The 56,885-nt window shown below is 40.3% G+C and carries 59 protein-coding genes and 1 tRNA gene (1 of these 60 running past the window's edge); 31 read left to right on the top strand and 29 right to left on the bottom strand.

Translation table 11 applies throughout. The features are described from left to right. Nucleotides 1–318, bottom strand: the 5' portion of a protein-coding gene (locus tag N2257_00825; protein MCX7792940.1) for a lipocalin family protein. 219 nt of this gene lie to the left of the window's left edge; only the first 318 of its 537 coding nucleotides appear in the window; the start codon lies at nt 316–318; the stop codon falls past the left edge of the window. Between the two features lie 74 nt (nt 319–392). Between N2257_00825 and N2257_00820 the strand changes: the two genes are divergently transcribed. From N2257_00820 to N2257_00800, 5 genes are read left to right on the top strand one after another with little or no spacing between them, the layout of a single operon-like run. Further along, nucleotides 393–1,748, top strand: coding sequence for a deoxyribodipyrimidine photo-lyase (locus N2257_00820; GenBank protein ID MCX7792939.1), 1,356 nt, complete (start codon nt 393–395; stop codon nt 1,746–1,748). After that, complete coding sequence (locus N2257_00815; protein ID MCX7792938.1) at nt 1,748–2,716, top strand: NAD(P)H-binding protein; 969 nt, start codon at nt 1,748–1,750, stop codon at nt 2,714–2,716. The genes N2257_00820 and N2257_00815 overlap by 1 nt, the downstream gene beginning before the upstream one ends. Beyond that, nucleotides 2,716–3,150 (top strand): SRPBCC domain-containing protein, encoded by a 435-nt coding sequence (locus N2257_00810; GenBank protein ID MCX7792937.1) that lies wholly within the window; start codon nt 2,716–2,718, stop codon nt 3,148–3,150. Before N2257_00815 ends, N2257_00810 begins: the two co-directional genes overlap by 1 nt. Further along, nucleotides 3,147–4,094: a DUF523 and DUF1722 domain-containing protein gene (locus tag N2257_00805; protein MCX7792936.1), complete on the top strand. Its 948-nt coding sequence runs from the start codon at nt 3,147–3,149 to the stop codon at nt 4,092–4,094. The genes N2257_00810 and N2257_00805 overlap by 4 nt, the downstream gene beginning before the upstream one ends. Nucleotides 4,095–4,128: 34 nt before the next feature. Further along, a complete protein-coding gene (locus tag N2257_00800; protein MCX7792935.1) occupies nt 4,129–5,037 on the top strand; it encodes a hypothetical protein in 909 nt (302 codons plus the stop codon). Here N2257_00800 and panC read toward each other — a convergent pair. The 5 genes from panC to N2257_00775 form a co-directional block, all read right to left on the bottom strand. Then, nucleotides 5,023–5,889: a pantoate--beta-alanine ligase gene (gene panC, locus N2257_00795; GenBank protein ID MCX7792934.1), complete on the bottom strand. Its 867-nt coding sequence runs from the start codon at nt 5,887–5,889 to the stop codon at nt 5,023–5,025. The genes N2257_00800 and panC overlap by 15 nt on opposite strands. A gap of 4 nt (nt 5,890–5,893) precedes the next feature. After that, a complete protein-coding gene (gene ispG, locus N2257_00790) occupies nt 5,894–6,958 on the bottom strand; it encodes a flavodoxin-dependent (E)-4-hydroxy-3-methylbut-2-enyl-diphosphate synthase (GenBank protein ID MCX7792933.1) in 1,065 nt (354 codons plus the stop codon). Then, the gene (mltG, locus tag N2257_00785) at nt 6,958–8,037 is read right to left on the bottom strand and encodes an endolytic transglycosylase MltG (GenBank protein MCX7792932.1); all 1,080 of its coding nucleotides are present in this window, start codon (nt 8,035–8,037) and stop codon (nt 6,958–6,960) included. Before mltG ends, ispG begins: the two co-directional genes overlap by 1 nt. Before the next feature lie 662 nt (nt 8,038–8,699). Continuing rightward, nucleotides 8,700–9,572, bottom strand: a complete 873-nt coding sequence (locus tag N2257_00780; protein ID MCX7792931.1) for a lysophospholipid acyltransferase family protein — start codon at nt 9,570–9,572, stop codon at nt 8,700–8,702. 68 nt (nt 9,573–9,640) lie between these two features. Beyond that, the gene (locus N2257_00775) at nt 9,641–12,055 is read right to left on the bottom strand and encodes an AAA family ATPase (GenBank protein MCX7792930.1); all 2,415 of its coding nucleotides are present in this window, start codon (nt 12,053–12,055) and stop codon (nt 9,641–9,643) included. Nucleotides 12,056–12,142: 87 nt separating this feature from the next. Here N2257_00775 and bioA point away from each other — a divergent pair, with 87 nt between their 5' ends. The 5 genes from bioA to N2257_00750 are packed head-to-tail and all read left to right on the top strand — an operon-like array spanning nt 12,143 to nt 16,701. Beyond that, entirely contained in the window at nt 12,143–13,510 is a 1,368-nt protein-coding gene (gene bioA / locus N2257_00770; protein ID MCX7792929.1) for an adenosylmethionine--8-amino-7-oxononanoate transaminase, read from the top strand. 36 nt (nt 13,511–13,546) lie between these two features. Then, nucleotides 13,547–14,515 carry a KpsF/GutQ family sugar-phosphate isomerase gene (locus N2257_00765; protein ID MCX7792928.1) on the top strand — a complete coding sequence of 323 codons (969 nt, stop codon included), beginning with the start codon at nt 13,547–13,549 and terminating at the stop codon, nt 14,513–14,515. An 11-nt stretch (nt 14,516–14,526) separates the two neighbouring features. Next, nucleotides 14,527–15,099: a flavin reductase family protein gene (locus N2257_00760; protein ID MCX7792927.1), complete on the top strand. Its 573-nt coding sequence runs from the start codon at nt 14,527–14,529 to the stop codon at nt 15,097–15,099. Continuing rightward, the gene (locus N2257_00755; GenBank protein ID MCX7792926.1) at nt 15,100–15,978 is read left to right on the top strand and encodes a DMT family transporter; all 879 of its coding nucleotides are present in this window, start codon (nt 15,100–15,102) and stop codon (nt 15,976–15,978) included. Nucleotides 15,979–16,017: 39 nt separating this feature from the next. Continuing rightward, entirely contained in the window at nt 16,018–16,701 is a 684-nt protein-coding gene (locus tag N2257_00750) for an HAD hydrolase-like protein (protein ID MCX7792925.1), read from the top strand. A gap of 134 nt (nt 16,702–16,835) precedes the next feature. Here N2257_00750 and N2257_00745 read toward each other — a convergent pair whose 3' ends face one another. Both N2257_00745 and tgt read right to left on the bottom strand, forming a co-directional pair. Then, nucleotides 16,836–17,702, bottom strand: a complete 867-nt coding sequence (locus tag N2257_00745) for a cation diffusion facilitator family transporter (protein MCX7792924.1) — start codon at nt 17,700–17,702, stop codon at nt 16,836–16,838. Continuing rightward, nucleotides 17,680–18,834, bottom strand: a complete 1,155-nt coding sequence (gene tgt / locus N2257_00740) for a tRNA guanosine(34) transglycosylase Tgt (protein ID MCX7792923.1) — start codon at nt 18,832–18,834, stop codon at nt 17,680–17,682. The genes N2257_00745 and tgt overlap by 23 nt, the downstream gene beginning before the upstream one ends. Before the next feature lie 60 nt (nt 18,835–18,894). On the opposite strand from tgt, the gene N2257_00735 reads away from it, so the two are divergent. From N2257_00735 to N2257_00725, 3 genes are all read left to right on the top strand, one after another. Beyond that, nucleotides 18,895–19,182 (top strand): PilZ domain-containing protein, encoded by a 288-nt coding sequence (locus N2257_00735; GenBank protein MCX7792922.1) that lies wholly within the window; start codon nt 18,895–18,897, stop codon nt 19,180–19,182. After that, nucleotides 19,163–19,357 carry a DUF6485 family protein gene (locus N2257_00730; protein MCX7792921.1) on the top strand — a complete coding sequence of 65 codons (195 nt, stop codon included), beginning with the start codon at nt 19,163–19,165 and terminating at the stop codon, nt 19,355–19,357. Before N2257_00735 ends, N2257_00730 begins: the two co-directional genes overlap by 20 nt. A gap of 27 nt (nt 19,358–19,384) precedes the next feature. Next, nucleotides 19,385–19,470: transfer RNA gene (locus N2257_00725), tRNA-Leu, on the top strand. A gap of 148 nt (nt 19,471–19,618) precedes the next feature. Here N2257_00725 and N2257_00720 read toward each other — a convergent pair. The 3 genes from N2257_00720 to N2257_00710 are packed head-to-tail and all read right to left on the bottom strand — an operon-like array spanning nt 19,619 to nt 22,244. Beyond that, on the bottom strand, nt 19,619–20,566 hold the full coding sequence (locus tag N2257_00720) for an ATP-binding cassette domain-containing protein (GenBank protein MCX7792920.1): 948 nt from the start codon (nt 20,564–20,566) through the stop codon (nt 19,619–19,621). Further along, on the bottom strand, nt 20,551–21,537 hold the full coding sequence (locus tag N2257_00715) for an ABC transporter ATP-binding protein (protein ID MCX7792919.1): 987 nt from the start codon (nt 21,535–21,537) through the stop codon (nt 20,551–20,553). The genes N2257_00720 and N2257_00715 overlap by 16 nt, the downstream gene beginning before the upstream one ends. Continuing rightward, entirely contained in the window at nt 21,534–22,244 is a 711-nt protein-coding gene (locus N2257_00710) for a tetratricopeptide repeat protein (protein MCX7792918.1), read from the bottom strand. Before N2257_00710 ends, N2257_00715 begins: the two co-directional genes overlap by 4 nt. A 187-nt stretch (nt 22,245–22,431) precedes the next feature. Between N2257_00710 and N2257_00705 the strand changes: the two genes are divergently transcribed. Genes N2257_00705 through N2257_00695 form a run of 3 tightly spaced genes read left to right on the top strand, consistent with a single transcriptional unit; the run spans nt 22,432 to nt 27,032 of the window. Next, the gene (locus N2257_00705) at nt 22,432–25,050 is read left to right on the top strand and encodes a PAS domain S-box protein (GenBank protein ID MCX7792917.1); all 2,619 of its coding nucleotides are present in this window, start codon (nt 22,432–22,434) and stop codon (nt 25,048–25,050) included. Beyond that, nucleotides 25,040–25,666: a thermonuclease family protein gene (locus tag N2257_00700; GenBank protein MCX7792916.1), complete on the top strand. Its 627-nt coding sequence runs from the start codon at nt 25,040–25,042 to the stop codon at nt 25,664–25,666. The genes N2257_00705 and N2257_00700 overlap by 11 nt, the downstream gene beginning before the upstream one ends. Before the next feature lie 43 nt (nt 25,667–25,709). Then, complete coding sequence (locus tag N2257_00695; protein ID MCX7792915.1) at nt 25,710–27,032, top strand: glucose-6-phosphate isomerase; 1,323 nt, start codon at nt 25,710–25,712, stop codon at nt 27,030–27,032. A 24-nt stretch (nt 27,033–27,056) separates the two neighbouring features. Here N2257_00695 and N2257_00690 read toward each other — a convergent pair whose 3' ends face one another. Next, complete coding sequence (locus tag N2257_00690; protein ID MCX7792914.1) at nt 27,057–27,218, bottom strand: hypothetical protein; 162 nt, start codon at nt 27,216–27,218, stop codon at nt 27,057–27,059. A 998-nt stretch (nt 27,219–28,216) separates the two neighbouring features. On the opposite strand from N2257_00690, the gene N2257_00685 reads away from it, so the two are divergent. From N2257_00685 to N2257_00675, 3 genes are read left to right on the top strand one after another with little or no spacing between them, the layout of a single operon-like run. Beyond that, a complete protein-coding gene (locus N2257_00685) occupies nt 28,217–29,485 on the top strand; it encodes a DUF1015 domain-containing protein (GenBank protein ID MCX7792913.1) in 1,269 nt (422 codons plus the stop codon). A gap of 29 nt (nt 29,486–29,514) precedes the next feature. Further along, nucleotides 29,515–30,513, top strand: coding sequence for a type I glyceraldehyde-3-phosphate dehydrogenase (gene gap / locus N2257_00680; protein ID MCX7792912.1), 999 nt, complete (start codon nt 29,515–29,517; stop codon nt 30,511–30,513). Between the two features lie 9 nt (nt 30,514–30,522). After that, nucleotides 30,523–31,743, top strand: a complete 1,221-nt coding sequence (locus tag N2257_00675; GenBank protein MCX7792911.1) for a phosphoglycerate kinase — start codon at nt 30,523–30,525, stop codon at nt 31,741–31,743. A 148-nt stretch (nt 31,744–31,891) separates the two neighbouring features. Here N2257_00675 and speD read toward each other — a convergent pair whose 3' ends face one another. After that, nucleotides 31,892–32,299 (bottom strand): adenosylmethionine decarboxylase, encoded by a 408-nt coding sequence (gene speD / locus N2257_00670; protein MCX7792910.1) that lies wholly within the window; start codon nt 32,297–32,299, stop codon nt 31,892–31,894. 221 nt (nt 32,300–32,520) lie between these two features. On the opposite strand from speD, the gene N2257_00665 reads away from it, so the two are divergent. From N2257_00665 to N2257_00650, 4 genes are all read left to right on the top strand, one after another. Continuing rightward, nucleotides 32,521–34,902, top strand: a complete 2,382-nt coding sequence (locus tag N2257_00665; GenBank protein MCX7792909.1) for a transporter substrate-binding domain-containing protein — start codon at nt 32,521–32,523, stop codon at nt 34,900–34,902. A gap of 153 nt (nt 34,903–35,055) precedes the next feature. Beyond that, nucleotides 35,056–35,844 carry a formyltransferase family protein gene (locus N2257_00660; GenBank protein MCX7792908.1) on the top strand — a complete coding sequence of 263 codons (789 nt, stop codon included), beginning with the start codon at nt 35,056–35,058 and terminating at the stop codon, nt 35,842–35,844. Next, entirely contained in the window at nt 35,804–36,781 is a 978-nt protein-coding gene (locus N2257_00655) for an HAD hydrolase family protein (protein ID MCX7792907.1), read from the top strand. Before N2257_00660 ends, N2257_00655 begins: the two co-directional genes overlap by 41 nt. Nucleotides 36,782–36,826: 45 nt before the next feature. Beyond that, nucleotides 36,827–37,744 (top strand): PfkB family carbohydrate kinase, encoded by a 918-nt coding sequence (locus N2257_00650; protein ID MCX7792906.1) that lies wholly within the window; start codon nt 36,827–36,829, stop codon nt 37,742–37,744. A gap of 299 nt (nt 37,745–38,043) precedes the next feature. Here N2257_00650 and N2257_00645 read toward each other — a convergent pair whose 3' ends face one another. The 5 genes from N2257_00645 to N2257_00625 are packed head-to-tail and all read right to left on the bottom strand — an operon-like array spanning nt 38,044 to nt 41,747. Beyond that, nucleotides 38,044–39,486, bottom strand: coding sequence for a menaquinone biosynthesis decarboxylase (locus tag N2257_00645; GenBank protein ID MCX7792905.1), 1,443 nt, complete (start codon nt 39,484–39,486; stop codon nt 38,044–38,046). 3 nt (nt 39,487–39,489) lie between these two features. Continuing rightward, nucleotides 39,490–39,861 carry a Fe-S cluster assembly scaffold protein NifU gene (gene nifU, locus N2257_00640; GenBank protein ID MCX7792904.1) on the bottom strand — a complete coding sequence of 124 codons (372 nt, stop codon included), beginning with the start codon at nt 39,859–39,861 and terminating at the stop codon, nt 39,490–39,492. 14 nt (nt 39,862–39,875) lie between these two features. Then, nucleotides 39,876–41,069: a cysteine desulfurase gene (locus tag N2257_00635; GenBank protein MCX7792903.1), complete on the bottom strand. Its 1,194-nt coding sequence runs from the start codon at nt 41,067–41,069 to the stop codon at nt 39,876–39,878. Next, nucleotides 41,066–41,323, bottom strand: a complete 258-nt coding sequence (locus N2257_00630; GenBank protein ID MCX7792902.1) for a sulfurtransferase TusA family protein — start codon at nt 41,321–41,323, stop codon at nt 41,066–41,068. The genes N2257_00635 and N2257_00630 overlap by 4 nt, the downstream gene beginning before the upstream one ends. Next, on the bottom strand, nt 41,292–41,747 hold the full coding sequence (locus N2257_00625) for an Rrf2 family transcriptional regulator (GenBank protein MCX7792901.1): 456 nt from the start codon (nt 41,745–41,747) through the stop codon (nt 41,292–41,294). Before N2257_00625 ends, N2257_00630 begins: the two co-directional genes overlap by 32 nt. Nucleotides 41,748–41,845: 98 nt before the next feature. Here N2257_00625 and N2257_00620 point away from each other — a divergent pair, with 98 nt between their 5' ends. Further along, nucleotides 41,846–43,258, top strand: a complete 1,413-nt coding sequence (locus N2257_00620; GenBank protein ID MCX7792900.1) for a sensor domain-containing diguanylate cyclase — start codon at nt 41,846–41,848, stop codon at nt 43,256–43,258. A 69-nt stretch (nt 43,259–43,327) separates the two neighbouring features. Then, nucleotides 43,328–46,102: a CBS domain-containing protein gene (locus tag N2257_00615; GenBank protein ID MCX7792899.1), complete on the top strand. Its 2,775-nt coding sequence runs from the start codon at nt 43,328–43,330 to the stop codon at nt 46,100–46,102. A 34-nt stretch (nt 46,103–46,136) separates the two neighbouring features. Here the strand turns inward: N2257_00615 and N2257_00610 are convergent, their stop codons facing one another. The 4 genes from N2257_00610 to rpmH all read right to left on the bottom strand — a co-directional run bounded on the left by N2257_00610 (nt 46,137) and on the right by rpmH (nt 48,683). Next, the gene (locus N2257_00610) at nt 46,137–46,631 is read right to left on the bottom strand and encodes a DUF2892 domain-containing protein (GenBank protein ID MCX7792898.1); all 495 of its coding nucleotides are present in this window, start codon (nt 46,629–46,631) and stop codon (nt 46,137–46,139) included. A gap of 151 nt (nt 46,632–46,782) precedes the next feature. Further along, complete coding sequence (gene yidC, locus N2257_00605) at nt 46,783–48,300, bottom strand: membrane protein insertase YidC (GenBank protein MCX7792897.1); 1,518 nt, start codon at nt 48,298–48,300, stop codon at nt 46,783–46,785. A gap of 9 nt (nt 48,301–48,309) precedes the next feature. After that, complete coding sequence (gene yidD, locus N2257_00600; protein MCX7792896.1) at nt 48,310–48,522, bottom strand: membrane protein insertion efficiency factor YidD; 213 nt, start codon at nt 48,520–48,522, stop codon at nt 48,310–48,312. Between the two features lie 17 nt (nt 48,523–48,539). After that, nucleotides 48,540–48,683: a 50S ribosomal protein L34 gene (rpmH, locus tag N2257_00595; GenBank protein MCX7792895.1), complete on the bottom strand. Its 144-nt coding sequence runs from the start codon at nt 48,681–48,683 to the stop codon at nt 48,540–48,542. A gap of 216 nt (nt 48,684–48,899) precedes the next feature. Between rpmH and rpsB the strand changes: the two genes are divergently transcribed. From rpsB to N2257_00565, 6 genes are read left to right on the top strand one after another with little or no spacing between them, the layout of a single operon-like run. Next, nucleotides 48,900–49,658, top strand: coding sequence for a 30S ribosomal protein S2 (rpsB, locus tag N2257_00590; protein ID MCX7792894.1), 759 nt, complete (start codon nt 48,900–48,902; stop codon nt 49,656–49,658). Beyond that, a complete protein-coding gene (gene tsf / locus N2257_00585; protein ID MCX7792893.1) occupies nt 49,651–50,268 on the top strand; it encodes a translation elongation factor Ts in 618 nt (205 codons plus the stop codon). Before rpsB ends, tsf begins: the two co-directional genes overlap by 8 nt. Further along, nucleotides 50,237–50,962 carry a UMP kinase gene (pyrH, locus tag N2257_00580; GenBank protein MCX7792892.1) on the top strand — a complete coding sequence of 242 codons (726 nt, stop codon included), beginning with the start codon at nt 50,237–50,239 and terminating at the stop codon, nt 50,960–50,962. The genes tsf and pyrH overlap by 32 nt, the downstream gene beginning before the upstream one ends. Nucleotides 50,963–50,971: 9 nt before the next feature. After that, nucleotides 50,972–51,529, top strand: a complete 558-nt coding sequence (frr, locus tag N2257_00575) for a ribosome recycling factor (protein MCX7792891.1) — start codon at nt 50,972–50,974, stop codon at nt 51,527–51,529. 29 nt (nt 51,530–51,558) lie between these two features. After that, complete coding sequence (locus N2257_00570; GenBank protein ID MCX7792890.1) at nt 51,559–51,708, top strand: hypothetical protein; 150 nt, start codon at nt 51,559–51,561, stop codon at nt 51,706–51,708. Beyond that, nucleotides 51,708–52,286, top strand: coding sequence for a TraR/DksA C4-type zinc finger protein (locus tag N2257_00565; GenBank protein MCX7792889.1), 579 nt, complete (start codon nt 51,708–51,710; stop codon nt 52,284–52,286). Before N2257_00570 ends, N2257_00565 begins: the two co-directional genes overlap by 1 nt. On the opposite strand, the gene truA is transcribed toward N2257_00565, so the two are convergent. The 7 genes from truA to N2257_00530 form a co-directional block, all read right to left on the bottom strand. Then, entirely contained in the window at nt 52,287–53,054 is a 768-nt protein-coding gene (gene truA, locus N2257_00560) for a tRNA pseudouridine(38-40) synthase TruA (GenBank protein ID MCX7792888.1), read from the bottom strand. It abuts the gene before it with no gap. Nucleotides 53,055–53,057: 3 nt separating this feature from the next. Beyond that, on the bottom strand, nt 53,058–53,423 hold the full coding sequence (locus N2257_00555; protein MCX7792887.1) for a response regulator: 366 nt from the start codon (nt 53,421–53,423) through the stop codon (nt 53,058–53,060). Beyond that, nucleotides 53,424–53,981, bottom strand: a complete 558-nt coding sequence (locus N2257_00550; GenBank protein ID MCX7792886.1) for an ATP-binding protein — start codon at nt 53,979–53,981, stop codon at nt 53,424–53,426. Then, nucleotides 53,981–54,706: a PHP domain-containing protein gene (locus N2257_00545; protein ID MCX7792885.1), complete on the bottom strand. Its 726-nt coding sequence runs from the start codon at nt 54,704–54,706 to the stop codon at nt 53,981–53,983. Before N2257_00545 ends, N2257_00550 begins: the two co-directional genes overlap by 1 nt. After that, a complete protein-coding gene (locus N2257_00540; protein MCX7792884.1) occupies nt 54,706–55,038 on the bottom strand; it encodes a DRTGG domain-containing protein in 333 nt (110 codons plus the stop codon). The genes N2257_00545 and N2257_00540 overlap by 1 nt, the downstream gene beginning before the upstream one ends. Next, the gene (locus N2257_00535; GenBank protein MCX7792883.1) at nt 55,025–55,483 is read right to left on the bottom strand and encodes an ATP-binding protein; all 459 of its coding nucleotides are present in this window, start codon (nt 55,481–55,483) and stop codon (nt 55,025–55,027) included. The genes N2257_00540 and N2257_00535 overlap by 14 nt, the downstream gene beginning before the upstream one ends. Next, the coding region (locus N2257_00530; protein ID MCX7792882.1) for an ATP-binding protein at nt 55,461–56,885 on the bottom strand (1,425 nt) is incomplete at its 5' end. The genes N2257_00535 and N2257_00530, both read right to left, overlap by 23 nt.

Raw genomic sequence — 56,885 nt, 5'->3', positions numbered from 1 at the left:
CCTGGCATTAGTGCTTTTATCAATAACCTTGGCAGTACCCTTAACTCTTCTTAACTTTCCGCTGAATGATCCGTCATAGCATTCGTTGATTACATCAATTTTTCCATCTTTTCTGAGTGTGTATGTTGCTCTGCTACCAACGCATCCTTCCTGAAAGGGATGAGGATACCTGCTGATTTCATACCAGACTCCTGTATACCTTGTAAGGTCTACAAAAGGAACAACCTCAAGAGGAGGCAAAGGATTTTTCGTAGCTGTAGAGCATGCCTGTAAAAACATTATGGATGCAATTAAAAGAAGCTCTTTAGTTTTATTCATCCTCATCACATTTGTATTATAACACACCTGCACATGTATTATTTTAGAATAAAAATATTTATAATTTTCTAATCATGCATATCATCAATTATAAAAGGGTAAGGCCTCTTAAAGAAGGACCGGCAAAAGAGGGACCGGTTCTTTACTGGATGAACAGAGATCAGAGGGTCCGTGATAACTGGGCACTCCTTTATGCACAGAAAATAGCTATCGAAAGGAAGGTTCCCCTTGTTGTTTTATTTTGTTTTTTTAATTATTATCCCCGCAGGTCAAACCGGCATTTTATATTTATGCTTCGTGGTCTTCAGGAAGTGGAACAGGACCTTCATGAGCATAACATACCATTTTTTCTAATCCAGGGAAATCCTGAATTCACGATACCCTCTTTCATAAAGGAACATGATATAGGCATAGTCATAACAGACTTTGATCCATTAAAAGATGCAAGAAGATTAAGAGAATCTGTAGCTCAAAAAATAAATATACCCCTTTATGAAGTTGATGCTCATAATATAATACCTCCCTGGATTGTTTCCCCTAAACAGGAATACGCTGCATATACCATTAGACCAAAGATAAAGAGACTTCTGCCGGAATTTCTAAGTGATATTCCATCCCTCGTAAGACATCCCTTCACTTTAAGAGGAAGTATTCAGAGTATTGACTGGGAGGGGTTACTTAAGAAGTTTGAACAGGGTAATGAATTAACGATTATTTCTTGGCTAAAACCTGGAAGCAACTCAGGCATGGAAAAATTAAAAGATTTTTTAGAAAGTAAGCTTAAAAGATATGCAGAGATGCGAAATAATCCTGTATATAATTTCCAATCTAACCTATCACCCTACCTGCATTTCGGGCAAATTTCTGCTCAGAGAGTCGCACTGGAGGTTATTAAAATAGATTCTGATAAAAAATCAAAGGAGGCCTTCCTTGAAGAATTGATAATTAGAAGAGAGCTTGCAGAAAATTTTTGCTTCTACAATAAAGAATACGATAATTTTAATGGATTTCCTGAATGGGCAAAACAGACATTAAACAAGCATAGAAATGACAAGAGGCTTTATCTCTATGACCTTAATGATTTTGAACGGGCAGCCACCCATGATCCTTTATGGAATGCTGCTCAGTTACAGATGATAAAAACAGGTAAGATGCATGGCTACATGAGGATGTACTGGGCAAAAAAGATCCTTGAATGGACAGAATCACCTGAACAGGCTTTGGAATTTGCAATCTATCTTAATGACAAATATGAAATTGATGGATATGATCCCAATGGCTTTACAGCAATAGCCTGGAGCATAGGTGGAGTTCATGACAGACCCTGGCCTGAGAGAAAGATCTTTGGGAAGATAAGATATATGAGCTATAATGGATGTAGAAATAAATTCGATGTCGATGAATATATAAAGAGATGGCTGGAGGGATAATGAATTATCTATCACTTTCACCTGATGACCGTGTATTAATTTTGGGAGCTACAGGGTTTGTGGGAAGCAGACTGATTCCTGAACTCCTTAAACAAAATGTAAGATTGAGACTCTTTGTACGGGAAAAATCAAAGGCCTCTATTTTCTCATCCCTCAAGGGTGATATAGAGATCTTTCAGGGTGACCTTGTTTCAGGCAGGGGCATTGATAAGGCCCTTGAAGGTATTCATACAGCTTATTATTTAGTTCATTCTATGGGCGGTAAAAGTATATTTATAAACAGAGAATTCGCCATTAAGGACAAGATAGCCGCCAGAAACTTTATAGGTGCTGCAAACAATTTATCCCTAAGAAGGGTCATTTATCTTGGCGGTCTCGGTGAGATGGGAGATAATCTATCGGAGCACCTAAGAAGCAGGGCAGAGGTTGGAGAAATTCTCAGTTCAGGAAAACCCAGAGCTACAATATTAAGGGCAGCCATAATAATAGGAGCTGGAAGTGCATCCTTTGAGATGCTACGCTATCTGGTTGAGAGGCTTCCTGTAATGGTCTGTCCTAAATGGATAGACACTAAGATCCAACCCATTGCAATAAGGGATGTCCTAGCCTATCTTGTCGGCTGCCTTCTTAATTCCGCTACAGCAGGATATTCATTTGACATCGGAGGTCCGGATATTCTCACTTACAGGGAAATGATTCATCAATACGCAGAGGTTCGAGGTCTTCCGCGGAGATTGATATTCACGGTACCTTTTCTGACTCCTCTTCTTTCAGCTTACTGGGTAGATCTTGTTACGCCTGTGCCATCGGGAATTGCCCACCCTCTGATAGAGGGGCTTAAAAACGAGGTCATATGCAGGGATAATGAAATTGATAAATTTGTATCAATTAAGAAAACTCCTTTTAAAGAAGCTGTAAGGATCGCCCTTTCAGAGGAGAAGGAAGGCCCGGGAGCAAAGAGCCTCTGATGATAATTGAAGCATCAATTGAGATAAATGCTGATATCCGTAAGGTCTGGAGCACCTTCACTGATCTTACATGCTGGAATGACTGGACCAGTATAGTTCAATATGCTTTCTCAGAAAGCAAAAGAATCGAGGAGGGCAAATCATTCAGTTTCTGTTTAAGAGCCTTCACTATTCCCGTTTCAATGAAACCCTTTGTTGAGGCGATTGAGCCCATGAAGAGGATTGTATGGAAAGGTTCCAAATTTTGGGTAAGTGCCAGGCATGAGTTTTTGTTTGAAGAATATGGATCAGCAACAAAGGTCATAAGCAGGGAAAAAATTTCAGGCATTTTCATTCCTCTGATTTCAGAGCTTTTAATAAAAAAAATACTTCAAAATGTTACTTTAAAATTTTTGAATGAATTAAAGAGATCTGCAGAGCAAAAAATTCAATGAAGGGCATAAAAATCGGCATAAGCAGCTGTCTTCTGGGAGAAAGGGTACGCTATGATGGCAGCCATAAACTCAATCATTTTCTGAAATATACCCTCGGCAGATTTGTTGAATGGGTGCCAGTATGTCCCGAGGTAGAATATGGCCTGCCCGTCCCCAGACAGTCGCTGCGGCTCTACGGTAGTCCTGATAATCCGAGACTTATTGAATCCAGAACAGGCATTGACCATACAGACGGAATGAGGAGATGGATAAAGAGCAAACTTGACGAACTTGAAAAAGAAGAACTCTGTGGATTTGTTTTTAAAAGTAATTCTCCAAGCTCAGGACTGCGGAACGTTAGAGTTTACGGACCATCAGGCATTCCTTCTCGCACTGGTATAGGTCTATTTGCTGCAGCCTTTATCAGAAGGTTCCCTCTTATTCCGGTTGAGGACGATGGCAGGTTGAACAATCCTGTTTTAAGAGAAAATTTCATAGAGAGAATATTTGTCTATAAAAGGTGGCAGGATCTCAAAAAGACAGGTTCAAAGATAAAGGAAATTATTGAATTTCATAGAGATCACAAATTTCTTATTCTTGCCCACAGCCCTAAACATTATAAAATTCTTGGTAATCTTCTGGCATCTCATAAAAAGGGAAATCTAGAGAATATAAAATCAGAATATATTTCTAACCTTATGGAGTGTCTTAGGTTAATCGCTACTGTAAAAAAGAATACTAATGTGCTTCTCCATATAATGGGATATTTCAGGAAACTGCTGAACAAGGATGAAAAAGAGGAACTTCTTGAAATCATTGAAAATTATCATAAAGGTTATATACCACTCGTAGTTCCTATAACGCTCATAAGACATTATGTACGCAAATTCAACATAGAATACCTTTCCAGGCAGTACTATCTCAACCCCCATCCTGTTGAACTAATGCTCAGAAACCATGTGTAAAAGTTTTGTAACAAAGAAAGGAGTAGCTTGTTAGATGATAATCATTAAATTTATCGTTCTGTTATTAATGATCTTTGCAGGATCAATAACTTCAGCAGAGAGCGAGCCAAGGAATATTGAAAATAGGAAGGATGGCCTGTCAGTAAACTTTCTGTATTTATACAGATTGAATTCTAATATTTCAGATAGAAGCAGATTTAATCTTCAGAGCATGGAATCAGGGATAGACTGGAATAGAAGGATAAACGAGAGGCTGACTGCTGGATTTGGTCTAAATTATGAATACAGTTCTTACTCCTTTTCAGGCAGAATGAAGGGCCTGATTGAAGATCCCTGGGGTGATATCCATTCAGTAAAGTTGTCCGTAAGCTTTATCATTGAGCCTGCTGATGGATTTAAGGTCTTTGTTTCACCATACTCTGGCATATCAGCAGAAACAGGTGCTGAGCTTTCAGAATCTCTTGAATACGGAGCTATTACATGGACATCCTACCGTTTCTCTCCATCACTCACCCTTGGCCTTGGTGCCGGTATATTCAGCAAACCAGAAAAAATATCCATATTCCCTGTTATGATTATTAACTGGAGAATAACAGATCGATTAAGAATAGCAAATTCTCAACAAACAGGACCAGCAGGACCGGCAGGTATAGAGCTGTCCTATAAATTTAACAGATTCACACTTGGTACAGGAGCAGGATATCAATCTAAAAGATTTCGTCTTGATGAAGATGGACCGGTTAATGGTGGTATCGGAGAGGACAGGGCTTTGCCTGTATGGCTGAGAATCTCTTCAAAAACCTCTAAAGCAGAATTCAATCTTTACAGTGGCCTGATGCTTGCAGGAAGATTGACTCTCGAAGATAGAGAGGGCAGAGAGATCCTTTCTGAAAATTATGATTCCTCGCCTTTTTTCGCAATTAATTTATCATTGAGATTGTGAAATAAGGATATTGTCAATTAATCTTGTCTGGCCTATCCTCAAAGCTATTGCTATTAATATCTCCTTTTTCATGGAATAATCTTTTATCTCCTCAAGAGTCTCGGGGTCATAGAGACCGGCATAGTCTATTGAACTTACAAGAGGCTCGCCTTTAAGTCGCTCAAACATTAGCCGCTGGACCTCTTCCGGAGGCTTTAATTCTTTTACCAGCTGTGAAGCCTCAATAAGGGTTCTGTATATTACAGTTGCCGCTCTTCTTTCATCGGGCTTTAGATAGAGATTTCTTGAACTCATAGCAAGTCCATCAGGCTCCCTCACAGTAGGACAGGTTATTATCTCCACATCCATATTCAAATCCCTGACCATCTTTTTTATAATTACAGTCTGCTGATAATCCTTCAGCCCGAAATAGGCCCTCTTAGGTTTGACGATATTGAAAAGCTTTGTTACCACTGTGGCAACTCCCCTGAAATGGCCTGGTCTGAAGGCACCGCAGAGTTTATCTGAAATACCATGAACCTCCACATGGGTTCTGTAACCCTCTGGATACATCTCCTTTGTATCTGGATTAAAGAGGATGTCAACTGATTCTTTTTTGAGTTTTTCGCTATCACCCTCAAGGTCCCTAGGATAGCGGGCAAAATCTTCATTTGGCCCGAACTGAAGGGGATTCACAAATACGCTTACAACTACAATATCATTTTCCCTTTTTGCCTGCCTTACTAAACTCATATGGCCCTCGTGGAGGGCTCCCATTGTGGGAACAAAACCTATGTCCTTACCCTTCATGATAAGATCCCTGGTGCATTCCTGCATCTCCTTTATGCCTGTAATAATTCTCATCTCCGGCATGATATTAGCTTTTTAAATCCTCCTCTATAAGTTCAATAAGACTGTCCACAATCTCTTCTTCCCGGACTTCTTTCACCACCTTTCCTTTTTTAAAAATCACACCCCTTCCCCTGCCACCCGCTATACCAAAATCTGCCTCCCTTGCCTCTCCAGGTCCATTGACAGGACAGCCCATAACAGCAACAGTAATACTTTCCTTTATAGAAGACAGGCGAGCTGAAACATCATTTGCCAGTTTAATTATATCTATGGAACATCTACCACAGGTAGGACAGGAGATTATATCAGGTCCTTCTGTTCTTAATCCAAGAGACCTAAGGATTGATTTTGCTACCACAACCTCAAGAATAGGAGAAGCTGTAAGAGAGACCCTTATGGTGTCTCCTATGCCTTCGCTAAGGAGAATGCCTATACCTATAGAACTTTTCACAATTCCCTGGGGTGGTGGGCCTGCCTCTGAGATTCCCACATGAAGGGGATAATCGAATCTCTCAGAAAATAGCCTGTATGCCTTTACGGTCTCCATAACACCTGAGGATTTGAGAGAAACCTTTATTTCCCTGTAATCAAGCTCTTCAAGGAGCTCAATATTTCTCCTTGCACTCTCAACAAGTGCCTCTGCTACAGGATGGCCGTATTTCTCAAGAATATCTCTTTCAAGGCTTCCTGCATTTACTCCGATACGAATAGGTATGCGCCTTTCAGAAGCAGCTTTAACAACCTCTTTGATCTTCCACTTTGCACCGATATTTCCTGGATTTATTCTTAACCCATCTATTCCCTGCTTTATTGACTCAATTGCAAGTCTGTAGTCAAAATGGATATCAGCAATAAGGGGTACTGGGCTCTCTGCTCTTATCCTGCCGAGTGCTCTTGCAGCCTCCATATCGGGAACAGCAAGCCTGATAATATCAGCACCAGCAGAAGAAAGCTCCTTAATCTGAGAGATGGTAGATTGAACATCCCTTGTGTCTGTTTTTGTCATTGACTGCACTGATATAGGTGCATCATCTCCAACAGGGACATTTCCAACATAGATTCTTCTGGTTTTTCTCCTCTTAATCATCATTATCTCAAAAGAGGTTTAGTATCCCTCTGTGACTGGTAGGTATTTTCATTTTCTCTTTTTTGGTTCCTTATATCTTCAGACCTCTGTCTTGCCAACCTTTTTTTCTTTATATATTCCTGAACAGCCTGTCTGTGTTCATCAAATCTCTCAGAAAAATAATGGGTGCCATCGTTATTTGAAACAAAATAAAGATAGGGCACCTGAGCAGGATTCACTGCAGCTACAATAGATTTAAGTCCTGGTGCTGCGATTGGGCCTGGCGGAAGGCCTTTATGCATATAGGTATTGTAAATGGATTTCCGTAAAAGATCCTTCCTTGTAACAAGTTTTTTAGTACCCCTGAGTTCATAAACTGCAGTAGGATCTGCCTGAAGTTTCATCTTTCTTTTTAATCTATTGTGATAAACTGCAGAAATAAGCGGTCTTTCATAATCCACCCTTGCCTCTTTTTCTATTATAGAGGCGAGGGTGAGAAGCTCGTTCTCGCTGAGCCCCATCTCTTCTGCCTTTTCAATATAGGGATTTATCATCTTTCTCATGGTATTGACCATGAATTTTAGGATATCAATAACATCTGTACCCTTTGGAATCCTGTAGGTGGTCGGATAGAGATATCCCTCAAGTGAAGGAGCATCCACTGACAGTTCTTTTAAAAGTGACCTGTCCCTGACCAGATTGAAAAACCTGTCTTTATCAACTATGCCTTTTTCTTCCAGTACCTCAGCAAGTTCAGCAAGTGTCTGACCTTCAATGAATTTTATCTCGTATTCCTCTATTTCTCCTCTGAGGAGTTTTCTGAAAACAGAGGCAGGACTCACCCCTCCAAGAAATTCATAATAACCATATCTAAGGGACCTGTGCAGGCCTGTGAGCCTTCCCAGGATTATAAAGAGATTCCGGTCCCTGATGAGCCTTTTTTCATACAGGAGATTTACAGCCTCTCGGAATGTCATTCCCTTGGGAATGAGAATCTCAAGTTTTTCAGGTTCCCTCCTTACAGGAACGAATAATTGAAAGCTCAGATAAACAAAAACAATGAGCAGAATCCCTGAAAAAATAAGAAAGAAATCTTTTCTCATTACTATTATAATGACAGATTTTAATCATTTATAGCAAACTGAAACAGGATTGCAAAAATAGGGATTGTCCCTATTTTTTGATAGGCTATTGACAGCAGAAGTGCTTTTATAATATGATTTTTTTGAAATTCAGGAAACCTCTGTTAGTAACATGTTAGTAACCTTTAGAAGGTGGGGAGGTTTCCGAAATTAGGTATAAAAAGTTCTTTGAAAACAAAGAGTTACAAAGCCTGCTGTCTTCGGACATTCCTGCCAGGCAGGAACTGAAACTAATAGACTTCTTATATAGACGATGTAGATTTGTCTTCGGACATTCCTGCCAGGCAGGAACTGAAACGCAAAGCCCTAACTGCAGGGGTTTAACAATAGGTCTTCGGACATTCCTGCCAGGCAGGAAACTTGAAGTGCCTGCTTGGAAGGTTTTACAGCGTGGGGGAAATCTACTGATTTCCCCCACGTGCCCCCGAAATAGTGTTAGGTTATCTTCGATTGCAAAAATAGGGATTGTCCCTATTTTTAGGATTAAGGTATTGCCATTAATAGGTTTTAATTTTAGATGAAGGAAAATTTCTTCAGACTGTCTTATCCTGGTAGTGTCTTTAACTCATTAAGCATGCCTACTGCTTAAGGCTTAAAAAACTACTCTTATAAAGATATTTTTTTCAACTCCTCTCCTTCCACCTCCTGTGTATCCAGAGCCATTCTGTTGGATGTTCCATAATATAGGTCTCAATATAGGAGGAGAGTTTTTTTGTATCCTCTAATTCATCACCTTTTAATTGGACCTCTTTCCCTATTTCAATAATATGCCATTCGCCATCTCTCTTTATAAAGGCTGGAAGCACCTTTGCACCTGTCTTTTTTGCTATCATGGCTGGAGTTCTTGATGTCCAGGCTGGCCTTCCAAGAAAATCTATTAATATGCCTTCCTGCCTCAGAACACTCTGATCCATCAATATACCCACTGCCCTGTTTTCTCTTAAAAATTTAAGTATCTCTCTTACAGCGCCTTTTTTATATATAACGTGGTTGCCAAACTTGCATCTTATTTTTTCAATGAGTTTATTGAGTTGTCTGCTATTAAGCGGTCTTGCTACAACACCTATCGGTTCTACAGTGTTTCCGAATGCCAGTGCCATTAGCTCCCAGTTACCGCAATGACCTGTAAGAAAGATTATCCCTTTTCCTTCTGCCTTTGCTCTATCAAAATTCTCAATGCCTTTTAATTTTACTCTCTTGAGAATGCTCCTGTCTCCTCCATAGAGTCTGATGATTTCTATAAAGGATCTTCCAAGGTTAATGAAGCTCTTTTTTACTATTGAATGCGGAGAAAGGTTTGTCTTGAGTTTCACCATCAATGAGGTTTTCTTTACTGCCTCTATCGCTATCTTTCTTCTGGGAATCCAGAAATAGTATAAAAGTCTACCAAGAAATTCACCGGTCTTGAGAGTAAATCTTTCTGGAAGGGCTGTTATGACCAGAACAAAAAATCTGAAAAGGGCCGGCACTATATAATCAATAAGTTGAGATATCATAAAAAATTATAAAAATGATGCGATCTCAGTGATCAGCCAATAAACTCCTCATTGAGGACCATCAGGCATCAGGTGTTATTCTTTGTCTCTTTTTCTTCTTTTTTCTCTTTCAGTGCCTCTGAGATCTCGGTAAGTCTTTTCATAACCAGATAGTTTACCGTACCTTCAGGATATGTACCATCCTCTCTCAGTTCACCAGCTGGCATGCCTGTGAGTATTTCCAGTCCCTCTTCCACCCTGTCGATGGGATAGATGAAGAACTTTCCTTGTCTTACTGCTTCGACTACATCTTTTCTTAGCATGAGGTGCTTGAGGTTTCTTCTAGGTATTATCACACCATGAGAGCCGTCAAGACCCCTTTCTTTACAGACATCAAAAAATCCCTCTATTTTTTCATTAACTCCACCAATGGGCTGTACCTCTCCATTCTGATCCATTGAACCTGTAACAGCTATGGACTGTTTTAAAGGGATGCCTGATATACTGCTGATGAGGGCATAGAATTCTGCACATGTTGCACTGTCACCTTCTATCATCTCATAAAGCTGCTCAAAGGTTATGGAGGCTGACAGGCTTATGGGTTTTTTAATGGCATATTTACTTCCGAGGTAGTTGGTTAAAATAAGGATGGCCTTTTCATGAATCCTTCCGCTCATCTTTGTCTCGCGTTCTATGTTCACAACTCCTGCCTTGCCAGTGTAGGTCCTTGCGGTTATCCTTGAGGGTTTGCCGAATGTGTAATCTCCCAGGTCAATTACAGCAAGACCATTAACCTGCCCTATCTTCTGACCGGAGGTCTCGACAATTATGGTATCTTCAAGAACAGCCTCTCTTAGTCTTTCTTCTATCCTGTTATGTCTGAATCTCCTTTCCTCAATAGCTTTTTCTACATGCTCTGCTTTTACAACTGAACTTCCAAACTTCTTTGCCCAGAAGCTTGCCTCTCTAACTATATCGGCTATATGACCGAAGAGGGCAGAGAGTTTTTCCTGGTGGCCTGCAAGTCTTGAGCCATATTCAACAACACTGGCAACACCACTTCTGTCAAAAGGAAGCAGGTTTTCAGCCTTTGTCCTTGATGCTATAAACATGGCATATTTTTTAATTGTCTCATCATTCCTGGGCATCCTTGAGTCAAAATCTGCCTTTACCTTAAAGAGTTCCTTGAATTCATCATCGTAGCTGTAAAGAATGTAATATAGGAATGGATGACCTATTAGTATCACCTTAACATTTAGTGGTATTGCTTCGGGTTTAAGAGTAGTGGTTGAGATCAGTCTGTACTGTTCCCAGATGTCTTCAATCTTTATCTCTTTGTTTCTTATTGCCCTCTTCAGGGCATCATAGGAAAAGAGGTTTCTCAAAAGGTCAAGGGCATGGATTACAATATAACCTCCGTTTGCCTTGTGCAGTGAACCTGCCTTTATCATGGAAAAATCTGTTACAGCAATTCCATACTGAAACTTGTGCTCTATCCTTCCAAAGAGATTGTAATATGTCGGGTTATGCTCGAAGACACAGGGAGCTCCTTTCTGGGAGCTGTTGTCTACAATTACATTAACCTCATATCTTGTGAAAACAGGTTCTGCCTTTGGAATCCTCATGAATGGAAGGGGAGGAGCCTGTTCTTCCTGTGTCTTGAAATCATCAAGATGATCAAGGATATCTTCCTTAACATTCTCAAGATAGGAAAGGACCTTTTCGTTATCCTTATATTTCTCCTTTATCTCGTCTATGAGATGGCCCACCGCACCGAGGGCAGCAGTCCTTTCAAGCTTCTGGAGCATCTCTTTTAGAAGTTTCTCGGCTTCCTTAACAGTCCTTACAACATCATCAAGTTTTTCCTGAAGAGTCCTTCCAATCTCTTCTATCCTCTTTTTTGTTTTTTCATCAAGGGCCTCAAATTCTTCCTCTGTAAGGGCCTCTCCTGTCTTTTTTACAGGGACAATCAGTAGTCCGGAGACAGATTTTCGTATGGCAAAACCATTTGATGCTGCCTCCTCCTCGATGTTAGTGAAAAGCTCCTTCTGTTTCTTCTGAAATTCCTCTATAATACGACTTCTCTGTTTATCATATTCCTTTGATTCAAACACCTTTGGTATCTCAACCCTAAGGGTTTTTATAAGATCAGCCATGTCCTTCTGGAACTGAACTGCCCTGCCAGGTGGAAATGAAAGGGCTAATGGAACATCGGGATTTTTAAAATTATACACATAACACCAGTCTGGTGGGACAGGCTCCTTTTCTGCCTTTTTATTGATCAATTCTCTTACACTTGTAAGCTTTCCTGTTCCGTGTTCACCAAGTACAAAGATATTAAATCCTGTATTTTCGAGACTCAGACCAAAATCAATAGCATTAATAGCCCTTTCCTGACCAAGGGGTCCTTCCACAGGTATGAGCTCTTCAGTGGTCTCAAAATCAAATATCTTTGGATCACAGCATCTGTATAAATCTTCAGGTTTAAGGGGTAACTTCATCATTGAACCTCCTTGTTTTAGAGACTGAATCAATCATATAATAAATTACCTTTCAAAGACAAGCTTTAGGGCTAAATTAAGGAGGTTTTCTTGAGCTCACAGGCAGATGAAATAAACAGACTTATTGAACTTGACCGACTATACCTCTGGCATCCCTTTACACAGATGAAGGAATGGATGGAGAGGGAGCCTGTGATTATTGTTGAGGGAAGGGATTGTTTTATAAAGGATGTAAAGGGCAGGTGGTATCTTGATGGTGTCTCCTCTCTATGGGTAAATATCCATGGACATAAAAGAAAGGAGATAAATGATGCCATCAAGGCACAGCTTGACCTAATCGCCCACTCTACCCTGCTTGGGATGGCGAATGTACCTTCAATACTTCTAGCAGAAAGACTTATAAAGCTTGTACCTGAGGGATTAAAAAAGGTCTTCTACTCAGACAATGGTTCAACCTCTGTTGAGGTTGCATTAAAGATGGCCTTTCAGTACTGGATTCACAGGGGAGAAAAAGGCAAAACCGCATTCTTATGTCTCAACAATGCCTATCATGGTGATACCCTTGGAGCTGTAAGTGTTGGAGGTATAGATATCTTTCACAGCACCTTCAAGCCCCTTCTCTTTAAAACATACAGGGCACCTTCAACCTACTGTTACAGATGCGAGCTTGAAAAGACCTATCCGGAATGCAGGATGGAATGCCTCTCAGTCCTCGAAGATATACTATCAAAACATCACGAAGAGATAGCTGCTCTTATAATCGAGCCCCTCATTCAGGCAGCAGGAGGTATGATAACTCAGCCACCAGGTTATCTTAAAGGTGTGAGAGAGCTATGCAGTAAATACAATATACTCATGATTGCTGATGAGGTGGCAACCGGCTTTGGAAGGACTGGTAGGATGTTTGCTGTAGAGCATGAAGAAGTTATTCCTGATATTATGTGCCTTTCAAAGGGAATAACAGGTGGATATCTTCCGCTGGCTGCAACCATCTCTACCGAAGAGATATTCAATGCCTTTCTTGGAAGATTTGAAGAGGCAAAGACCTTTTTTCATGGACACTCCTATACGGGTAATCAGCTCGGATGCGCTGCTGCGCTTGCCTCTCTTGATATCTTTGAAAAAGATAGGGTCCTGGAGCATCTTCAGCCAAAGATAGAATTTCTTAAAGAAAGATTTAACAAATTGAGAGAACATGAAAATATAGGAGATATCCGGCAGTGTGGTTTTATGGCAGGAATAGAACTTGTAAGAGACAGAAAGACAAAGGAGTCCTTTGGATATATTGACAGAACAGGATGGAAGGTGGCCTACGAAGCACTTAAAAGAGGACTTTTCATAAGACCCCTTGGCAATATAATAGTAATAATGCCACCACTGAGCATAAGCATGGAGAATCTTGAAAAGTTTCTTGATATAATTGAGGATTCAATTAATACAGTTATGAGGAATGTCTGACAGCAAGTTAAAAATTTTTAAATCACCAAGCTTAAAATGAGCGAGATACTTGAAACAGCAAAAAGAGTACTCAGGATCGAGGCACATGCCATCTATGGCCTGATTGAAAGGCTTAACTCTTCCTTTGAAAAGGCTGTTGAGATAATCCTTAATTCTAATGGAAGGGTTGTTGTAACAGGGATGGGTAAATCAGGTCTTATAGGAAAAAAGATTGCTGCCACTCTTGCCTCAACAGGCACACCTGCCTTCTTCATGCATCCAGCAGAGGCAAGCCATGGAGACCTGGGCATGGTCACCTCAGAAGATGTGGTTATTGCAATCTCCAACAGCGGAGAAACAGAAGAGGTAATAAGGCTCATTCCCTTTTTAAAGAGATTCAACGTAAAACTAATAGCCATAACCGGAAACAATGGTTCAACCCTTGCCCAGCAGGCAGATGTAACTCTTGATGTAACAGTAAAAGAAGAGGCCTGTCCTCTTGGAATCGTACCAACAGCCTCAACAACTGCTACACTGGCAATGGGCGATGCACTGGCAGTTGCACTCCTGATAAAAAGAGGCTTTAAAGAAGAGGACTTTGCAATGTATCATCCTGGTGGAAGTTTGGGAAAAAGACTATTAATAAGGGTGAAGGATCTAATGCATACAGGAGATTCCATACCAATTGTAGCGCCTGATACATTAATGACTGATGCAATAATGGAGATATCCTCGAAAAGGCTCGGTGTTACAGCGGTTGTTGATGGAGATAAGAGGGTTCTTGGCATAATTACTGATGGAGATTTAAGGAGGGGCATTCAGAAACACGGAAAGGCCTTCTTTGATATGAAGGCAGAAGAGGTTATGACAAGGAATCCCAAGACCATTTCTGCAGAAGAGCTTGCTGCAAGGGCACTGGCAATTATGGAGGAAAAGTCAATAACATCCCTGATAGTTCCTGATAAAGAAGGAAGGATTGAGGGAATAATTCATATTCATGATATCCTTAAAAAAGGCATTGCATAACAGGAGGCTTTATGAAGAGATCTATCGGTGCAAAACCTATATTATTTCCAACACCGGTGCTTGCAGTTGGCACTTATGACAAAGAAGGAAAACCAAATGTAATGATAGTTGCATGGGGAGGAATCTGCTGTAGCCAGCCGCCCTCGGTTGCTGTCTCAGTCAGAAAGGCCACTTACACTTATGAAAACCTTATGGAGAAGAGGGTCTTTACTGTAAGCATACCCTCTGAAGCACAGCTGAAGGAGGCTGATTATTTTGGCATTGTCTCAGGAAGGCAGGAAGATAAATTCAAAGTCACAGGCCTTACACCAGAGAGGGCAGAGCATGTTGATGCACCCTATGTAAAGGAGTTTCCTGTGATACTTGAATGCAGGGTAAATCATGTAGTAGAGATAGGTCTTCATACCCAGTTTATAGGTGAAATTCTTGATGTAAAGGTTGATGAAGATAAACTTGATGAAAATAAAAGGCCTGACATTGAAAAGATAAAACCCTTCTTCTTTGTACCGGAGACAAGGCTCTATTATGGTACCGGAAAGTTTCTTGGAAAGGCATTTCAAGCAGGTAAGGATATAAAAAAATAAATGCCTCTCTGGGTTATTCTTGCCCTTGGTGCGGCTTTTTCACTTGCTACCTCGGACGCACTCACAAAAAGGGCTGTTCAGGATCAGGATGAATATCTTGTTGCCTGGACAAGACTGCTTTTTACCCTTCCTTTACTCGGCTTTATCTGGTTTTTTATCGAGATACCGGAAATAGACAGAACATTTATTTATGCCTTTTGCCTTTCCCTTCCCCTTGAGATAATAACCGTGTTTCTTTATATCAAGGCACTGAAAAGCTCTCCTCTTGGCCTTACCCTTCCCTTTCTGAGTCTAACTCCGCTATTTCTTATAATTTCAGCAAGAATAATTGCCGGAGAGAAAGTCTCAAACCTTGCAGCATCAGGAATAATACTTATTGTAGCAGGCGGATATGTCTTAAACATCTCGGCTGCCAGGTTAGGATTCCTTGAACCCTTCAGAGCAATCGGCAAGGAGAAGGGCTCACTGCTGATGATAGCAGTTGCCTTTATTTACAGCATAACATCATCTCTTGGAAAGTTGGCAGTTGAGCATTCTTCAGCACTTTTTTTTGGAATTACCTATTTTACTATGCTAGTCATATTAACTGCTCCAGTCAGTCTATGGCTTGGCAGAAAGAGTATAAAAAGATTCTTTCTTGAAGGAAATTATAAAAGGCTTTTTCTTCCCGGCCTCTTTTATGGTCTAATGATAATATTTCACATGATGAGCCTTGACCTTACAAAGGTCTCTTACATGATCTCTGTAAAAAGACTCAGCCTGCTAATAGGGGTTATCTACGGCCATATCTTTTTCAATGAAAGAAATTTCAGAGAAAGACTAACAGGTACAGTCCTTATGCTTGCAGGATTTGTGATTCTCGTAAACAGCGGAGAGTAATAGGTGGCTCTCAAGAAGAGAAACTTTGTATAATTAATAATGCTCATTCTTTTTGACATAGATGGTACCCTCATTGATTCAGGTGAGGCTGGAACGAGGTCTCTTGACTTGACGTTCAGGGCGCTTTTCTCGATTGAGAATGCCTTTAGAGATATCTCCATGGCTGGAAAGACTGATATTCAGATAATGAAAGAGGGATTATTGAAACACGGCATCTCTTTTGACGGAAATCTTCCGGTAATAATTGAGACCTATCTTAAAAATCTAAGAAGGGAAATCAATAATCCATGGAAGCATCTAAAACCCGGCATTAAGGAGCTTCTTGAAAGGCTTTCTGAGATTGAAGGAATACACCTTGGGCTTCTCACAGGAAATCTTGAGCAGGGTGCAAGGATAAAGCTCGAGCCCTTTGGACTGAACAGATATTTCCCTTCCGGTGCCTTTGGAAGTGATGATGAAGACAGGAACAGGCTTCTACCGATTGCAATACAAAGATTCAGGCTCCTCACAGGAAGGACCTTTTCGCCTGAGGATTGTATTGTTATCGGAGATACCCCGAGAGATGTATACTGTTCAAAACCCTATGGTGCAAGATGTATAGCTGTTGCCACAGGTCCTTATAAACCTGAGTCTTTAAAAAAGGCAGGTGCTGATGTGGTCTTTGAGGATATGAGCAATGTAGATGAAGTTCTTAAGTTTCTGCGGTCTAAAAATCCTTTTTAACAATTTAAAATATTCCTACATTCTCATACTGCTGTTTTAATATTGTTCTTTAATTATTGCAACATCAAACTTTTCATATCCAGGAATCACGCCCTCTGTTCACAAGGCAGAACATGAGGGCCTCATTTTTATTTCTATTTACCAGCCTCTCCTGGCTCTATGTGGACAACAACATCCTTGATTGCAGGTATCTGTTTTTTGAGTTTTTCCTCAACCCTGTCTGCAATATCATGGGCATCCTGAAGGGACAGGGTCCTGTCAACTTCCACGTGAAGGTCGAGAAATATACATTCCTTCGTACCCCTTGTTCTGATATCATGACATCCTGTAACACCCTCTACATCCATTACAAGCTTACATATCTTTTCTTTGTCCATCTGGACCGTGTCAACTAATATGTCTACTGCGCTTCTTATAATTCTTAATCCAACTAAAGCTATCAAAATAGCAATGATAAAACCAATAATCGCGTCGGCCTGAGGCATACCAAGTTTTGAAAGAAATAGACCCATTATAACCCCTGTGGTCACAAAGATGTCAGAACTTGTATGTCCTGCATCAGCCAGCAGGTATTCGCTCTTCAACAACCTTGCCCTTGAGACCTCATAGCGATTAACAAAGATATTAATCAGGAGTGTCAAGACCATAATGATAAAAACAGGATGACTGACTTCAGGTGTTCTGCTTTCCACGAATGACCTGTATGATTTTTTAAAGATCTCCAGGCAGGTAATAAATATTAAAATGCCGATACCTATGGTAAAGATAGTCTCAAATTTTCTGTGTCCATAGGGATGTTTTTCATCAGGTGGTCTCGAGGAAAGGGTGATTCCAATATACCCGACTATATTTGATATTCCATCAAAAAGAGAATGAAAGCCATCTGACAGTATGGCAACAGATTTTATTGTATAGCCCAGGACAATCTTAGTAAGGGATACCAGAAAGTTCAAAAAAAGTGTTACCAGAAGAACCTTTTTAATCTCTCCTATCCTTTCCATCCATTACCTCATTCATCCTTTCCTCGTCATTAAGTAAGGAGGTTCTGAAACGCTCTATCCAGTAGTTTTTGAAATCCTGAAACCTTCCTTCCTCTATTGCCTTTCTCATTTTTCTAAAAAAATTCAGGTAAAAGTGAAGATTGTGCAATGTATTAAGCCTCATTGAGAGTATCTCCTTTGTGAGAAATAGATGCCTCAGGTAGGAGCGGGAAAAATTCCGACAGGTATAACAGTCACATTCAGGGTCAAGAGGAGAATTGTCATATTTAAATTCTGCTCTCTTTATGCTGAGCCTTCCCTCACTGGTGAAGAGTGTTCCGTTTCTTGCATTTCTTGTGGGCATTACACAGTCAAACATATCAAAACCTTTCTCAACTGCATAAAGGACATCAATAAGGTCTCCAACACCCATAAGGTATCTGGGATAATTTTCAGGCATCTCTTCGCCAAGATAATCTATTATCTCATACATAAGTTCCTTTGGCTCATCAACGCTCAGACCTCCTACTGCATAGCCATCAAAATCCATATCAATCAGTCTATTCAGGCACTCTATCCTCAAATCCCTGTACATGCCACCCTGTATGATTCCAAAAAGTGCCTGATCAGTTTTTTTTAGGTCCTTGCATCTCTTAGCCCATTTCAGTGTGAGGTTCATTGATTTAAGTGCATATTCATAGGTGGCTGGGTAGGGAGTGCATTCATCAAAGACCATTGCGATATCCGAGCCGAGGATTTGCTGTATCCTCATTGCCTCATCAGGTCCAAGAAAATGCAGAGACCCGTCTACATGGGAGCGAAACCATACGCCCTCTTCTGTAATCTCCCTTAATGCAGAAAGACTGTATACCTGAAAACCTCCGCTATCTGTAAGGATAGGACCGTCCCAGTTCATGAAACTGTGGAGTCCGCCTGCCTTCTCAATTACATCCACTCCAGGCCTAAGATAAAGATGGTAGGTATTTGAAAGAATTATCTCAGCACCAATCTCTTTGAGCTCCTGAGGAGAAAGGGCCTTCACAGTAGCATTTGTGCCCACTGGCATAAAGGCAGGTGTATTAACTGAACCTCGTTTGAGGATCAGTCTGCCAAGCCGTGCCCTTGAATCTTTTTTAAACAATTCAAAAACCATACTGGTTTATTATAATTTAATTCGACTGAATAATTTATTTTTTATGATATAATAACTTAAATGATTGAGAAGAGAAGATATCCAAGGATAGTTCTTTCAGAGGAAATCACCTTTTCTCTGAATATCCATGAGTTCCTTGAGACAAGAAGGGTAGAGGCATCTGGAAGGATTATAAATAAAAGCGAAGGTGGTCTCTGCGTTGTAACAGATTTTCCTCTTGAGCCAGGACATGTGCTCATAATTAATGATAATGAAATAGGTCTGGTGAGATGGATCAAGCAAGATAATTTCCATTATATTGCAGGAATACTTAGAAAGGGAAGAATCAATGGATTGTCCAAAGATTGAGAGGAATAAAAAATACTGTACCTGCTCTTATGAACCCTGCTCAAAAAAATTCAGGTGCTGTGATTGCCTGCATTATCACAGGCAGAATGGTGAGCTTCCCGCCTGTTTCTTTTCACCGCATATAGAAAAGACCTACGACAGAAGTATAAGAAACTTCATCAAAAACTTTAAATAACTCTAATTTCTAATGCCAATTCTTAGAGCCGGTGTGGCGGAATGGCAGACGCAGGGGACTCAAAATCCCCCGCCCCTCGGGGCATGTGGGTTCAAATCCCTCCACCGGCACCATTTGAGATTTAAGGAACTTAGATTTCAAGAAAGTATTATTTGTATAGATATTTTGAATTTGAACCCGCTGGCTGGACAAAAAAGTAATAAAATTTAAGAAAGCAAAAAGCTTCGTTGTAAAAGTTCTGGAATAAGATGGCATTTAACTCTAATAAAGATGGCAGGCCACCTTTGAGCCATCCTTCTCTTTAAGCTCGGGTACAATTCTATCACATGGCTCAAATCTTTTCGGACATCTTGGGTGAAAGGGGCAACCCGAAGGAACATTAACCGGACTTGGTATATCATCTATCCTTAAAGGACCCTTCTTTGTCTTAGGTTTAGTTATCGATGGGATGGAATCAAGAAGCATCTCTGTATAGGGATGGAGCGGTTTTGAGAAAAGCACCTCTGCTGGAGCCTCCTCCACGATTTTTCCAAGATACATCACCATAACATAGTCACTGAAATAGTGCACAACCCTGAGGTCATGACTTATGAAAAGAAAGGAAAGATCCTGATCTCTCCTCAGGTCACCAAGAAGATTAAGTATCTGTGCCTGTACAGACACATCGAGACTTGATAGAGGCTCATCGGCAACGATTAATTCAGGATTGACGCTCAGCGCCCTTGCTATGCATATTCTCTGGCGCTGACCGCCGCTGAATTCATGAGGATATTTATGCATATCCTCGGGGTTCAATCCCACAGACCTTAACAGAGCCGCAACCCTTTCTTTAATCTCCCTTTTCTCTACAAGTCTGTGAATCTTGAGAGGCTCTGAAAGTGTGCTGAGGATATTCATCCTTGGGTTAAGAGAGGCATAGGGATCCTGGAATATATACTGTACAGCACGCCTGAACATCCTGAGCTCTTCTCCCTTAAGGCTGAATATGTCCCTACCTTTAAAGAGTACCTTTCCAGAGCTTGGTTCAATAAGCCTAACAACGAGCCTTGCAAGAGTTGATTTTCCGCAGCCGCTCTCTCCAACAAGAGCAACCGTTTTACCTTTCTCAAGATAAAGATTGACCCCGTCAACTGCCTTCAGAAGACCATTATGAATCTTGAAGTATTTCTTTAGTTCTATTGCTTCTATAATTTTTACACCCTGAGACATCTTACAAAATGCCCTTTCTCAATCTCTCTTAGTTCTGGCTCAGCTTCTCTACATTCCTGAATAACTCTTTCACATCTATCCTGAAATCTGCAGCCTTCTGGTAATTCTCTTATTGTGGGTATGGAGCCTGGTATTGGTTTCAAATCCATCCCTTTTATTTCAGGAAGTGACCGTATAAGACCAATTGTGTAAGGATGAAGAGGCGAGTTAAATAACCTCTCAGTTTCAGCAATTTCCATGAGGGAGCCTGCATACATCACACCAACCCTATCTGAATGCTGCCTCACTATTCCAAGGTCATGGGTTATTAAAAGCACTGTCAGTCCATACTCCTCCTTCAGCATGTCAAGAAGGTCAAGTATCTGTGCCTGGATTGTGACATCAAGGGCAGTTGTTGGTTCATCTGCTATTAGAAGCTCTGGTCTGCAGGCAATTGCCATAGCAATCATAACCCTCTGCCTTAATCCGCCAGAGAGCTGATGGGGATAGGATCTTAGTCTTTCTTCAGGTGAAGGTATATTTACTTTTTTTAAAAGTTTTACTGATTCCTTTAATGCCTCTTTCTTTGAAAGACCCATATGAGTTACAAGCATCTCTGAGACCTGGTAGCCTATTGTAAGTACAGGATTGAGCGAGGTCATTGGTTCCTGAAAGATCATGGCAATTTCCTTGCCTCTCAGTCTCCTCATCTCTTCCTGCGAAAGGGTCAGGAGATCCCTGTCTTTATAGATTATCCTTCCTGAACAGGACATCCCCTCTGGAAGGAGTCTCATAATTGCAAGGGCTGTCATGGTCTTTCCACTTCCGCTCTCTCCCACCAGGCAGAATGTCTCTGCTCTTTTTATTAAAAGGTTAAGAGAGTCAATCACCTTTAATTTATTTAAGTGATAAATGGAGAGGTCTTTAATAAAGAGTAGATTTTCTTTAACATTAACTCTTGTAAGGCTTGGGGCAGCTTGGCTGAAATTCATGAAATATCTTTTGCTTTCAGGAGTGAAAGATAGGTCCTGACCTCTTTTAGCTCAGGATTTATCTCAAGTGCTTTTTTCCATTCCTCCACTGCAAGTCCTGCATGACCCTGCATATAATAAGTAATTCCAAGCTGAATCCACGCCTGTACGAAGTTAGGATTTATTTCCTTTGCCTGTGTGAATTCCTGAATAGCAAGGCCTATCTTTCCTATTGCCCTCAATGCCATACCAAGCTTGACCCTTACATCGGGAAGATTGGGTCGCAGCTCAAGGGCCTTCCTGTATTCATCTATAGCATCTTCATAAAGGTCCATATCAAAATATAGATTGCCAAGCTTAAAATGCTCATTGGCTAGCTTTCCTGCCAGATAGGGATCTATGTTTTTTTTGCCACTTATTACAAGCTGTCTGGCATTCTGGAAAGCCTCCTGGGCCTTCTGAAATTCTCCCAATTCATTGTAAGTTACAGCAAGATTAAGTAGTGCCTCTGTATAAAAGGGATTGAGCTCTAGGGCAGCCTCAAAATATTCAACTGCTTTCCTCAGGTCACCCTTCATACTTGCTATTACACCGAGCTTGTTCTGGACATCAGCATATCTAGGATTCTGGCGAATAACCTCTCTCAGATAGGGTTCTGCTTCAAGATATTTTCCCTCTTCAAATAACTCTAATCCCTTTCTATAAATCTCTTCACTCAAGCCTGCCATGAAAATAAGTATAGGAATTCTTTATATTAATTGTCAACTTTCAGAGATCACGTAGAACCCCGCTCCTGGCGTGTAAATTTTTATGCCCATAAAATCTTACTATCATCCTGGCTGGTCTTACAGCCAGATTTTCAGAGTCACTAATTCACTTGCCTAAGATTCATAACTTTATGTATCCTATGAAGTGATGAGACAGAGAAGTCTTCAGCTACAGATAATATTTCCTCTTCTAACTGTTATCATCTTAGCTCTCTTCCTGACAGTTATAATAACCGAAAAAATTACTGCAGGATTTATAAAAGAATATGCACAGAAAAGGCTTCTGGCAGAAAGCATTGAGCTTGAATTGTTAACGACCTCTTCTCAAGAGATCCATTTTTTTGAAAAGGAATTTCCTGAAACACTTCCTTTTGCCATATTTTCTGAAAAGCTATCAATAATATTTAATATTGATAGCAGACTCCTGGAAAAAATAAAAGGCCAGGAAATTCATGAAGGAGAAGTCACAGAATTAAAACATGATAGTTCTAAATACTATGCACTAAAAAGAACTTCGGCAAAGACGACCATCTATGTGCTGATAGACGAAAAGGATATCCCTGGACTCAAATCTCTATCTCTTATCAGGGAGGCATTAATAGGTGGCGGTCTGCTTATAATTATTCTCACATCCATAATTCTCAGATCAAACCTTCTCAGGCCCATAAACGGCCTTATAAGTGATTTAAAAAAGGGTATAAATTTGAGGGTAACCGGAATAAGGGAGCTGGATCATCTTGGCAGTGCCATTAATAAGGCTATAGAAGAGTTAGAAAAGAGGTCAGAGAAATATATCATACTTCATAAAATTGCTGTTGAATTAAATACCATTTCTGAAATTAAAAGCGTTCTTAAAAATATACTTGAATATTCAAGGGAGATTCTTGATGCCCAGCATGCTGCCCTTGCAATATATGACCAGCACGGTAAATTCTCTGACCTTATTGTATCAGGTGTTGAAATAAAACCCTCAATCATGCCCGAAGGTAAAGGGATTCTTAAATTCATGCAGCTAAGCATGACACCTGTAAGGATCAGTGATATTAAAAATCATCCTGCCTTTTCCGGCAAGCTCCCTGACGACCATCCAGAGATAACTTCCTTTATCGGTTATCCAGTATTTTCAGCAGAGGGCAGACCTCTCGGAGCACTTTATTTTGCAAACAAACAGTATGGTGAATTCACGGAGGAAGACGAGGCTATTCTTAAGGCAATAACAGCAGACATAGCCATAGGTCTTCAGAGAGAACAGGTGATTGAAGAGATGAAGAGGTTTAAAAGTATTATAGACAGTGCCTTTGATATGATTGTTATTACAGACAGGGATGGTAACATAGTCTATGTCAACCGTGCATTTGAGACCGTAACAGGTTATTCAAAGGCTGAAGCTCTGGGAAAAAATCCTAATATCCTTAAGAGCGGACTTCATGATAGTGAATTCTACAGAAGTCTCTGGCAGACCATATTGAGCGGGCTTCCCTGGAAGGGCGAGTTTATAAACAGAAAAAAATCAGGTGAGATTTATATTTCCGCTGCAAGTATNTTCCCGCTTTTTGATAGTTCAGGGAATTTAACCTATTTCGTCTCCATACAGAGGGATATTTCTGAGGAGAAAAAGCTTTATGAACAGCTTCTCAGGGCTCAGAAGATGGAAGCGATAGGCACCCTCGCTGGAGGCATTGCCCATGATTTTAATAATATCCTTACAAGTATTCTCGGGTATGCGGAATTATTAAAAGATGCCCTCTCTAACAGAGAGGATCTCTTCAGATACGCAGAGATCATAGAAAAATCTGCAAACAGGGGAGCAGATCTTGCAAAAAAGATTCTTACAGTGTCAAGGAAAGAGCATGCTGAATTCAGGTCTGTAAATGTTAATGCAATAATAATTGAGACCGTTGAGCTTTTAAGAAAGAGCATACCTCCAGAGATAGATATTGAATTGAAATTGAAAGAGGGGCTTCCAAGCATAAGGGCTGATTCTTCCCAGATAAGTCAGGTGCTTATGAATCTTGCCATAAATGCAAGGGATGCAATGCCAGAGGGTGGAAAGCTCCTGATAGCAACAGACCTTGTAGGTAGCGAAAACGGAGCGGCAAACAGTATCGGTCCACAGAAGGGCATGAATTTTATAAAATTGACTGTAGAAGATACTGGTTCAGGCATTCCCCTTGATATTCAGAGCAAGATATTTGACCCTTTCTTCACCACAAAGGAGCCTGATAGAGGTACTGGTCTGGGATTGTATATTGTGCACTCTATTATTACAAATCATGGAGGATACATAAATCTTTACAGTGAGCCGGGCAGGGGAACGAGATTTAATATATACCTTCCGGTATATTCTGAAGAGCTCAAAGGAACAGATATTGAAGAAGGGCTTGACGAAGCAATAACTGGAACAATCCTCATCATTGATGACGAACCCTATATATGTGATCTTTATAAGGATGTACTTGGAAAGGCTGGCTTCAAGGTCCTCACAGCAACAGATCCAAGAGAGGGAATAAGGCTCTTTAAAGAAAAGAGCATTGATGCAGTTATACTTGACCTTGTAATGCCAAAGATGAGCGGAAGGGAGGTCTTCCAGATATTAAAAGAAATAAAAGAGGATGCAAAGATAATCCTTTCCTCTGGCTACAGTGCAGAAATATTTTCTGACATTAACAGGATACTTGAGGGTGGAGCAAAGGCATTTATCCAGAAACCGGTATCTCCTAAAACCCTTGTGATGACAGTAAGGCGGGTACTGAAAAATGTTAAATAAGGAGAAGTTATTTTTAAAACACAGATCTCCATCAGGAAAGATAGGATATCCCCTTCTGAAGAGAAGGGCAAGATATCCATATATCTTTATAATTCTTTTTCTTCTCACAAGTGGATATTATCTCCTTTCCCAGAAAGACAGAAGTACTGAAAATAATGTGCCAGCTCAAACAGTAGCAGTGGTTCTTGATATCCATGATGGAGATACCCTCTCATTGAAGATAGACCATAGAGTATACAAGGCAAGGCTCATAGGAATAGATGCTCCAGAGATGGGACAGAGACCTTGGGGTGAAAGAGCCAAAAAAGCACTGGACAAGATGCTTGGAAATGGCAAGACTGTTTTTATAGAGACCGATCTGGAGAAATTTGATAAATATGAAAGACTATTAGTCTATCTCTTTACTGAAGAAGGAGTCTTTATTAATGAAAGGATGCTCCTTGAGGGATATGCTGTACTTTTTACACTGCCACCGAACGTAAAATATGTTGACAGACTTGTTAGAGCTGAAAGAAAGGCAAAAGAAGAGCATAGGGGAATATGGGGTAAAAGGGGGCTCAGAGAAAGACCTATAGAATATAAAGAAAAACAAAGGCGACAAAGTACTGATTTCTGAATCGAGTATACACTTAAAGTTGACCTGGAATAAGGAGGAACAGATGAAGCTTAACTATTCATTCATGATGGAAGATTTTCTTGGTAAAAGGGGTGTAAGCCCTGAAGACCTCAATAAACTCAGACCCACAATAGAAGATAGCCATAAAAAAATAATAAAAAGAGAATTTCAGGAGCTACAATTCCTTGATCTTCCTTTTCAGAATACTTCTGAGATAGAAAAGACAGGACAGTGGGTGAGAGAGAGAGCTGAGAATTTTATTATACTCGGAATCGGTGGCTCTGCCCTCGGACCCAGAGTGATAAGGGATTGTCTCCATGTCAGTCCTGTACCAGCTGTCTATATATATGACAACGTTGATCCACTTACTTTGCATAAAATACTGGAGCAGATTGATTTAAAAAAAACCGTTTTTAATGTCATTTCAAAATCAGGTACTACAGGCGAGACCATTGCGTCTTTCATGATAATATGGGAAATTCTCAAAAAATCCGGGCTTAAACCTGAAGAGCATTTTATAATTACAACAGATCCGGAAAAGGGACCGCTTAGAAGAATTGCAAGAGAGCATAATCTAAAAAGTCTGCCCATTCCTGCTGGAGTGGTTGGAAGATATTCAGTCCTGAGTTCTGTTGGTCTTCTATGTGCATCTGTAATAAATATCCTGCCCCAGGAGCTTCTTCAGGGTGCAAGGGAGATTCATGAAAAGTGTGACGAACCTGATATTTTCAAAAATCCTGCCTATCTCTTCGGAGCACTTCTTTATATTAACGATATAAACTTTTCTAGAAGAATAAACATCTTTATGCCCTATGCTGACTCCTTAAAATCTCTTTCAGAATGGTTCTGCCAGCTATGGGCAGAGAGCCTGGGTAAGGATGGTAGAGGACTGATGCCCTATCCCTCAACAGGAGCTACGGACCAGCATTCACAGCTACAGCTCTGGATAGAAGGACCGGATGACAAGGTGGTTATCTTCATAAAGATAGAAGATTACGGAAGGGATGTAAAAATTCCACCAATCTTCGAAGACATAAAGGAATTCTCTTTTCTCGGAGGTCATTATCTTTCAGAGCTCATAAAGACAGAGCAGGAATCAACTGCACTGAGTCTCATGAAGGCAGGAAGACCAAATATGACTATTACTGTACCTGCTATTAACGCTCACAGTCTGGGAAGTCTCTTCCACTTCCTTGAGATTGCAACTGCCTTTACAGGTATACTTTATGGCATTAATCCTTTCAATCAACCTGCTGTTGAAAGCGGGAAGATTTACACAAAGGCCATGATGGGGCAGGAAGGTCTTGAGACCTGGAGACGAGAAGTTTTAGAAAACAGAAAGAAAGCAATCTATGAGATTAAGTAGGGGTGAATATTCACCCCTACTTTGTTACTGTTCACAGCAGAGCCGCCTCATCCTTTTCTTACCGGATGGCGAGACAGAAAGAACAACTTCCACCTTCTTTCCACAGTTGCTGCAGTAGTGTGTCTGTTTTTTAGCCTCAAGTCTTGCAGCAACATCTGTTTTTGATTTCCCTTTTTCTGCAGGCATAAACTTCCCTCCTTTCAATTATATTAATTATTAAAATCTCCAAGAGAAGGCCTCAATCGGAGATAACTCTTACTATTATAATAAAATCCCTGAATTTCAGTCAAAACACCAGCGCAAGGGGTAATGTAAAATTTTCTGTGTAAAATTGAAAATTAAAGAAAAAAGGATGTATCCTCCATAATTAACAATGAATTTCTCAAAGAAAGGAGGACACACCCATGGAAGTAGAACTCACTGACCTTTTTTTAATATATTTATGGAAGGAATATCAAAGGAGTATGAAAGTGAAGATGAAAATTACCACCTCGTAGGTTTAAATAGTCTTCGGACATTCCTGCCATGGCAAAAAATAGGGATTGTCCCTATTTTTAGGATTCGCTACTCCTCAGGCTATTGGTCTTTTAAATCACTCTATACTCTTAGGATACCAATTCTGACTTCCGAGCCTTACCTTCTTGTAAAGTATAAATTTCTAATATCTATATCTTAAGACAGAGTCTCTGTGCATGCCTTATTACCTTGCCTGCTAATTCAAACTTTCAAGGTCTGTTGCTATACGGTGGTAATGATATCTATCAATGTGAATAAAGCTCTTTGCCTTTCTATAAATGCTATTGTAATAGGCCTGTACTCCTTCACTCCAGGATAGGTGAATTTTGCCTCTTCTTTACTTCCTTTTTGTGAAATTTATTGCTAATCATGATAAGCATCAAATCTCAAGTTAGCGCATGGTCTTAAAAGATTCCATCTGAATCTCAGGAGTATAGCCAACACCAATTTCACAATGTATAAAATTATAAAAATAACGCCTGAAATAAGCAGAGAAGGAGTTTAAAATCTGCGGGGTTGAAGCATAAAAAGATATATGATATTATATGAGCGAAGATTTTCAATAATCAGTGATTAGTAATGAGTGAGGGTTCAGAGCTTTTTTAATCTTTGCTATCGCAAACTTATTACTAATTACAATTCACCACTACTCTTTTTATGGAGATTTAATGGCCGAGATAAGACCTTTTAAGGCGGTTTTATTTAATCCTGGACGTGTTAACATGGCGGATGTGGTGGCACCCCCTTACGATGTGGTTTCTGAAGATCAAAGGGAAAGGCTTTATAATAAGACTCCCTATAACATACTTCATGTAGATTATGGAAGAGAAATGCCAGGAGACAGTGAGTATTCTAATAAATATACAAGAGCAAGAGATTTGCTTAAGAGCTGGTTAACTTCTGGAATACTCATAACAGCAGAAAAACCCGCTTTCTATGCTTACCAGATTGATTACCAGGTTCATGGAAAAAATAAAACACTCACTGGCTTTATGGCCCTTGTTAAAATAGAGGAATTCGGAAAGGGTAATATCCATCCTCATGAAGCAACACATTCTAAGCCAAAGACAGACAGGCTTAATCTCATGAAAACATGTAATGGAAATATCAGTCCTATATATGCTCTTTATAAAAGCCCTGAAAGAAGATCAAGCAAAATACTCTATGATCTTAGAAGACAGAAACCATTTTTTCAGTTTGTAGATGAGGAGGGCATCAAACATTCCCTCTGGATAATTTATTCTGAAAGAGATATTGAAATTATAAGAAAGGAGCTCTCAGACAAAGCCATATTCATAGCTGATGGTCATCACAGATATGAGACAGCACTTCAGTTTAAAAAAGAGATATCTTCCCTCAATCCCCATGATGATGGTACGGAGCCCTATGATTATGTATTGATGTTTCTTGCAAACATGGCTGATGATGGAATAACCATTCTTCCAACCCACAGGGCAATAAGAGATTTGCCTTCCGGATGGCACGAGATGCTCAAAGAGTATTTTGAAATATCAAGGGTGCGGCTTAAAAAACCTTCTGATATAGTGAAAAAGATTCTTGGAAAGGAGCATACTTTAGGTCTTTATACCCAAAACCAGACCTTTATTCTTAGATACCTGGGTAAGGACCTTTCCGATCTCCATCCAGCTCTGAGATATCTTGATGTTTCAATACTCCATAATCTAATATTTGATAAACTCCTTGGAATAAGTGAAATACTTTATGAAATGAATCCTGAAGAAGTTGTAAAACTTGTGGATAGCGGCCAGTACAGGGCTGGATTTTTTTTGAATGCAACAAAGGTGGAGGAAGTGGAAATTGTTGCCCTTTCTTCTCTAAGGATGCCGCCAAAGTCCACATATTTTTATCCAAAACTCAAAACAGGCACGGTTATAAATCTTTTTGAATATTCTTTTGATAAAGGGGTATCACTTTAAGATACCTGAATTTTTGAGGAGGTATAATTATGGCTGTCAGGGTAGGTATTAATGGTTTTGGAAGAATTGGAAGGAATTTTTTCCGGGCTTGCTCGGAAGTCAAGGATTTAGAGATAGTGGCTGTTAATGACCTTACGGATTCAAAGACCCTCGCCCATCTCCTTAAATACGATTCAGTTCACGGAATATTCAGGGCCGATATAGGCTATACCTCTGATAGCATCACGGTTAATGGAAAGAATATTAAGGTATTTGCACAAACAGAGCCTGAAAAGATACCCTGGGAAGACCTCGGCGTGGAAATAGTAGTAGAATCTACGGGAAGATTCACAGACAGGGCTGGAGCCTCAAAGCATCTTAGGGGCGGTGTGAAATATGTAATAATTTCTGCCCCTGCAAAAGACCCTGATGTGACAGTGTGTATGGGAGTAAATGAAGAGATGATTGATAAAAAGGCCCATAAGATAATATCCAATGCCTCATGCACCACAAACTGCCTTGCTCCTGTAGCAAAGGTTCTTCACAAAGAATTTGGAATAATTAAAGGTTTTATGACAACAATCCACTCCTATACAAATGACCAGAGAATTCTTGATCTTCCCCACAAAGACCTCAGAAGGGCAAGGGCTGCTGCATTAAACATGATTCCCACTACAACAGGTGCTGCAAAGGCTGTTGGCCTGGTGCTGCCAGAGCTTAAGGGCAAGCTTGACGGCATAGCCATAAGGGTTCCAACAGCAAATGTATCCCTTGTTGACCTGGTTGCAGAGGTAAGCAAGGATGTTACTGTTGAAGAAGTCAATGGAGCACTTAAACGGGCTGCGGAAGGGTCTCTTAAAGGTATCATGGAGTATTCTGAAGAGCCACTTGTATCAACTGATCTTAACGGCAATCCCCATTCAGCAATAGTTGATGCTAGCCTTACAGCCGTTATAGAAAAAAGGATGGTCAAGGTATTTGCCTGGTATGATAATGAATGGGGTTACAGCAGCAGACTGAAGGACTTAATACTCTATCTTTTAAAATGAGGTGGAAAGATGGCAAATAATGAGATTACTCCAGCAAATGTCCTTAATAAACTTTCCATTGAAGATCTCAATATAAAAGGCAAGAGGGTTTTTATTAGGGCTGATTTCAATGTTCCTCTTGATGAGGCACAGAATATTACAGATGATAGAAGGATACGTTCAACACTTCCAACAATCAATTATGCAATTGATGAAGGTGCCTCCGTGATCCTTGCTTCTCATCTTGGAAGACCAAAGGGAAAGGTTGATCCAAAATTCAGTCTGAGACCTGTAGCGAAGAGACTGAGCAGGCTTCTGAATAAAGAGGTCATCTTTCTGGAAGATTGCATAGGTGCTGAGGTTGAGAAAGCTGTAAAAAATATGGGTAAGGGTGATGTAATACTTCTTGAAAACCTGAGATTTCATCCTGAGGAAGAAAAGAATGACGATAATTTTGCTAAGGCCCTTGCAAGCCTTGCAGATTACTATGTTAATGATGCCTTCGGAGCTGCACACAGGGCACATGCCTCTATTGTGGGTATTCCAAAATACATACCCGGTGCAGCAGGATTTTTGATGAGAAAGGAGATTCAGTACCTTAAGGGTGCTGTGGAGTCACCTGTGAGGCCCTTTGTTGCAATTCTAGGAGGAGCAAAAGTCTCAGGTAAGATCGGTGTGTTAGAGAACCTCGCTCAGAAGGTTGACAAAGTAATAGTTGGCGGTGGAATGGCATTCACATTTATCAAGGCTATGGGGTTTGATGTCGGTGATTCTCTTGTAGAAGAGGAGATGATTGACCTGGCTACAAGAATAATGGACAGGCTTCGTGAGAGCCGGGTTAAATTTTATCTTCCCGTGGATTGTGTAATAGCGCAGTCAGTTGAAAAGGGTGCCGAAACAAAGATAGTACCCATTCAGGAAATTCCTAAAGGCTGGAAAGCTCTTGATATAGGTCCTGCATCCACAAGACTCTTTGCTGAGGTCATACAGGATGCAAAGACGATTATATGGAATGGACCTATGGGAGTTTTTGAGATAGATGCCTTTTCCCGTGGGACCTTTGCTGTGGCAAGGGCAGTAGCAGATGCCTATGCACTAACAATTGTAGGCGGCGGGGATACAGATCTTGCTGTCCACAGAGCAGGGGTGTCAGACAGTATATCCTTTATTTCAACGGGAGGAGGAGCTGCCCTACAGCTACTTGAAGGTAAGGAACTCCCCGGTATTGCAGCACTCAAGGATAAAACATGACTTGTAAGGATGTGATGCGTAATCCATGTGGGTTAAGAGATCTTCAAAATCTCCACTGAATTACGCATCACCCACTTTCTGATTCTTTAAAAGAAAAAACTTCCTTACTTGGGCTTAAGCCCTGTGTCTTTTTAAATTATAGACAGAATCAGGTTACAAGCTCAAGCTGAACATCTGTTACCTTGTGTGGTAGCTTTCTTCCATCAAGAGAAAGGATTCCTCGCTTCATCTCCACAATTGAGGGATTTTTGGATTCAAATCTCTTAATCAGATACTCGGCAGCTACCTCCGGCTTGATAGTGTCACCACAGGTAAAGATGTCTACAGCTGCATAACCGTATTCTGGCCAGGTGTGAATGGAGAGGTGAGATTCGGCAATGATAACCATGCCGCTAATTCCGAATGGATTGAATTCATGAAAGGATACATCAATAATTGTGGCCTTTGCTTTCTTTGCAGCTGTTACTAGGGCGTCACGAACTTCTCCAAGATTCTTGAGAATCTCAGGATTACAATCCCTTAATTCAACTAATAAGTGAATACCTAAAGCATGCAATTCACTACCCCCCTTCAGGTTATTTAAAAGAGCAAAATGCTCTTTCTAAGGTAAAGAATATAAAGCAAAATAATATATTTTGTCAATACTTTTTATTGTAGAAAGATTAGACAAAGTTAGTCATCTGCTCTTTTTTCTATCCGCAATTGGAACAACCTTGTATATGAAAATCTTGCTTTATCTGTATAAAGTTTAATATTAGTATGTGATAAAATGATGGCATGGGGTTTTCACTTATAAAAATATTTATACCACTTTTTATATTTATAAAGATAATCATACCCGCACGCTCTTTCTCAGCTGAAAAGGAGATTAAGGTCGTTGCCTCTATATATCCTCCTTTTGTTTTTTATGAAAATGGAAGACTTGCAGGTTTTGATATAGACCTTCTTGAAATGATATGCAGGACAAATGGTTTGATATGTCCGGTTGAGATTGTTCCTTTTCAGGAAGTTCTAAATGCACTTAAAGAAGGCAGGGCAGATATAGGCATTGGTGCTATATACGTAACTGATGAAAGAGAGAGATTTATTAAATTTACATCTCCTTATCTTGAAACCGGTCTAGTCTATGTTTACAGGGCAGACAGTGAGCCTGAAGCAGATCTATCAGGTAAGAGGATCGGTGTTAAAAAACTTGCAACAGGTGAGATAAAGGCAAGGGAGCTTGCAAAAAAGTTCAAGAATCTTCAGATTATCACCTTCGCCTCAACAGAAGAAAGCATTAATGCCCTTATAGAGGGCACTGTGGATCTCGTGATAAATGACTATATTAATTCGATGGTACTGATGCACGAAAAATACCTTGGAAAGATTAAGATCAAGAAGGGAATTTTGGGTTTTCCCGACCTTTTAACCCGAGACAGCATTGCAATTGCAGTGAACAGAGAAAGAGGTGATTTAAGGGATATATTTGAAAGTACACTCAAGGAGTTCAGAGAGGGTGGTATTATGAAAAGGATGCTTGAAAAATGGACTCCTGTCCGTAGCGTGCAGGATTACAGGAAATTTATTGTTTATGGACTGATGGGTCTTATTGGTCTGGGATTTCTTTTTGCTGGTATCACTGGATATTTAAGACATCGGGAGCGATATAGATTAATAAGGGAAAACGAGGAAAGATTTCGTTCTTTGATAGAGAATGCACCGAACCCGGTAATAATTACGACTGAAACAGGAAGGATTACTTTTCTTAACAGAAACTTCAGAGACATAACTGGTTATGATATAGAAAAGATTAAAACCCTGAGTGAGTTGAATCAATATCTTGAATGTAACCCTCCCTTTAGAGAATTCAACTCCCCGCAAGAGGCAATTAATGAATATTTAGATTACAGGATCAGATGTGCTGATGGAAAGAGCAGGGTGTGGAATTTTCAGTTGAGTTCCATATCAATGGGAAACAGGGAGCGTACATTTATTATTATTGCAAATGACATAACAGACAAAAAAGAAATGGAAGAGAAATTAAGGCTGGCACAGAAGATGGAGATTATAGGAAGATTCACAGGAAGCATTGCCCATGATTTTAATAATTATCTAACAGCTATAATAGGTTTTTCCGAGATTGTATCTATGAAGTTGAATGATTATCCGGAATTAAAAAGACATATAGATGCTGTCCTTGAATCAGCAGAGAAGGCAGCTTCACTCATAAAGCAACTCCTTGCCTTCAGCAGAAAACAGGTTATGAAACCTCAGGTTATGAATCTGAATGAGATTGTTCTGGGTATCTCAAAACTTATAAAGAAAATTATAGGAGAAGACATAGAGCTTAAACTTGACCTTTATCCCTCTTTATGGAATATAAAGGCTGACCCTGCACAGATTGAACAGGTGGTGATGAATCTTGTCTCAAATGCAAGTGATGCTATGCCTGATGGAGGTGTTCTTACCATTCATACATCGAATACATTTTTTGATGATGATTGTGCCATGACTGAGCCTTCCGTAACGCCTGGAGAATATGTCATGCTAGCTGTGGAAGATACGGGTATAGGTATGACTGAGGAAGTAAAGGCCCGTATATTCGAACCCTTTTTCACGACAAAGGAGAAAGGAAAGGGTACAGGTCTTGGCCTTGCGACTGTATATGGAATAGTTAAGCAGAGCGGAGGACATATCTCAGTGCACAGTGAGCAAGGTCGTGGTTCGACATTTAAGATATACTTTCCAAAAACAGATGAGCAACCTGCTCAGATATCTTCGACCTTATTTCCGGAGAGTATACCCTCTGGAGATGAAAGTATACTTATTGTTGAAGACAACAAAGCGGTACGGGAGTTCATGAAGAGTGTTTTAATAGAACTCGGATACCGTGTTTATGAGGCTGAGGATGGTATTAAGGCTCTTGAGATACTTAAAGAAAAAGAGGGAAAGGTAGACCTTTTAATTACTGACCTGATAATGCCAAAGATGAGAGGTGACAGGCTAGCAAAGGAAGTCGAGGCCCTCTATCCGGGCCTTAAAATACTTTTGATTTCAGGATATACTGAGGACATAAAAATTGAAAAAGGGAGTTTTAAACAGGAGATAAAATTTCTTGATAAGCCTCTAAATGCACGACAGTTGGCTGTAGTTGTAAGAGAGGTCTTAGATTCTTAATGGTATCAAGGTACGGTAATCTTTTTCGAAAATATTTTTTAATCTTGATATAAACTTGATATAAAATTAAGATATTATATGCTCACCTTTATTTTAAAAAATATGTTAGCCTGAAGACCTTTTATCTTTTATTTGATTCTGGTATTATTTTACATGCAGATAGGATGGTTTTCCACAGGTAGAGATGAGGAGGCAAGGAGGCTCCTTCAGGTGGTTCTAAGGGAAAGGGAGAGGGGGCTCAGGATTGATATAGCCTTTTTATTCTGCAACAGGGAAAGAGGAGAATCTCCTATCACAGATAGATTTCTTGATTACGCAGAGTCTCAGGGTCTTAAGACCATAACATTTTCATCAAAAAAATTCCTTCCTGATATGAGACTTCGTGACAGAGAATTGTGGCGGGAGGAGTATCACAATGAGGTCTGGAAGCTTATCAGAGATTACAGGGTAGAGTTTTCCTTTCTGGCTGGTTATATGCTTATTGCCGGAAAGTCACTTACAGAAAAACACAGGATGTTGAACCTCCATCCAGCAATACCGGGAGGTCCAAAGGGCAGCTGGCAGGAGGTGGTGTGGGAATTAATAAGGACAAGAGCTTATTATGCTGGTGCCCAGATACACCTTGTCACGCCTGAGCTTGATGAAGGACCTGCTGTGACTTACTGCAGGTTCAGTCTGAGGAGACCAGATTTTGAGCTCCTTTGGAACAAACTTGAAGCAGATCTCATGAATATGTCCTTAATGGATATTAAAAAAATCTATGGCGAGGAATATCCACTATTTAAAAGGATAAGAGAAGAAGAATTCCTGAGGGAAATACCGCTGATAATTATAACTTTAAAAAGATTTTCTGAGAGGGGTTTTAATTTAGAAGAAATAAAAGCAGGAGGAATTGATCTGAGTGAAGAGATTGAAAGGTTCATCAGGGCTAATAGCCTTTGACCTGGAAGGACCGCTTTCACCTCAGGATAATGCCTTTGAGGTTATGGGTCTTACAGAAAGAGGTTATGAACTCTTTGAAAGGATTTCAAGATACGATGACATACTCACCCTTGAAGAGAGGCCTGGTTATGAACCAGGTGATACACTATATCTGATAGTTCCTTTTCTCCTTTCAGAAGGCATTACCGGAGAGGACATATTAAAGGTCTCCCAGAAGGCAGGGCTTACACCAGGAGCAAAAGAGACTGTTGAGAAACTTAAAGATAAGGGATTCCCGGTTGTTATTATATCAACAAGCTATGAACCACATGCTCATAACATAGGCTCAAGGCTCGGCATATCACCGGAATTCATTGCCTGCACAGCCTTTAAGGCTAATTTAAGGCTTAGGACTGAAGAAAGGGAATTGATTCTTTCAGAGAAAAAAAGGATACTGGAGATTTCCTTAAATGATGATGAAAGACTTAAGAAGGAACTTGATGAGTTTTATTTTAAGAAATTGCCTCATTTAGAAATTTACAGTTATATAAAGGAGATCAGGGTTACCGGTGGCAGGAGAAAGGTAGAAGCATTGATAGGATTTATGGAGAAGTTTAATGTTGAACCTTCAAAAACAGTTTGTATTGGCGATAGCATTACTGATTTCAGGATGCTTGATTATGTTAATAAAAGTGGAGGGCTTGCTATTGTCTTTAATGGAAATGAATACTCCCTTCCCTATGGAACAATTGCCGTTGCCTCAGAAACACTTGAGGCAGTTATACTGCCAATTGAAAATTTTTACAGATATGGATATGAAGGCTTGAAGGCTCTTAATCCTGTTCCATACAATGCAGAGTATGCCCTTATACGTGAGACAGAAGATATGGAGGCACTGATTACAGTTCACAAAATAATGAGAAGAAAGATTCGTGGAAGGGCTGCCCAGCTTGGGTAAACATAAGTCACAGTATTCATGACAAGGGATCAATAGAGAGTTTTTATGATTTCAGGGCTTTGGAAAGACGTTTCTGTTATGGGCATTGGCGCACTAAATATGGATTATCTTTTCAGGGTTGATGAATTCCTTGCTGATGGCGAAACCTTTGTGCAGGAGTTTTATAAATCACCTGGAGGTAGTGCAGCAAATACAGTTTCAATACTTTCACAGCTTTCGATACCTTGTTCTTTTTTTGGTGTACTGGGAAATGATGATGATGGAGACCTGATTGAAGAATCTCTGAAGAGAAAAGGGGTCAGGCTTTGTATTAATAGAGTGAAGGGACAGACAGGAAAGGCCTTTGTATTTGTCGATGGTCTCGGAAGGCGTTCTATCTATGTGCTGCCAGGTGTGAATCTATGCCTTGAAGAAATTGATTATCCAACGGAAGGGGATTTTCAGTTAGTTCATGTAACAAGCCTTGCTGGAGAAAGGGCCTTTAAGAGACAGATGGAGTGGGTATTAAAACTTTCAGGAGATATCAGGGTCAGTTTCTCTCCAGGTATGTTATATGTGAAGTATGGACTGGAAATTCTAGAGCCCATTCTTAGAAGGTCCAGCATATTATTTCTCAATAAAGATGAACTGGAGTTATTAACTCCTTCAATGGATTTAGAAAGTGCCATAAAAAAAATTCACGGTCTTGGACCTGAATTCATCTCCGTGACACTCGGCAGGGAAGGAGCTATATTAAGCTTAAAAGAAGAGCTTCATTATCAGAGGAGCCTTGCAGAAAAGGTCATTGATACCACAGGTGCTGGAGATGCCTTTTCTGCTGGTGTGCTTTATGGATTGATTAAAGGATTTGATTTAAAAAAATGTGGCGTAGCCGGAAGCTATCTATCCTCAAAGGTACTTAAGACCTGGGGAGCTCAGATTGAGATTACTGAAAAGGAGCTGGAAGACTTTATTGGAGTATAACTCTCAAATTCCTTTATATTATTTTTAAAAAGATCCTTCACATCAGCCCAGTACACTTCTTTATTAAAAGTTTGGGTTCTGTTTCTTGGTCAGCCTCCTCAAAATACATAAGCTCTTGAGCACATGGTTACTATTTATGCCTTTATTCTTAAATCTTTTAATAAAGGCAATACAAACCTCTTCTATTGAGGAATTTTTAATTCCAAAGTAAGGGTAGTAAAAATCCTTTTTTGAACCTCTTTGGCTGATTGTTTTGAATTTTTCGGCTACAATATCAAGCCAGTGGTTTTTTAATCTACTCAGAATCCATATTCCTTCCACCTTTCTGTGACAAGCCTCACAATCTCCTCTGACATCTTTATATCTGGTGGCCAGGGTCTTGTGAATCCTTCAGAGAGCCATTTTTTTGTGGCATCTATACCCATCTTTCCACCATAGGCAGGTATGGGAGAGGCATGCTCAAGGACATCAAGGGGACCTTCAAGAATAACAACATCTCTTTTGGGGTCAACATTATTGCCTATCCTCCAGAGAACCTCCGAGATATCCTGGACATTTACATCTTTGTCCATAACAATGATTATCTTTGTAAAGCTGAGCTGTCCCATTCCCCAGAGGGCATACATGACCTTTCTTGCATGGCCTGGATAACGCTTATCAATAGAGACTATTGCTAAATTGTGAAAGACTCCCTCAATTGGAAGATTCATGTCCACTATCTCTGGAAGCTGTTTTTTTATTAATGGAAGGAATATCCTCTCCGTTGCCTTTGCAATAAAGCAGTCCTCCATTGGAGGCTTTCCAACAATAGTGGCAGGATATATGGCATCCTTCCTGTGGGTTATGCAGGTTATGTGAAATACAGGGAATTCGTCCTGCAGGGAATAATATCCTGTATGATCACCAAAAGGGCCTTCTATTCTTCTTTCAAAGGGCTCACAGTATCCTTCAAGAACAATCTCTGAATTAGCTGGAACCTCCAAATCAACTGTCTCGCATTTAACGAGCTCTACAGGTTCCTGTCTCAGGAATCCTGCAAAGAGCATCTCATCAATACCCTCTGGAAGTGGTGCTGTAGCAGAATATATTGTAGCTGGATCAGAGCCAATTGCTACAGCTACCTCAAGCCTCTTGCCCATTGCCTCTGCCTTTCTATAGTGCCTTGCACCATCTTTATGCATATGCCAGTGCATGCCTGTTGTCCTTTCATCGTAAACCTGCATCCTGTACATCCCGCAATTCCTCGCTCCTGTTTCTGGATCCTTTGTAAAGACCAAGGGAAGGGTTATGAATCTTCCACCATCAAGGGGCCAGGTCTTGAGAATGGGAAATATTTCAAGGGAAGGCTTATCTTTTATTATTACCTCCTTACATGGACCGTATTTCACATATTTTGGAAGAAAATCAGAGAGTCTCTTAAGCTTTGGAAGCATCTTAAGCTTTTCTATTATATTAGTAGGTATCTCTGGCTCTAAGAATTCAAGCATCCTCTGACCTATCTCATCAAGGTCATTAACCTCAAGAGCAAGTCTCATCCTTTCAAAGGAGCCAAAGAGATTAACAGCACATGGAAATCTTGAACCTTTCGGTTTTTCAAAAAGTAGTGCCGGTCCTCCCTGTTTTACAATCCTGTCATTGATCTCTGCTATCTCAAGTACTGGATCAACCTCAACAGATATCCTTTTAAGAAGTCCCCTTTCTTCAAGGACCTTTATGAATTCCCTCAGGTCTTTGTAAGCCATGCTTTAGCCCTTCTTTTTTGAGAGATAATCTTCTATGGCCTTTCTTAAGGCATCTGCTCCGAGATTTGAACAGTGCATCTTCTGTGGTGGTAGACCACCAAGGGCATCTGCCACTGTTTCCTTTGAAATCTTTAATGCCTCATCAAGGGTCTTGCCCTTAACCATCTCTGTTATCATGCTGCTTACAGCAATTGCTGCACCACAGCCAAATGTCTGAAACTTTGCATCAACAATCCTGTCATCCTTCACTTTTATATATAGCTTCATAACATCTCCACAGACAGGATTTCCCTCAGTTCCAATACCATCTGCATCAGGCATCTCTCCTACATTTCTTGGATTCATGAAATGATCCATTACCTTCTGACTGTACATTTGTAAAACCTCCTTTACTCTGGCTTGCAGGCAGGTGAAGACGACTCTTCCCAGCCTTTCTGATAAGGTGAAATTTCCCTAAGTCTTTTTACTATTTGGGGGAATTCATTTATAAAATAATCAATCTCCTCATCCCTGTTATCCTTTCCGAGACTGTAGACTACAGAACCCTGGGCAAGCTGTGCAGGAATGCCCATGCTTAAAAGTACTGGTGATGCCTTCAGTGCTTTGCTTGAACAGGCAGATCCACTTGCACCATAGATTCCCTTTGCAGCAAGCATCAAAAGCATTGCCTCACCCTCAATATATTCAACACAGAAGCTTGCATGACCTGGAAGCCTCTCAACTGGATGACCCGTATAATAGATATTTTCAACCCTTGAGGTTATTTCCTTAACAAGTCTGTCCCTTAGTCTCTTCACATGTGCCATCCTCTCGGTCAATTCATTTCTTGCAAGCTCAGCAGCGACTCCCATTCCGACTATTGCCGGCACATTCTCTGTGCCTGCACGCCTTCCACCTTCCTGAATCCCACCGTATATTAGAGGCACAATTCTTAACCCTTCCCTGACATAAAGGGCAGCAGCACCCTTTGGACCATAAAATTGATGGGCAGCCATACTGAGAAGATCAACTCCTAGTTCCTTTACATCTACCGGTATATTTCCTGTAGAGGCAACTGCATCTGAATGAAAGATAATGTTATTCTCTTTAGCTATCTTTGAGATCTCTTTTAATGGCTGTATTGTTCCAACCTCGCTGCTGGCATGTATTATGGATATTAAAGTAGTCTCCTTTGTAATGGATTTTTTCACAGCATCAGGGTCAACCATTCCATATTTATCCACAGGAAGAAAGGTTACTGTAAAGCCATTCTTTTCAAGGAATCTTGCTGAATTGAGTATTGAATGGTGTTCTACCTTTGATACAATGATGTGTTTACCCTCATTCTGTTTTGCAAGGGCTATACCTCTAAGGGCAAAGTTATTTGATTCAGCACCACTGGAGGTGAATATAATCTCAGAGGGTTTACAGTTTATCAGTGAGGCAACCTGCTGCCTTGCCTTCTCAATTGCTTCCTTTGCCCTCAAGCCAAGGTCATAGACACTCTGGGGATTTCCGAATTCTTCTTTAAAATAGGGAATCATAGTCTCAAACACCCTCGGATCCAGAGGATTTGTTGCCACATGGTCAAAGTAGCACCTCATTTTGTCCTCCTTATGTAAAACTTATAAAAATCCGTATCTTCCTCAACACCTATAAACTCATGACCGGTCTTCTCACACCACCCGGGAATATCCTCAAGTGCTCCATCATAGTCAGTTATTATCTCAATTATCTGACCTGGCTCCACCTTTTTTATCATCTCCTGGAGCTTCAGAAGATGCATGGGGCACATCATGTAAACGATATCTGCTGTAAGGTCTGCCTTAATGTTTTCTACAAATTTGAGCTTTGGCATCAAGCCCTTCCTCTAACTCTCTTCCTAAACCTACAAGATCCTTCAGGGATATGGTTCTTAAGAATCCCTCTATCTGTTCTCCCAGTCTTTTCCACAGAAGGTGTGTAACACAGCCTTCAACTCTAAGGCATCCCTCTTCAGGATTAAGACAGGATGTTAGGGCAAGGGGCCCTTCGAGTTCCTTTAATATATCGATGATATTTATCTCCTCTGGTTTTCTGCTAAGGATATAACCACCTCCAGGACCCTTAATGGAGATAAGAAGTCCGCTGTGTTTGAGTCTATTAAGTATCTGTTCCAAGTAGGGTATAGATAGCTCCTGTTTTTCTGATATCTCTTTTATGGTGACTGGTTCAGGATAGGCCCTCGCAATCTCATACATTGCCCTCACACCGTACTGGCCTTTTGTTGATAGTCTGAGCATGATATAGGATAAAAATAGTTTACTGATTTTGTCAAGTATTTTATTTGAATTTAAATTCACTTTCCATTATTAATAATTCCAATGTATAATATATAAAAATGATTTATGCCTATGTAAAAGACAGGGTAATGCAAAGTTTCCTTAAGTCCTCTCTGAAAGAGGTTAAGGTAGAAACAGACTTTCAACTTAACAAATCTTATCTTGAGTTCTTTGATGACAAGGATTCATTTGTTTGTGCCCTGAAAACAAGACCTCCCATGCTGATCATACTTGAGGACAGTTTATTAAATGTCCTTTCAAGGGAAAAATTAAATGGTTGCTCCTTCCTGAGCATTATAGGGAAGGATATAAAAACAGGACTTAAAAGGATATCAAGATACAATATACCCTTCTATATCCTTCCTCCATATAGAAAGGAAGACCTCCTCTATAAGATAAATTCGGCAATAAACATTGCTACTGAAAAACACCTTCTTAAGGCAATCATAGATATATCAGCAAAGGTTACCTCAACACTTGATGTCTTTGAGATTCTATATCATAGTGTAAAAAAGATATCAGAGGTCATTCTTGTTTCAAGATGTTCGATTATCAAGATATCCTCAAAAGCACAGCATGCCCGAGTTGTTGCTACCTATGAAGATCCCAGCATAAGGGATATAAAGCTTGATCTCAGAAAATATCCTGAAATACAAACAGCGCTGAAAACCAGACAGCCTGTGATTATAAGAGATGCCCAGAGAGATCCCCTTATGCAGGAGGTATACTCTCTTATATCGCCTCTGAAGATAAAATCCATTATAGTAATACCTATTATTTACAGGGATGAAGCCATAGGAGCACTCTTTTTAAGGACATCAAGAAAAGAAAAAACCTTTACACCGGCTGAGATAAATTTCCTTCAGGCGGTAGCAAATTCAACTGCAAATGCCCTCTATAATGCCTTTCTTTTTGATGAGATAAAGCAGGAAAAGCAGAGGCTTGAAAGATTATCAATCACAGATTATCTTACAGGGCTTTATAATAATCGCTATTTCTTCCACAGGCTTGAAGAAGAATTTGAAAAGGCAAAGAGATATAATACGCCCCTTTCCTGCATTATGATTGACCTTGATTTCTTTAAATCCATTAATGATGAGTTTGGCCATAAAAAGGGAGATGGTGTTTTGAGAGAGCTCGGCAAAATGTTAAAGAAATTTACTAGAAAAGGTGACATAATAGCAAGATACGGTGGGGAGGAGTTCATAATGCTTCTGCCCCATACAGATATGGAGGGCGCACTTAAAGAGGCTGAAAGGCTGCGTCTTTTAATCAGCAATCTCAGATTTAAGGACCTTAAGAAAAAAACTATAACAGCAAGCTTTGGTATAGCAACATGGCCATCCTCAATAGTTAAGAATTCAGATGATCTTGTAACCTATGCTGACAATGCCCTTTATAATGCAAAAAAGGAAGGAAGAAACAGGGTCTGTATTTTCAAAGAACAGGTTTCCGCAAATCAGAGTCTTTGAATTAAGAGAAGACTGGGAGCATAAAAAGTTAATCCGGGGCTGAGATGGAATTCATTCTATCAAAAGACAATGAAGGATTTCCTCTCTATCTATCAAAACATCAATCCTCCATTCAAGATCGGTGAGCCGGTGTCTCGGGTTTTTAAAACAGAATTGACCTCTGAAGTAAGTTCTCTATCTATCATCACAACTCATATCAATGCAGATTTTGACGCCCTTGCGAGTATTGTTGCTGCAAGGAAGCTTTATCCAGAAGCTCTGGTTGTGCTGCCCGGGTCAATGGAAAAGAGAGTAAGGCAATTCATCGAGATCTTTAATCCCCTTCCTGACATTAAAAAACCCAGAGAAATTGATAAAGAAAGGATTAAAAAAATAATAATAGTTGATACATCCTCAGCTGAAAGGCTTGGTATCCTGAAAGAATTGATTTCTGGAGGAGAAAAGATAAGGGCCAGGATTGTTATCTATGACCATCATAGAAATGGTGATCTTTTAACAGAGGTTTCAAAAACAGACATTGAGGTAAATATAGATGATGTGGGTGCTACATCAACACTCTTTACTGAAATATTACAGAAAAGAAATATCCAGCTCACACCTCTTGAGGCAACGCTCCTCTGTTTAGGAATATATGAAGAGACTGGTTCATTAACCTTCCCTTCAACTACAGATAGGGATCTCATCGCTGCAGCCTATCTTCTAAGAAGAGGAGCCAATCTCAATATAGTCTCTAACTTTTTAAAACCTTTTATTAGCAGAGAAGAACTCACAATCCTTACGGATCTTCTCAATGAATCAAAGGAGATAATCATTGGAAAACTTAGATTCAAGATATGTAAAACGAGAATAGAAGAGTATCCTGGAGAGATTGCCCATCTTGCCCACAGGATCATGGAGATAGAAAATATAGACGGTCTTATCCTCTTAATTGATATTGCTGGCAAGATAACACTTATTGCAAGAAGTAATGTTCCCGAGCTTGATGTATCAGAATTATTGTCTCCCTTTGGAGGAGGCGGTCATCCCTATGCAGCTTCAGCAAGCATAAAAGATAAAAGTCTTGAAGAACTTGAGCTTGAAATTGCAGAGAGACTTAAAGATATAGTGAGGCCTCAGAGACTTGCTAAGGACATAATGACCACTCATGTGATAGCAATAGAACCAGAGGCAAACATTAAGGAGGCCGAAAGGGAGCTTACAAAATATGGAGTGAATGTTCTTCCAGTTGTTAAAAATGGTAAACTCCTTGGTCTTATATCAAGGGAGACTGTGGAAAAGGCCCTCTTTCACGGCTTCAGACTCCACAGGGTTATGGAATTTGCAGAGATTGATCCTGAGGTTGTAAGCCCTGATACACCTCTCAGAGATGTTGAAAGGCTAATGATAGAGAAAAACCAGAGATTCATGCCCGTGGTAAAGGATGGAAAGCTTGTTGGTGCCATAACAAGAACAGATATTCTGAGAACCATGTATGAGGGGCTGATGGATAAAGAAATCTCAGAGCCGGGTGTCCCAAGGGTTAGAAATCTATCCGGTAGACTAAAGGAGCAATTTCCGGAAAAAACAATGGAAATGCTAAGAGCAGCAGGGGATGTGGCTGACATACTCGGTTATAATGCCTATCTTGTTGGTGGCTCTGTTAGAGACCTTATGATGGGCCAGAGGAATCTTGATATAGATATAGTGGTTGAGGGTGATGGAATAATATTTGCGGAAAAACTTGCTGAGCTTCTTGAAAAAAGAGAAGGTGTAAGAGGTATCAGGGTAAGGACTCATGAGAGATTCGGCACAGCAAAGATAATAATACCTGAAGAGAGTCAGATAGAGCCCTCACATATTGATATAGCAACAGCGAGAACAGAATATTATGAGTCTCCCGCTGCACTTCCAAAGATTGAGACATCATCAATTAAAAAAGACCTTTACAGGCGAGATTTTACCATAAACACTCTGGCAATTAAATTAAATTCCAGGGATTTTGGAAACCTAATAGATTTCTTCGGTGGGCAGAAAGACCTTAAGGAAAAAACCATCAGGGTTCTGCACAGCATGAGTCTTGTTGAGGATCCCACAAGGGCTCTTAGGGCAATTAGATTTTCAGAGAGATTCGGTTTCAGGATAAGCAAGCATACAGAGAACCTTATTAAACAGGCTGCAAATCTGAACCTTTTTGAGAGGCTCTCCAGCCAGAGACTTTATGAAGAGTTGAGTCTTCTTTTCAGGGAGGTTTCTCCCTACAGGGCAATGGAGCGGCTTTCTGAATACGATCTTCTAAAGGTCATAGCTCCTTCTCTGAAATGGAATGAAGAGATGAAGAAAAGATTCAGAAATCTTGAGGAACTCCTTGCATGGCATTCACTTTCAAATATTAAAGAGGAGGTTTCCAGAGATAAAGTTTCCATAGAGGCTGCTATTTATGAACTGCCAGGGCAGAGCCTTGAGAGATCACTTGAAAGAATAGGACCTAACAGGAGATATATATCAGTTGTCCAGAGAGACATTCAGGGAGCAAAAGCCACCATTAGGAGACTACAGACCCTGAACGTTTCAGAAATTGATTCAGTGAGGGTCTATGAATTATTTAAAGACCTTACAATAGAGTCCATATTCCTAATGGCATCTGTTTTAGACGACAGGGAGGTAAAAAAACTCTGCATAAGATATCTCACTGAATTAAAGGATATCAAACCTGCCATTACAGGGAAAGACCTTCTCAAGTTAGGTATACAGCCAGGACCAAAATATTCCAGAATATTTCGTGAGATACTTTATGAAAAGCTAAGAGGCAGATTAAAAACACTTGAAGAAGAGATCGATTTTGTTAAGAGGATGGTTGGGTTATAAAGAATAAAATCTGCATTCTTTCTGTTGAAGATTATTACAGATATCTACACATCCTGGGCGTTGCACCTATTCGGTACAGAAAATTTGCCATTATGCAGAAACCTGTAAAGGCAAATATAATAGTGGCCGTGCCTACAAAGCCCGTAAAGAAAAGCCAGTAAGGGTTATGATAACGGGCCAGCATGGATGAGACTGAAAGATTAATGCCCACAAATAAATAAATATAACGCTCGAGATACCACTCATCTGTCTGCATGAAGTAAAGCCTGGATTTTATTCCAGGCCTTGCTCTTTCCCTGAGCAGGGGTGTAAAACCTAGCAGAAAAAGGATATTTCCAATGATACAGAATCCTGTTAAGGCTACAAGTATTGAGCAAAGGCCAACAATCATAATAGAGAATGTCCAGTCTGGCTGGAATATAGCGAGTATTGTGCTGCTCAGGATATCAATGCCAGCGACGAGCCAAACACATCTTTCCACATACCACCAGTCTGTTTTAACAAGAAATATCCCTGAACGTCTGGCCATTGAAATGGTTTGACTACAAGCTCAAAAGGTACAAATTAATAATAATTAAAAGTCTATCTCCTTACGATCTCTATTTATTTTAAAGGGATGTTTTTAAATCACTACCCTTTTTCAAAAATTTTGTAATTCAAAAATTTTCTATTTCGAATTTTTAATCAACCTGTCTATTGAGGTAAAGCTGATGAATTATTCCAAGCACATTTGTTGTAAGCCAGTAAAGGACAAGTCCTGATGGAAAGGATAGAAAGAGCAGGGTAAAGGCTCCACTCATGAAGAGCATGAGTTTTTTCTGCCTCGGATCACCGGCCGAAGGGGTCAGGACCTGCTGTATGATCATGGTAGCACCCATCAATACAGGAAGAACATAATAAGGATCTTTCTCTGAGAGATCTTTAATCCAGAGCATAAAAGGTGCACCTCTGAGTTCAATAGCAATAACCAGAACTTTATAAAGGGCAAAAAATACAGGCAGCTGAATCAGTATAGGAAGACAGCCACCAAAGGGATTTACTTTGTATTTTTTGTATAGTTCCATTGTCTCCATCTGGAGCCTTTTGGGATCATCCTTGTATTTTTTTCTTAACTCTTCCAGTCTTGGTTGAAGTTCCTGAAGTTTCTTCATGGATTTCTGTCCCTTTGTAATGAGAGGAGTAAAGGGGATTCTTATTAATACTGACAGAATAACTATTGCCCAGCCATAGTTTCCAATTACTTTGTAAAGCGACTTAAGAATCCAGAAGATCGGTCTTGCTACAATGGAGAAAAATCCGAAATCAATTATGTGCTCAAGTCCAAGACCAAGTGCCTTTAGACTGTCATGCTCCTTTGGTCCTGCATAAAGTTTATACTCATTGAGCGGTGCCCTGGCCTCCAGGGCAATCAGAGGTTTATCAGTTCTCCAGACCTTTGTCCTGTAAGTTTGAGATCCTTCTTTTACAGGAACAAGACCAGAAAAGAAATATTTATCCTCAAGAGCTATCCATTTAATTCTTCCCTCTATTATCCTGGGTGCATCAAGATCCTTTGCCTTGAATTCCATTCTATCAATATCTTTCAATATTACAGGTCCTGTATGGAAGGAACTATCAACCTCAAATATCCCAAAATCACCACCAAGAGTAACCCAGTAATTTTGGAGACCTGAGACCTCATCCTTTATATCAATCAGATAGCTATCATATCTGAATGTGTATGTTCTTCTGATGGATATTCCTGAAGAAGAATATTCAAGCACAATAGAGCCCGATGGATTATTTTCTGAAAGAAGAAGGTCCTTTCCTCTAATAGAAAAGATGAGTTGATCAGGATAGAAACCACTATCATCACCTATGCAGAGGGCAAGACCATCTGCGTGCTTCAGGATATTAACAGGGTTACCGGCTTTATCTCTGTATTTCTTTAATTCAAAGGAGCTGAAAGATGCACACCTGGAACTGAGTGTGGCTCTGTAAAGAGGTGTGTCTACTGAAATAAGCTGTTCCTTTACAGGCATGCCTAAAGCTCCGGGAGTTCGCTGAAGAGGTACAATCTCCCTAACAGGAGCTTCCTCCTTTTTAACAGGACCTGTCTCTGGTGCCTGAGGCGTGGATACAGGTTTTATAAATAGCTGCTGGTAGAGAACAAGTATAAGGAGTGAAAGTACAACTGCTATTAATACCCTTTTTTCCATTTCCATTTTTTACCTCACAGGATCGTATCCACCAGGATTAAAGGGATTACACCTGAGAACCCTTTTTAAGGATAGATAAGAACCTTTCAGGACACCGTATCTTCTGAGTGCCTCAATAGAGTAATCCGAACAGCTGGGATAAAATCTGCAGCTTCCAGGCCACAGGGGTGAAAGAGTTATCTTATAAAGTCTGATTAATAAAATCAGAATCCTTTTTAACATTAAAGATAAAAAATGCATTAGACAGTAAGCCTCTTACGGCCTTTCTGTCTTCTCCTTTTAAGGACAAGCCTTCCACCCCTTGTACTCATCCTCTTCAGGAAGCCGTGTGTCCTTTTCCTTTTGATCTTATGTGGATGGTAAGTTGTATATGCTCCGCCCATGGCAAATAAGTATAAAATTTTATCCCTTTTAGTGTCAACCGTACTTGACTAATAGCGGATTTCTATGTTAGTCTTTGTGACTTTGTTGGTGAAAAATGCACCAACTAAAACACATGCCTCGTTCAGAGCCTGTCTCTGGTCCCTCGCATATTCAAAATATTTTTTACGGAGGGTAAAGACAGGAGAGGCAGAGGAAAAAAACCAGGAGGAGGTTCTATGGCTGTAGTTACAATGAAGGAACTGCTTGAGGCCGGTGTCCATTTCGGACATCAGGTGAAAAGATGGAATCCGAAGATGAAAAAATACATCTTCGGAGAGAGAAATGGGATTCACATTATAGACCTTCAGAAGACTGTTAAGGCTGTTGAAGAGGCTTACGAATTTGTGAAATCTGTTGCCCAGCAGGGAAAGCCGGTCCTTTTTGTCGGAACAAAAAAACAGGCTCAGGAGGCAATTGAAGAAGAAGCAAAAAGAGCGGGTGCCTTTTATGTGAGTCAGAGATGGCTTGGTGGTATGCTCACTAATTTTTCTACCATTAAGAAGAGTATCGAAAAGCTCAGAAGATACGAGAGGATGAAAGAGGATGGCACCTTCGAAAGACTTCCTAAAAAGGAGGTTGCCCACCTTACCAAGGAAATGGAAAAATTAGAGAAATATCTTGGTGGTATCAAGTATATGGAGACCCTGCCAGGTGCTGTATTTGTAGTTGACCCTAAGAAAGAAAAGATTGCAGTTCATGAGGCAAGACTCCTGGGTATACCTGTTGTGGCAATAGTGGACACAAATTGTGATCCCGATGATGCAGATTATGTAATACCTGGTAACGATGATGCCATAAGAACAATAAAACTTCTCACATCAAAGATTGCTGATGCCGTCATTGATGGCAGGGCATCCCTTGAAAAGGTAGCAGAGGAGGCTGCTACAGAGGCAGCCATCCTTGAGAAGATAACAGCGGAGGAAGAAAATGTCTGAGATAACTGCTGAAAAGGTTAAGGAACTCAGAGAAAAGACGGGTGCAGGGATGATGGACTGTAAAAAGGCACTTGCCGAGGCAGGTGGAGATTTTGAAAAGGCAGTTGATATCCTTAGGCAGAAGGGGCTGGCGAGTGCAGCCAAGAAATCTTCAAGAAAGGCAGCAGAGGGTATTGTTGGAGCTTATATTCACATGGATAAAATAGGTGTGCTTGTAGAGGTGAATTGCGAGACAGATTTTGTGGCAAAGACAGATATTTTCAGAGAGCTTGTAAAGGATATTGCAATGCAGATTGCTGCCTCAGCACCCCAGTATGTATCAAGGGAGGATGTGCCTCAAGAGGTTATAGAGAGAGAAAAGGCTATTTACAGGGCATCAATAGATGGAAATAAGCCATCACAGGTTATTGAAAAGATAATAGAGGGAAAACTTGAAAAATTCTATGCGGATACCTGTCTCCTCGAGCAGATCTTTATTAAAGACCCTGAAGGAAAGAAAAAGGTTAAAGACCTTATAACAGAAGCCATTGCCCGACTCGGAGAGAATATAGTTGTGAGAAGATTTGCGAGGTTTCAGGTTGGCGAGACGGCAAAAGAAGCTCAGGTATAATAGAGCAGTCATCAAACTCAGCGGAGAAGCCCTCATGGGCAACAGGGGCTATGGAATTGACCCTGAGACAGTAAACTTTATTGCTGGTGAGATAAAGGAAGGTGTTAAACTGGGAGCACAGATAGCTGTAGTAATAGGTGGTGGTAATATATTCAGGGGTGTGGAAGCAGCCACCAAGGGAATGGAAAGAGCAACAGCCGATTACATGGGGATGCTTGCCACTGTAATCAATGCCCTTGCTCTACAGAACAGTCTTGAAAAGCTTGGTGTGCCAACGAGGGTTCAGACAGCTATAGAGATGAAAGAGGTGGCAGAGCCCTATATAAGAAGAAAGGCACTGAGACATCTTGAGAAGGGTAGGGTTGTAATATTTGCAGCAGGCACAGGAAATCCCTTTTTTACCACAGATACAGCAGCAGCACTCAGGGCAATAGAAATAGGAGCTGAGGTCATAATGAAGGCTACAAAGGTTGACGGGGTATACAGTGCTGATCCTGTAAAATTTCCTGATGCAAAAAAATTTGATAAAATTTCCTATATGGATGTCCTCAATAAGGGATTAAATGTTATGGATTCAACTGCTATAACCCTCTGTATGGACAATGAACTACCCATTGTGGTATTTAATTTAAGAGGGAAGGGAAATATTAAGAAGGCCCTTTCAGGAAGAAGGGTCGGTACACTTGTAAGCTGAGAGCTACTTATGGAACCTCAGTTAAAAAAGAGACTTACAGAAAGGATGGATGCTACGATAGAGGTTTTCAGAAGGGAGCTTGCCTCAGTCAGAACTGGCAGGGCAACCCTGGCACTTCTTGATGGAATAACAGTAGATTATTATGGAGATCAGACACCACTGAATCAGGTTGCAACACTCACAGTTCCGGAACCAAGGCTCATTACCATACAGCCGTGGGAACAGAGGCTTATTCCTGAGATAGAGAAGGCTATTATGAAATCAGACTTGGGGCTTACACCTGCGAACGATGGAAAGGTCATAAGACTGGCCATACCACCTCTTACAGAGGAAAGGAGAAAAGAGCTCGTTAAGGTTGTTAAAAAAAGAGCAGAAGAGGCACGCGTTGCACTCAGGAACATAAGAAGGGATATACTCGAGGATATAAAGAAGATGCAGAAAGAGAAATCTTTAAGTGAGGACGAGATAAAGAGATGGAACGATGAGGTCCAGAAGATTACAGATTCCTACATCAAAAAGGTAGATGAGATGCTAGCTCATAAGGAAAAAGAGATAATGGAAGTATAATATTCTATGTATTAACGGAGGTGAATGTTATGAATATTAATTACATACTTAAGGTAGAGGATGCCAAACTTACAGATATCCAGAAGGTCCTTACACAGGCTGGCATAAAGGTAAGAAGCATCATAGAAGTTTATAAAGAAGGTCATACATCTGTAGAGACCCAAGAGGAGAAAAAATAATGGCAAAAAAGGAAAAAAAGCTCTCTAAAAAAACAAAGAAGGCAACAACTCTAATGAAGGTAAAGAAAAAGGCAAAGCCCGTAAAAAAGGCTAAAAAGGCTGAAAAGAAAAAGGCTATTAAAAGAAAGAGAGTAACTGAAAAAAAGGAGATTAAGAGTTCTACCACTGTAGTGACTGCACCACCTGGTGCTGTTACAGATGCTGAAAGGAAAGAGAAATTAAAAAGATTCCTGCTCAACATGCGGGAAAAGATTCTTTCTGAGGCAAAAACAGAGATAGCAAAGTACATGAAGGGTGAGACAAAGCAGATAGTGGAAACAGCCCTGGATGATGGAGACTGGTCAGTAGTCGACCTTGCAGAGGATATAAGTCTCAGGCAGCTGACTGCACACAGAGAGAATCTCATAAAGGTTGATACAGCATTGAGGAAACTAGAGGAAGGCACCTATGGCATTTGTGAAGAATGCGGTGAGGAGATAACGGAAGAGCGGTTAAAGATACTTCCTTTTGCAATATACTGCAGGGAGTGTCAGGAGAGAAAAGAGATACTTGAGAAGATAGAGAAAGAGTATGAGTGATTAATAATAAACCTCCTTGAGGAACAGACCCCTTGCTGGTGCAGTAATGCCTGCAAGGCGTCTGTCTCCTCTGAGAAGTATCTCCTCAATTGAGGAAATATCTCTTTTACCCCTGCCGATCTCTAAAAGAGTTCCAACTATATTCCTCACCATGTACCTTAAAAAGGCATCACCGGTAATTTGAAAAACTATTAATTTGCCTTTTATCTTTATTCCTGCAATGGAAACTTCATCCTGCTCTTCAATTGATAGCTCAGATATTGTTCTTATTGTTGTGCGGGCTCCGCAGCCAGCGGCCCTGAATCCCGAGAAATCATGCCTTCCTGTAATACGCTGAGAAGCACTTCTAATTGCCTTAAGGTCAAGCTCATGAGGAATTGCCCAGCACAGGTCTGCCAAGAAAACAGGCGGTTTTTTCTCAAGATAGATAAGATAGATATAGCTCTTTGCCCTTGCAGAAAAGCGTGGATGAAAATCAAGTGACACCTCTGAGGAATCAATTATCCTGATGTCAGGTGGAAGAAGGCTGTTTAATGCCCTTTTAAATACCTCTGGATGATGTCTGCTTTCTGTTTTGAAGACGGCAACCTGACCGAGCGCATGGACTCCTGCATCTGTTCTTCCAGCTCCAATAAGTTTTATTTCCTCTCCTGTTATTCTATTAAGCCTCTCTTCAATTGCTGACTGAATCGTTATTTTTCCCTTCTGCTTCTGCCAGCCATGATAATTTGTACCCCTGTATTCTATTAATAGTCTGATCTTCCGCATTCCTTATTCATTGATAACAGACCTGACAGCTGAAAGCAGTATCTCGGGAGTGAAGGGTTTTTCGAGATACCTGATTGCTCCATAGGCAATGGATTTTTCAGCTATATCTGGTGTTGAAAAACCTGTTATTACAATAATCTTTGAAGCGGGTGAATTCTTTTTTATCCATTGAAGGACCTCAAGTCCATCCATCTTCGGCATCTTCAGGTCCGTGATGATCACATCATAGTTCTGTTTTTTTATCAGTTCAATTGCCTCATATCCGTCAGCAGCAAGGTCCACCTCAAAGCCCTCAGTAGAGAGAATCTTTTTACAGGAAATCCTCACAATGTTCTCATCATCTACAACAAGAATTCTTTTTCCTGACATTTAATATGCTATAAGAGGTTTTAAATTTTCTCTTATGTGTTCTTTTATAAATTTTAATATAATGGGAGTATTTATTGGTATATCCTCAAGCTCACCCTTTAATTCCTCTGTGTCAAAAACAAAGGATTTCTCTTCTCCTGATTTTTCAATTACTTTTACTGTTAGCCTGAAGTGGCAATCCGGGCAGGAGATTATTGCTGTCACTATTGTTGAGGCAATATCTCCAAGAGGTTTTCTATCTATATGGTCTCTCCTGAACTCAGCCTTTATGGAGGTGCCCTTTCCTGGAGAGGAGCTTATCCAGAAATTACCCTCACATTCCATTGCAGCCTGTTTAAGAAGGGGAATTCCGAGGCCTGTCTTCTTAGCCTTTGTTGAATAAAAGGGGTCTTCAACCCTTTTCAGAATCCCTTCATCCATGCCCGTACCATCGTCTTTTATCTCAACATAAAGTCTGTTATCAATGATACTGTCTGTTATAATTATCTCAATGTTTTTTGCAGATGCTGTTATTGAATTCTCAACTATATCAAGGATATGAAGGGAGAGGTCTTCCATCAGCGTACCCTCCTGCCTCCCTCACCCCTGAGTGCAAGTTTTATCTCTTCAATAGTTGGTGCCTCAATAAAAAATTCTGAATAAGCCCTTCCTATCTCATAAATATGGTGGCTATCAGAGGATCTTAATAAAGGAAGATTTATATGTACAAATCTCTTCCTTGCCTCATCCATACTCATATGAACGGATATTTCCAGGGCATCGATGCCAAGGTTTTCTGGAACAAAACCGAGCTGGGAGACAAGGCTGAAGACCTCCTTATCTATATGTGAGGCAATAGCAATGCCATTAAATTTATGAATTAGACTTATCACCTCTTTGGTGCTTAGTGATGTTGCACCAATTAGAGGCTTTTTTGAGAATGAAAGTATTTCTTCTTTTTCATTGACTATAAGTTGATATCCAGCTCTTCCATCAAAAACATGACCTCTTAGGGCATTATGGACGATCTCCTGAAGGGGTTCAATATCTTCATAACTTTCAAATATGGCAAGTATGTGCACCTCCTCAGAAGTTGTTATCTCCATTCCAGCAAGGACTGTGATCTCGTTGTTTGAAGCAAGCTTAACAGCTGGAACATTCTCTGCTGAATTATGATCAGTAACAGCAATTATCTCTAGACCAGCCTCTTTTGCCTTTCTGATAATCTTTGGCGGTGTCATATCCAGTTCTGCACAGGCAGNTAAACAGGTGTGGATGTGAAGGTCTGCCCTGTATAGATTCATTATTCTATGAGAAGTTTATAAAGTCTGCCCGCTGTTTCAAAGGTGGATAGTCCTGTTTTAAATATGGCAATACCTTCTTGAGAAGCCTTCTTTAAGGTCTCCTCATCAGGTTTTCTGTTATTTGTAATAATAATGGCTGGTAGATTCTTAAGGACAGCAACTGCAACAATATTTATGTGTATCTGAAGGGTTATCCAGATCTCACCAGGCCTTGCATTGGCCATTACATCGGAAAGTAGGTCGCTTACATAGGCTCCCTTTACCTCTCTGTCCTGGTATTTATCATTAAGTGGTTCAAGATTTAAGTTACTGGCAATCTCACTGAGTTTCATCTCTCCTCCATTCTCTGGGAATATAAATTATCAATTCAACTGTTGTACCCTCTCCCACAACTGTATCTATATTAAAGACATCTGCATTCTTTTTCATATTTGGAAGACCCATGCCAGCACCCCATCCCATCTCCTTCACCCAGTCAGGAGCTGTAGAATATCCCTCCTGCATAGCAAGCTCTATATCAGGAATACCTGGACCCATGTCTGTCACAACTATCTTTATCCTCTCAGGAGTAACAGAATAAACCATTGTTCCTGCTATGGCATGGATGATGACATTCATCTCTGCCTCAAAGGCAGAGATGGTAGCCCTCTGGATTATATCCTCTGGAAGACCAAGCCTTTCAAGTATAGATTTAAGCTCACAGGAAGCTGCACCACCATTTGAAAAATCTCCTCCTATAAGGGAAAAGCTACCCTCAACTGTCTGACTTAATCTCATTTTCACTCTCCTTAACGGGTAATCTGATAAAAAAGCTTGCACCCTTTCCGGGGACACTCTTTACAAATATAGTTCCACCATGTCTCTTTATTATTCCATAACTTACAGAAAGGCCAAGCCCTGTGCCTTTACCTGGTGGCTTTGTGGTAAAAAAGGGCTCAAATATCTTTGACAGGTATTCCTCAGGAATCCCGGGTCCTGTGTCAGTAAATTCAAGCTCTATCTGCTCCCTCAGGGGTTCTACCTCGCCTCTAATAATTCGTGAGGCTATTGTAATGGTACCTCTTTCATTCATGGCATCAGCAGCATTTATAAGAAGATTTAAAAATACCTGCTCTATTTGATGGGCATCCACCGTAATGCTAGGAAGATTCCTGTCAAGGTCCAATTTAAACTCTATATTATGGAATTTAGCCTGGTTTTTGACCATCATAACTGTGCGCTCAATTAGTGAATTTATATCAGTAAGGGTCTTTTCATATCCTGTCTTCCTTGCAAAACCAAGAAGGCCCTTTATAATCTTACTGCATCTCTCAGCCTGGTCTATGATTACCTGAACTTCCTCTCTCAGCTCTTTATCATGCTCAGGGATCTTCTTCATGATCAGATGGGCAAAGGTGATTATACCTGTGAGGGGACTGTTCAGCTCGTGGGCAAAGCCTGCTGCCATCCTTCCAAGGGATGCAAGTTTTTCTGCATTAATCAGCTGTTCCTGTGCCTTCTTGATCTCAAGGGTCTTCTTCTCAACCTCCTCTTCAAGACATTTTGTCCACTGTTCAAGTTTCTGTCTCGATTCCTTCAGCTCCTGAGCCATGGAATTAAATGTCTGAGCAAGAAGTCCCATTTCGTCCTTTGTCTTTATATCAATCCTGTGGTCAAGATTTCCTTTTGCAATATTCTTCATCCCCTCCTCAAGAAGTCCAAGCGGTTTTGAGACAAATTTCCAGAGTATAAAACATAAAACAACAGAAATCAGGGCAATAAAAGACGCACCGTATATAATTGTATTTATCCTGTTTTTTCTGATAAGGGAATCCACTGAGGCTGTGCTGAAACTCGTCTCTATAAATCCCAGGATTGACTGAGAGCTGCTGTGCCTGTGGCAGGGAGCTGTATAACAGGCTGGTTCATTCGGTATTGGCTTTATAAAGTTTATTGCCCTCTCTCTATTTGACAATCTTCCCAAGCTCAAGCTTTTAGTTACATCTGTTTGTTTATCAACTAATTTGCCCACATCCTCACGATTTGATGAGTAGAATATCCTTCCCTCTGTATCAAATATCCTGACTGCCTTAACACCTTCTGCTGTCATTAAAGCATCTATGGTCTGCTCTATTATTTCCCTTCTTGCAGTGAGCATTCCATAGTGGAGGCCTCTTTTTATTAGTTCTGAGGATATATC

The sequence above is a fragment of the Thermodesulfovibrionales bacterium genome (genome assembly GCA_026417875.1).
GTDB lineage: Bacteria > Nitrospirota > Thermodesulfovibrionia > Thermodesulfovibrionales > CALJEL01 > CALJEL01.
The sequence above is the reverse complement of the archived record's forward strand: the minus strand, read 5'-3'. Positions and strand labels throughout refer to the sequence as shown.

What these genes read in the sequence shown, in the direction of transcription:
- N2257_00625 (MCX7792901.1), bottom strand. Translation starts at nt 41,747, where the DNA reads ATGCTCAGACTATCAACAAAAGGCCAGTACGGTGTGAGGGCAATGTAT.
- N2257_00550 (MCX7792886.1), bottom strand. Translation starts at nt 53,981, where the DNA reads ATGGAAGACCTCTCCCTTCATATCCTTGATATAGTTGAGAATTCAATA.
- N2257_00630 (MCX7792902.1), bottom strand. Translation starts at nt 41,323, where the DNA reads ATGCCAAAGCTCAAATTTGTAGAAAACATTAAGGCAGACCTTACAGCA.
- gap (MCX7792912.1), top strand. Translation starts at nt 29,515, where the DNA reads ATGGCTGTCAGGGTAGGTATTAATGGTTTTGGAAGAATTGGAAGGAAT.
- rpmH (MCX7792895.1), bottom strand. Translation starts at nt 48,683, where the DNA reads ATGGGCGGAGCATATACAACTTACCATCCACATAAGATCAAAAGGAAA.
- N2257_00660 (MCX7792908.1), top strand. Translation starts at nt 35,056, where the DNA reads ATGCAGATAGGATGGTTTTCCACAGGTAGAGATGAGGAGGCAAGGAGG.
- N2257_00820 (MCX7792939.1), top strand. Translation starts at nt 393, where the DNA reads ATGCATATCATCAATTATAAAAGGGTAAGGCCTCTTAAAGAAGGACCG.
- N2257_00665 (MCX7792909.1), top strand. Translation starts at nt 32,521, where the DNA reads ATGGGGTTTTCACTTATAAAAATATTTATACCACTTTTTATATTTATA.
- N2257_00565 (MCX7792889.1), top strand. Translation starts at nt 51,708, where the DNA reads ATGGCAAAAAAGGAAAAAAAGCTCTCTAAAAAAACAAAGAAGGCAACA.
- N2257_00775 (MCX7792930.1), bottom strand. Translation starts at nt 12,055, where the DNA reads ATGATGAAGTTACCCCTTAAACCTGAAGATTTATACAGATGCTGTGAT.
- N2257_00635 (MCX7792903.1), bottom strand. Translation starts at nt 41,069, where the DNA reads ATGAGGTGCTACTTTGACCATGTGGCAACAAATCCTCTGGATCCGAGG.
- N2257_00555 (MCX7792887.1), bottom strand. Translation starts at nt 53,423, where the DNA reads ATGTCAGGAAAAAGAATTCTTGTTGTAGATGATGAGAACATTGTGAGG.
- truA (MCX7792888.1), bottom strand. Translation starts at nt 53,054, where the DNA reads ATGCGGAAGATCAGACTATTAATAGAATACAGGGGTACAAATTATCAT.
- yidC (MCX7792897.1), bottom strand. Translation starts at nt 48,300, where the DNA reads ATGGAAAAAAGGGTATTAATAGCAGTTGTACTTTCACTCCTTATACTT.
- N2257_00765 (MCX7792928.1), top strand. Translation starts at nt 13,547, where the DNA reads ATGAGCGAGATACTTGAAACAGCAAAAAGAGTACTCAGGATCGAGGCA.
- tsf (MCX7792893.1), top strand. Translation starts at nt 49,651, where the DNA reads ATGTCTGAGATAACTGCTGAAAAGGTTAAGGAACTCAGAGAAAAGACG.
- tgt (MCX7792923.1), bottom strand. Translation starts at nt 18,834, where the DNA reads ATGGTTTTTGAATTGTTTAAAAAAGATTCAAGGGCACGGCTTGGCAGA.
- N2257_00685 (MCX7792913.1), top strand. Translation starts at nt 28,217, where the DNA reads ATGGCCGAGATAAGACCTTTTAAGGCGGTTTTATTTAATCCTGGACGT.
- N2257_00755 (MCX7792926.1), top strand. Translation starts at nt 15,100, where the DNA reads ATGCCTCTCTGGGTTATTCTTGCCCTTGGTGCGGCTTTTTCACTTGCT.
- N2257_00620 (MCX7792900.1), top strand. Translation starts at nt 41,846, where the DNA reads ATGATTTATGCCTATGTAAAAGACAGGGTAATGCAAAGTTTCCTTAAG.
- mltG (MCX7792932.1), bottom strand. Translation starts at nt 8,037, where the DNA reads ATGAGAAAAGATTTCTTTCTTATTTTTTCAGGGATTCTGCTCATTGTT.
- rpsB (MCX7792894.1), top strand. Translation starts at nt 48,900, where the DNA reads ATGGCTGTAGTTACAATGAAGGAACTGCTTGAGGCCGGTGTCCATTTC.
- N2257_00810 (MCX7792937.1), top strand. Translation starts at nt 2,716, where the DNA reads ATGATAATTGAAGCATCAATTGAGATAAATGCTGATATCCGTAAGGTC.
- N2257_00610 (MCX7792898.1), bottom strand. Translation starts at nt 46,631, where the DNA reads ATGGCCAGACGTTCAGGGATATTTCTTGTTAAAACAGACTGGTGGTAT.
- N2257_00570 (MCX7792890.1), top strand. Translation starts at nt 51,559, where the DNA reads ATGAATATTAATTACATACTTAAGGTAGAGGATGCCAAACTTACAGAT.
- panC (MCX7792934.1), bottom strand. Translation starts at nt 5,889, where the DNA reads ATGCCGGAGATGAGAATTATTACAGGCATAAAGGAGATGCAGGAATGC.
- nifU (MCX7792904.1), bottom strand. Translation starts at nt 39,861, where the DNA reads ATGTACAGTCAGAAGGTAATGGATCATTTCATGAATCCAAGAAATGTA.
- N2257_00805 (MCX7792936.1), top strand. Translation starts at nt 3,147, where the DNA reads ATGAAGGGCATAAAAATCGGCATAAGCAGCTGTCTTCTGGGAGAAAGG.
- N2257_00780 (MCX7792931.1), bottom strand. Translation starts at nt 9,572, where the DNA reads ATGATATCTCAACTTATTGATTATATAGTGCCGGCCCTTTTCAGATTT.
- N2257_00650 (MCX7792906.1), top strand. Translation starts at nt 36,827, where the DNA reads ATGATTTCAGGGCTTTGGAAAGACGTTTCTGTTATGGGCATTGGCGCA.
- N2257_00710 (MCX7792918.1), bottom strand. Translation starts at nt 22,244, where the DNA reads ATGGCAGGCTTGAGTGAAGAGATTTATAGAAAGGGATTAGAGTTATTT.
- N2257_00800 (MCX7792935.1), top strand. Translation starts at nt 4,129, where the DNA reads ATGATAATCATTAAATTTATCGTTCTGTTATTAATGATCTTTGCAGGA.
- N2257_00690 (MCX7792914.1), bottom strand. Translation starts at nt 27,218, where the DNA reads ATGCCTGCAGAAAAAGGGAAATCAAAAACAGATGTTGCTGCAAGACTT.
- frr (MCX7792891.1), top strand. Translation starts at nt 50,972, where the DNA reads ATGGAACCTCAGTTAAAAAAGAGACTTACAGAAAGGATGGATGCTACG.
- ispG (MCX7792933.1), bottom strand. Translation starts at nt 6,958, where the DNA reads ATGATGATTAAGAGGAGAAAAACCAGAAGAATCTATGTTGGAAATGTC.
- N2257_00730 (MCX7792921.1), top strand. Translation starts at nt 19,163, where the DNA reads ATGGATTGTCCAAAGATTGAGAGGAATAAAAAATACTGTACCTGCTCT.
- N2257_00645 (MCX7792905.1), bottom strand. Translation starts at nt 39,486, where the DNA reads ATGGCTTACAAAGACCTGAGGGAATTCATAAAGGTCCTTGAAGAAAGG.
- N2257_00615 (MCX7792899.1), top strand. Translation starts at nt 43,328, where the DNA reads ATGAAGGATTTCCTCTCTATCTATCAAAACATCAATCCTCCATTCAAG.
- N2257_00720 (MCX7792920.1), bottom strand. Translation starts at nt 20,566, where the DNA reads ATGTCTCAGGGTGTAAAAATTATAGAAGCAATAGAACTAAAGAAATAC.
- N2257_00535 (MCX7792883.1), bottom strand. Translation starts at nt 55,483, where the DNA reads ATGAGATTAAGTCAGACAGTTGAGGGTAGCTTTTCCCTTATAGGAGGA.
- N2257_00760 (MCX7792927.1), top strand. Translation starts at nt 14,527, where the DNA reads ATGAAGAGATCTATCGGTGCAAAACCTATATTATTTCCAACACCGGTG.
- N2257_00675 (MCX7792911.1), top strand. Translation starts at nt 30,523, where the DNA reads ATGGCAAATAATGAGATTACTCCAGCAAATGTCCTTAATAAACTTTCC.
- N2257_00815 (MCX7792938.1), top strand. Translation starts at nt 1,748, where the DNA reads ATGAATTATCTATCACTTTCACCTGATGACCGTGTATTAATTTTGGGA.
- N2257_00735 (MCX7792922.1), top strand. Translation starts at nt 18,895, where the DNA reads ATGATTGAGAAGAGAAGATATCCAAGGATAGTTCTTTCAGAGGAAATC.
- N2257_00695 (MCX7792915.1), top strand. Translation starts at nt 25,710, where the DNA reads ATGAAGCTTAACTATTCATTCATGATGGAAGATTTTCTTGGTAAAAGG.
- N2257_00715 (MCX7792919.1), bottom strand. Translation starts at nt 21,537, where the DNA reads ATGAATTTCAGCCAAGCTGCCCCAAGCCTTACAAGAGTTAATGTTAAA.
- N2257_00540 (MCX7792884.1), bottom strand. Translation starts at nt 55,038, where the DNA reads ATGAAACTCAGTGAGATTGCCAGTAACTTAAATCTTGAACCACTTAAT.
- N2257_00700 (MCX7792916.1), top strand. Translation starts at nt 25,040, where the DNA reads ATGTTAAATAAGGAGAAGTTATTTTTAAAACACAGATCTCCATCAGGA.
- N2257_00750 (MCX7792925.1), top strand. Translation starts at nt 16,018, where the DNA reads ATGCTCATTCTTTTTGACATAGATGGTACCCTCATTGATTCAGGTGAG.
- yidD (MCX7792896.1), bottom strand. Translation starts at nt 48,522, where the DNA reads ATGTTAAAAAGGATTCTGATTTTATTAATCAGACTTTATAAGATAACT.
- N2257_00745 (MCX7792924.1), bottom strand. Translation starts at nt 17,702, where the DNA reads ATGGAAAGGATAGGAGAGATTAAAAAGGTTCTTCTGGTAACACTTTTT.